Source organism: Stenotrophomonas sp. CFBP 13725 (genome assembly GCF_014841935.1).
Lineage (GTDB): Bacteria > Pseudomonadota > Gammaproteobacteria > Xanthomonadales > Xanthomonadaceae > Stenotrophomonas.
The window spans coordinates 112,137-169,807 of sequence record NZ_JACYUV010000005.1 but is presented as its reverse complement, the minus strand read 5'-3'; the positions used below and the strand labels follow the sequence as shown (position 1 = coordinate 169,807).

Genomic DNA, 57,671 nt, shown 5'->3' with positions numbered 1-57,671 from the left:
GTCTACCTGAACGGGTTGGGTGAGTTCGCCTACCGCAACGGACTGGATCTGCGGGGGCGTTTCCGCCTGCCCGTGCACGGTGAACAGGTCGCCGCCCCGACGCTGGGGCTGCGTTCCCATGCGCTGGTCGCGATTGGGGGCGGTAAGGATTCGCTGGTCAGCATCGAAGCGCTGCGCCGTGCCGGCATCGAGGAAACGGTGACCTGGATCGGGGGCTCGCAGCTGATCCGCGCCTGCGCAGAGCGCACGGGCCTGCCGACCTTGAACCTGGGTCGCGCACTGGCACCTGAGCTGTTCGAACTCAATCGCCAGGGCGCGTGGAACGGGCATATTCCCGTCACTGCGGTGAACTCGGCGATCATGGTGCTGGCGGCCCTGTTGCAGGGCGCCGACCAGGTGGTCTTCTCCAACGAGCGGTCGGCCAGCTATGGCAGCCAGATTCCGGGCACGGGCGAGGTCAACCACCAGTGGTCGAAGGGCTGGGCGTTCGAGCAGGCGTTTGGCAACCACGTGCAGCGCTACGTCGCCGCCGACCTGCAGTACTACTCGCTGCTGCGCCCGATGTCCGAGCTGGCGGTCGCACGGCAGTTCACCAAGACCGATTTCTACGACGCGCATTTCTCCAGCTGCAACCGCAACTTCCACATACTCGGCGAGCGGCCGGTGAACCGCTGGTGCGGAGTCTGCCCGAAATGCCACTTCGTCTTCCTGGCGCTTGCACCGTTCATGTCCAAGGCGCGGCTGGTGCGCATCTTCGGGCGCAATCTGCTGGACGATCTCGACCAGGCGGGCGGTTTCGACGCGCTGCTGGAATTCCAGGACCACAAACCCTTCGAGTGCGTGGGCGAGGGCACCGAATCGCGCGCCGCCATGGCGACGCTGGCGACCCGCGCGGACTGGAAGGAAGATGCGCTGGTGAAGCGCTTCTGCAACGAGATCCTGCCGCAGCTGGATGCCAGCGAGCTGGCGCTGGAGCCGCTGTTGGAGCTGCAGGGCGAGCACCGTATTCCCGCGGCACTGTGGGAGCACGTGCGTGCAGATTTCACAGCTTGAAGGCAAACGAGTCGCGTTGTGGGGATGGGGGCGCGAGGGGCGCGCGGCGTTTGCCGTCCTGCGCGCACGGCTGCCGGCGCTGCCCCTGACCCTGTTCTGCCCTGAAAGCGAGATCGACGCGGCACGTGCCGAAGCCCGCGATGTGCTGGACGTGCGTGGCGAGCCGACCGCCAGCGCATTGGCCCACTTCGAGGTGGTGATCAAGTCGCCGGGCATCAGCCCGTACCTGCCGGTGGCGCAGGCCGCAGCCGCGCAGGGCACGCAGTTCATCGGCGGCACGGCCTTGTGGTTTGCCGAACACGCGGCAGCCGACGGCACGGTGCACAACACGATCTGTGTGACCGGCACCAAGGGCAAGAGCACCACCACGTCCCTGCTGGCGCACCTGCTGCGCGCAGCGGGTCATCGCACCGGGCTGGTCGGCAATATCGGCCTGCCCCTGCTGGAAGTGCTGGAGCCGCATCCCGCGCCGGACTACTGGGCGGTTGAGCTGTCCAGCTATCAGACGGGTGAGGTGGCGCGCAGTGGCGCACACCCGCAGGTCGCGGTGGTGCTGAACCTGTTCCCGGAGCATCTGGACTGGCACGGCAGTGAACAGCGCTACATCGACGACAAGTTGACGCTGGTGACGGAGGGCGCACCCCGCATTGCCGTGCTCAACGCAGCCGATCCGCATCTTGCGGCATTGTCACTGCCGGGCAGCGAGGTGGTCTGGTTCAACCAGCCGGCGGGTTGGCACATGCGCGGCGACGTCATCCATCGCGGGCCGCAGGCGGTGTTTGATACCGCGCGTACGCCGCTGCCGGGACGCCATAACCGCGGCAACCTGTGCGCGGTGCTGGCTGCGCTGGAAGCACTCGGTCTGGATGCCGTGGCGCTGGCCCCTGCGGTGGAGACGTTCCAGCCGCTGCCGAACCGACTGCAGCGGATCGGCGCGCGCGACGGCATCGTCTACATCAACGATTCGATCAGCACCACGCCGCACGCCAGCCTGGCGGCGCTCGAGTGTTTCGCCGGGCAGCGCATTGCCCTGCTGGTGGGAGGTCATGACCGCGGACTGGACTGGCGTGATTTCGTGCACCACATGGCGGAAGGCCAGCCTCCGCTGGCGGTCGTCACGATGGGCAGCAACGGCCCGCGCATCAATGCACTGCTGCAGCCCCTGTCCGAGGCAGGACGATTCGGCCTGCACGCCGCGCGGGATCTGGCGGACGCAATGGAGCAGGCGCGCAACGCGCTGGGCAGCGAGGGCGGTGTCGTGCTGCTGTCGCCAGGTGCCCCCAGCTTCGGCGCCTACCGCGACTATGTCGCCCGCGGCCGCCACTTCGCGGAGTTGGCCGGCTTCGATCCGGACCTGATCAGCGCCATTCCCGGCATCGGCCTGTAAGAAGGAGCGCGGTGGCGGGATGCTGGCGACTACGCGCCCGCCGCTGCGCTCGCCGACCATGGGTCGGCGCTACGGGGGCTGCCGTGGTAGCGCCGAGCCATGCCCGGCGGGATGCTGGCGACCACGCGCCCGCCGCTGCGCTCGCCGACCATGGGTCGGCGCTACGGGGCTGCCGTGGTAGCGCCGAGCCATGCCCGGCGGGATGCTGGCGACCACGCGTTCTTCGCTGCGCTCGCCGACCATGGGTCGGCGCTACGGATGACCGGGTGCTGCCGCGGTAGCGCCGAGCCATGCTCGGCGGAATGCTTGCGACCACGCGTTCGCCGCTGCGCTCGCCGACCATGGGTCGGCGCTACGGGGCTGCCGTGGTAGCGCCGAGCCCTGCTCGGCGGAATGCTGGCGACCACGCGCTCGCCGCTGCGCTCGCCGACCATGGGTCGGCGCTACGGATGACCGGGGCTGCCCTGGTAGCGCCGAGCCATGCTCGGCGGGATGCTGGCGACCACGCGTTCTCCGCTGCGCTCGCCAACCATGGGGCGGCGCAATCGGTTAGGTCAGTGGCTGCGCTGTACGGCGTAGCGGGCCAGGCCGCGCAGGGCGGCGACGGCGTCGTTGTCGGCCAGGCCGTCAAGGGCGCGCTCGGCGGCGGCGGCGTATTCCTCGGCACGGGCGCGGCTGTAGTCGAGTCCGCCGGTGGCGTGGATGGCGGCCAGCACCTCCGGCATCGCCGAGGCATCGCCATCCTGCACGATGCTGCGCAGGCGCTGGCGGGTGCTTTCGTCGGAATGGGCCATGGCATGGATCAGCGGCAGGGTGGCCTTGCCTTCGGCCAGGTCGTCGCCCAGGTTCTTGCCCAGCTCATCCGCATTGGCCGAATAGTCCAGCACGTCGTCGGCAATCTGGAAGGCATAGCCGAGATTCATGCCGTAGTCGTACAGCGCCTGCTGGGTGGCCGCGTCAACGCCGCTGGCGAGGGCGCCCAGACGCGTGCCCGCAGCGAACAGCACCGCCGTCTTGCGCTCGATCACCCGCAGGTAGGCGGCTTCGTCGGTATCGGGGTTGTGGACGTGCAGCAGCTGCAGCACTTCGCCTTCGGCGATGCGGTTGGTGGTGTCGGCCAGGATCTGCATGACCGGCATCCGGTCCAGTTCCACCATCAGCTGGAAGCTGCGCGAATACAGGAAGTCACCCACCAGCACGCTCGGCGCGTTGCCCCACAAGGCGTTTGCCGTGCTGCGACCACGCCGAAGACTGGATTCGTCCACCACGTCGTCGTGCAGCAGGGTGGATGTGTGGATGAACTCGATGATCGCCGCCAACTGGTGGTGCTCCGGCCCCGAACCGCCCACCGCGTGGCCGGCCAACATCACCAGCATCGGCCGCAGGCGTTTGCCGCCGGCCGAGATGATGTGGTCGGCGATCTGGTTGATCAGCACCACATCGGAAGAAAGCCGGCGCCGGATCAGGGCATCGACGGCGGCCATGTCGGCGGCAGCAAGCGACTGGATCTGGGGCAAGCCCAGGGCGGCACGGGTGTCTTCGAGAATGGTCATGCGGTCTGGCTTCAAGGCTCGCTGCCAATTATAGGCGCTGGCCGTGAATTCGGGCGCATGAGGACAGGATGGGCGCGGCGAGTGGAGAGTGCGGCGCAGTGGCCGGCCGCCTTTGCCGTGAATACGTATGCAGGCAGCCCCCTGTCATGGCCCTCGCCGCTAAGCTTCCACCGATGCATTCCGGCCCGCGTCCCTGCGCTGGCCCACAGAGCCCGGAGGGGGGCCAGATGTCCAATACGCCATGGTGGCGCGGCGCCGTGATCTATCAGATCTACCCGCGGAGTTTCCTCGATGCCAACGGTGACGGTGTGGGCGACCTGCCCGGCATCATCGAGCGCCTGGACTACATCGCCTCGCTGGGCGTGGATGCGATCTGGGTGTCACCGTTCTTCAAGTCACCGATGGCGGATTTCGGCTACGACATTGCCGACTACCGCGACGTCGATCCCTTGTTCGGCACGCTGGACGACTTCGACCGATTGCTGGCCAAGGCGCATGCGCTGGGGCTGAAGGTCATGATCGACCAGGTCCTCAGCCATACCTCCAGCGAACACGACTGGTTCCAGGAGAGCCGCCAGGACCGCAGCAATCCGAAGGCGGACTGGTATGTGTGGGTGGATCCGCGCGAAGACGGCACGCCACCGAACAACTGGATGTCGCTGTTCGGCGGCGTTGCGTGGCAGTGGGAACCCCGGCGCCAGCAGTACTACCTGCACAATTTCTTCGCCGAGCAGCCGGACCTCAATTTCCACAACCCGCAGGTGCAGAATGCGACGCTGGAGAATGTCCGCTACTGGCTGGACCGCGGCGTGGACGGATTCCGCCTGGATGCGATCAACTTCTGCTTCCACGACACGCAGTTGCGTGACAACCCGCCCAAGCCGGTGGAGAAACGCGTGGGGCGTGGCTTCAGTCCGGATAATCCGTACGCCTACCAGTACCACTATTTCAACAATACGCAGCCGGAGAACCTGCCGTTCCTGGAAGACCTGCGCGCACTGCTCGACCAGTATCCGGGGGCTGTCAGCCTGGGTGAGATATCGTCTGAGGATTCGCTGGCTACCACCGCCGAATACACCACCGACACCCGCCTGCACATGGGCTACAGCTTCGAACTGCTGGTACAGGATTACAGCGCAGCGTATATCCGCGAAACCGTGTCACGCCTCGAAGCGGCGATGACCGAGGGCTGGCCGTGCTGGGCGATCTCCAACCATGACGTCGAGCGTGCGGTGACCCGCTGGGGTGGCCATCCGGCCGATCCTCGCCTCGCGCGGATGCTGGTGGCCATGCTGTGTTCGCTGCGCGGGTCCATCTGCCTGTACCAGGGCGAAGAGTTGGGCCTGGGCGAAGCGGACGTGCCCTTCGAGGCGCTGCAGGACCCGTATGGCATCACGTTCTGGCCGAACTTCAAGGGACGTGATGGCTGCCGCACGCCCCTGCCCTGGAACGACGATCCTCGGGCGGGTTTCACTACGGGCACCCCGTGGCTGCCAATTCCAGAAGCACACCGGGAAGTTTCCGTGGCGACCCAGGAGAAAGACCCGGCCTCGGTACTCTCCGCCTTCCGCGCATTCCTCGCCTGGCGGAAGACACAGCCTGTGCTGCTGCATGGCGCAATCAGCTTCCTTGAATCGGCCGAGCCGGTCCTGTTGTTCCAGCGCACCCTCGCCGATGAGCAGCTGCTGCTGGCCTTCAACCTCTCGGGGGTATCGGTGCGTCATGCGCTGCCCGCTGGCCTGTGGCAGGCTGTAGCGATCCCTGGGCCGGATGCGGGGATGACCGATGGCACCGAGCTGGTGCTGCCCGCGCACTCGGTGTTCTGCGGCCGACGCATCGGCTGAACGATTTCTCCGTTGGTGGTACTTGAGGGACGTCGCTGTAAAAAGCGACGTCCCTTTTTTGGTGGAACAAGGACGGCGAGTTGGTCGCGGGCTGCCCGGGTTGACTCAACCAAGAGGGCCCGCTGCGCTGGCAGCGGGCCCTCTTGTTTCAACGCTTTGATAGCTCAGAACTACTAATCATCGAGGCCCATGTGGGCTGAAATTCCGGTGTTCCTAGCGGGTTTTTCCTGCAGACGCGCTTGTGACGAGAAAGCATCCTGTCCATCCCCAAACGCTGTTCATCGAGGATGTGTCATGCAGAAAAAATTCGCGACGCTTATCGGATTGCTGTCGGTGGTGGTATCGGGGGCGGTCTTCGCCCAGCATGTCGCGGAGGGAGATCCAACCGGGCGCAGCAGTGATGCCGCATGCCAGGCCGCCTTCCAGGAGTCAGAAGCGGCAGCGAACGGGTGCACATTGTTTCGCACCAAGTTCCATAAGCCCAACTTCTGCTTCATCGCTGCAACTTGCACACGCTCGGATGGAAGCGAGCAGAACAATCGCGAACAGATCCGGCTGCATGAGCTGCCGAAGCTGAGGAACTGCAACGGCAGGCTGGGCTTCATCTGCGACTGACGCGAAAAAGGGCGCCACGAGATCGTGGCGCCCTGTCCGCAGGTTTCTACGCTGGTCGGATCAGAACTTGTAGTTCACGCCCAGCATGTAGGTGCGGCCCCATTCCACATACTCCAGCGGCCGGTCCGTCGTACCGGCATAGGTGCGGTACGGCTCGTTGGTCAGGTTCGTCCCCTGCAGCAGCAGCGTCAGGCCGGCCATCGTGCTGCTGTCGCTGAAGGTATAGCTGACCTGCGCGTCGGTCACGTTCTCGCCGACTACGTAGCGCAGCGTGCGGTTGCCGTTGAAGTTGCCGATCTCACCGATGAAGTCCGACCGGCGACGCTGGCTGACGCGTGCCTCGAACCCATTACGCTCGAAGTACGCGGTGAAGTTGTACACGCGGTCGGACAGGCCGGGCAGGGCAATGGGGTCGCTGCCGACGCTGGAGGCGCTTTCCGGATCCAGGATCTCGATGTCGCTGTCATTGAAGGTAGCACTGGCCTGCACGCCGAAGCCGCGCAGCGATTCGGTGAACATGTCCAGCGGCAGCGAGGCAGTCAGTTCCAGGCCGCGCAGCGTGCCGCCCTTGCCGTTCTGCGGCGAGGAGAACGTGCCGGTCTGCAGCACCGGCGACACCATGCCCGGCGGCGGCACATAGCTGGCCAGCAGGTCGGAGAAGTCATAGTCATCCACCGACTGCGTGTACACGTAGCTCTTCAAGTCTTTATAGAAAACGGCGGCGGCCACGTAGGCGCGCTCGGCGAAGTACTTTTCGTAGGACAGGTCGAACGCGGTGGCACGCCACGGATCCAGCAGCGGATTGCCGCCGCTGCCACCCGGACGGCCAGTGGCGGTGTCCACGCCGAACTCCAGGCCGGCGCGCATCTGGTCCACGCGCGGACGCGCTACCTGCTTGGCAGCAGCGAAACGCAGGGTCTGCTGGTGCGGGAACATGAAGGCCAGGTTCAAGCTCGGCAGCCAATCGTTGTAGGTCTTGCCGGCGTCGATCGGCAGCACGTTCTGGCCAGCGGGACGCGAGCGGTCGAAGTAGTTCGACTGCGAGCTCTGGTCGGCATTCTGCATCTGCACGCCGATGTTGCCACGCACGCCCACCACGCCGATATCGGTATTGATGTTGGCGCGCAGCCACGCGGTGGTGATTTTCTCCTGCACCGTCCACGACTTCGGGATCAGATAATCCAGGTCGGTGACCGGATTGAACACCATGTAGCGCGACACGGCCGCCGGAACGTTCCAGGCCGGGATATAGCCGATGCCGGCAAAGCCCAGGTTGACCCGGTCACGCTGCAGGTCGGCGGCGATGTTCGCATCCCCCTGTGCCCCCAGCAGGATGTTGCCCTCGGCCTGGGTCTTGTCCTTCTGGCGATCGGCGTAGTTGACGCCGATATCGAAGTCAGCGAATACCGGGGAAAGCGCTTCCGGCGCGGGCAGCGTCAGGGCGACGCGTGCGCCCTTCAGGCGGTCTTCCACCGTGGGCACCTTGCCGTAGCCGGAGCCGTAGATGGTGTTGGTCAGGAACAGCGCATCGGGGTTGGAATAGTCCAGGCCCGGGGTGATCTGCGAGAAGCCGTTCGGGTTCACCACCAGGCCGATGGTATCCAGCTGCGGCATCGGGGTCAGCTGCAGGTTGTTTTCCAGGTTCAGCTCATCGCGGGTGGCCTTGGAGTAGTTCACATCAGCCACCAGCTTGACGCCATTGCCGAAGGTGAACTCGTTGTTCCAGCCGAACGCATCGATCTTGTCTTCGCGCTTGTTGTACATGCCGCGCACCAGCGGATAGACACCACTGGCCGTGCCGCCCGCGAAGGTGCCGTCGGCATTCACCTGCGGATTGCTGATCAGCAGGCCTGGCGTGTAACCGCCATTGAAGTTGCTGAGGTTGACCTCGAACTGGTTGGCCGTATCGATCTGCTCGGCTTCGGTGTGGAACGCATCGAAGGTGCTGGTCCAGCTGTTGGATGGGCGGAACTGGACGGTGGCCATCAGCCCGTCGCGCTTGTTGTTGCCGGTGCGGCGCAGCGCCTTGATGCCGTCGCTGAAGGCCACGCCGGGTGCCAGGCCCGGGCGGTTGCCGTTGTCGGTGTTCTCGGTGGTCCACGGCTCGTACAGGCCGACCTGGTTTTCCTGGATGGGCATATCGCTGTGCGCGTAGCCGATGGCAATACCCAGGGTCTTGTCGAGGAACTGGTCGATGTAGCTCGCGCTGAAGCGGTTGCCGAACTCATCCACGCCAGCGGCATCGCCCAGCGAGCTCTTCTGGTAGCGCCCGCTCACCGCGATCACGCGGTCCGGGAAACTCAAGGGACGCGCGGTCTGCATGTCGATGGTGCCCGACAGGCCCTGGCCGACGAGTGCCGCATCCGGGGTCTTGTAGACGGTCACGCCGTTGACCAGCTCGGACGGATACTGGTCGAACTCCACGCTGCGGTTGTCGCCGGTGCTGACCACTTCGCGGCCATTGAGCAGGGTGGTGGCGAAGTCGGGCGACAGGCCGCGCACGCTGATCACCTGCGCACGGCCAGCCACACGCTGGGCGGCCAGGCCCGGCAGGCGGGCGAGCGATTCGGCGATGCTGACATCAGGCAGCTTGCCGATGTCTTCGGCGGAGATCACTTCCACCACCGAGGTGGCGTCCTGCTTTGCGGCGATGGCGTTCTCGATGCCGCGGCGGATGCCGGTGACCTGCACCGCGTCCAGGTTCGTCGCTGACGCACCGGTCTGGCCGGCGGTGGTGGACGTGGTGGACTGCGCGAATGCGAGTACCGGTGACAGTGCGACGGCCAGCGCCAATGACAGCGTGTTGCGCTTGTGGTTCGACATTTCCCCTCCCAGGCAATGTTGCCGAATCTAGTTGTGGTCCGCGCCGGCACGGCCGATACGGGTCGCGGCACGGTGGCCGCTGACTGCGTCGCTATGGTATGCAGCGCGCCGGGTAGTGGAATCAGCCTGCATACGTATTCAATGCAGTTGCAGGCGGTGTAAGCGATTACATGTTGGTGATGACGGCGACGGGGTGTGGGTAGTGACGGCCGCTGGCCGTCAGCGCGTGGCCCTTCATAGCGGAATGAAGCGGATTGCCTGGCCGCCGCCGGGGCCGAGGGTCAAGGTGAGCTGGTCGGCGCTGGTGACCTCGCGGGTTTCGCGCGCGAATGCAAAAGGAGTGCTGCGGAAATCCGCACCGTCGCCATCGCGATAGATCTCCGCGCGGTAGCGCACACCCGGCTCCAGGAAGCCCAGCGACACCGGCAGCACGCGGCCGTGTTCATCGGTGATGCTGCCCAGGAACCAGTCACGGCTGTTGCGGTCGCGGCGCACGATGGTGACGAAGTCGCCGACCTCGCCGTCCAGCACGCGGCTCTGTTCCCAGTCCACCGCGACGTCCTTGATGAACTGGAACGCTTCGCGGTGCTGCAGATAGTGCTCCGGCAGATCGGCAGCCATCTGGATCGGGCTGTACAGCACCACATACAGCGCCAGTTGGCGGGCGAGGGTGCTGGGAATCGCCTGGCCGTTGCGTCCCTTCAACGACAGGATGCCGGGGGTGTAGTCCATCGGCCCGGCCAGCATGCGGGTGAACACCAGGTTGACCTCATGCTCCGGGGGATTGGGCGGCTGACCCCAGGCGTTGTATTCCATGCCGCGCGCGCCTTCGCGGGATATCCAGTTCGGATAAGTACGGCGCAGGCCAGTGTCTTTGATCGGCTCGTGCGGGTTCACTGACAGTCGGCGCGCGGCCGCTTCCTGCACTACCTTCAGATGGTGGCGGGCCATGAACTGGCCGTCGTGCCACTCGCGCAGCAGCGGGCCACCGGCCGGGTTGCGCCGGTCCACCTGGCCGTCGTCGCAGACATACCCGGTCTTGAAAGAATCCACGCCCAAGCGCGCATAGAGGTCCAGCGCCGCGCCCAACTGGTCCTCATAGTGTTCGATGGCGCAGCCGGTTTCGTGGTGGCCGACCAGGTGCACGCCCTTCTGTGCGCCGTAGGCGGACAGCGCTTCAATGTCGAAATCCGGGGTGGCGCGGGTGAAGTCGAAGTCGTAGCCGTTGCCCACCCAGTGGCCGTCCCAGCCGGGATTCCAGCCTTCCACCAGCACGCCGCGGAAGCCGCTGGCGGCGGCGAAATCAATCACCTTCTTCGTCTTCGCAGTCGTGGCGGCATGGCGCGGGCCAGTGGCCCAGCTTTCTTCGTCCAGGTGCATCGACCACCACACGCCCAGGTACTTCGACGGCTTGACCCAGCTCACATCACCCAGTGCATTGGGCTCATTGAGGTTGAGGATCAGGTCCGATTCCACCAGCCCGCCGGCGCGGTCAGCGATCTGCAGGGTGCGCCACGGCGTGCTGAAGGGCAGGGTGCGGCGGACCTTCCAGCCCTCTGCCGATGGAGAAAGCTGTGCGCGCAGGCGCTGGCCGTCGGTGCGCCGCAGCCACATGCCGGCGTAGTCCACCAGCGCTGCCTCGTGGATGGCCACGTGCAGGCCGGAGTGGCTGCGCAGGGTGATCGGCGTGTGTGCCAGCGGCACTTCCTGCAGTGGCGTGCGCGCATACAGGTACTCATAGTGGATCGGCTCGCCGGCCGGGATCCACCAGGCCGTGGACGGCTGGGCGATGGCGAACTCGGTCAGCTCTTCGTCGATGATCGCCTCGGCCATTCCCGGCTGCTGCGGGAACACGTAGCGGAAGCCAACGCCGTCGTCATAGACGCGGAAGACCACGTCCAGCCGACGCTTGTCACCGGCGGTCTGGCGCAGCGATACGGTGAGTTCGTTGTAGTGGTTGCGGGTGACGCGGCGCTCGCCCCACGGCTGCTCCCAGGTTTCATCGAAGGCGCGGGTACTGCTGCCGATGATCTCGAAGTCGCGGTCCAGCCGGCCATCCCGCAGCTCGAAGCCGAGCTTGGACCCCTCCACCACGGCATCGCCGAGTCGCTCCACCTGGTAGCGGGCGGTGCCGCCATCCACCTGCAGCGTCACTTTCAGGATCTTTGCAGGCGATTCCACGCTGGCCGATGGCAGGGTGGCAGCCAGCAGCACCGGGCTGGCGAGCAGCAGGGCCATGCCCAGCCAAGGCGCGGTTCGGCCACGCAGCAACAACGAAAACAGTGACATCTCCCCTCCCAGGGCAATGCAGGAACTGCGCCGACCATAGCCCAGCCGTCAGGGGCGCCTGGCAGCCCGCGTCATGAATACGTATGCAGGCGGGGCGTGCCCTGCGAACGCCGTCTACCATGTCTGCACGATGCCTTGAGGGAGGCGTTGCGCCCCCGTCGGCCGCTTGGCAGGCAGGGACCTACAACATGCAAAGAGGGAGGGAGGGTGACAGGCGCAAGCCGGTCGTCCGCTTCGATGCTGAAGATGATCTGCCTGACCGTCGCCATCGCGACGACGCTGGGTTCGGCCGCGCATGCGGCCGACCTGGAATTCGACGGCCGCAAGGCGCATGCCGAATCCGTGGCCGGTGGCGGCTTCGTGCTGCACACGCCGGATCGCGAGGTGCGCGTTGCCGCGCAGCCGATGCGCAGCGACACCGCCAGCCCGATATTCGATGCCCTGTTCGCGCTTGCGCAGCAGGACATGGACCAGGACCGCGTGGAGGCGATCCGCGATCCGTCCTTCGACGAAGGCCGGCCGGTGCCGTGCGACTGCTTCAAGACCGGTGCCAACTGGCCCTACGTATGGACCCGCGATGTCAGCTTCGCCGCCGACCTGGCGCTGGCGCGGCTGGATCCGCAGCGCACCCGACAGTCGCTGCAGTTCAAATTGTCCGAAGCACGCGATGGCCATACGGCCGGCCTGTTCGTAGCGCAGGACACCGGCTCCGGTGGCAGCTGGCCGATCAGCAGCGACCGGGTGGTGTGGTTCCTGGCCGCACGTCATCTGCTGGATGACAAAGGCTTTGCCGAACAGGTCTGGCAGGCGCTGCAGGGCACGCTGGCACAGGACCGTGCGATGGTGTTCGACGCCCGCATCGGCCTGTACCGTGGCGAGACGTCATTCCTGGACTGGCGCGAGCAGACCTATCCCGACTGGACCCGGGAGGATGTGCGCTTCATCGGCGACTCCTTCGCGCTGTCCACCAATGTGCTGCATTACCAGGCCCTGCGGCTGGGTGAGCAGCTGGCGGGCCAGCACGGTGATGGCACCCGCGCGGCGCAGTACAAGGCCTGGGCCGATGCGCTGGCACCGCAGATCGATGCACGTTTCTGGCGCGAAGACGCCGGCCAGTACATGAGCTACATCGGCGAGGCCGCGCATCCGGTGCCCTATGCGAAGCACGACCTGCTGGCCACGTCGCTGGGTGTCCTGGCTGGCGTGCTGCCAACCGAACGCGCGCGCCGCGCACTTTCGGCGTATCCGGCGAGTGCGGCGGGGAGCCCGGTGGTGTGGCCGCAGGAAGGTAACCAGCCCGTCTATCACAACCGCGCGATCTGGCCGTTCGTCAGTGCGTATTCGTTGCGTGCGGCGCGGGTGCTGGACGATGCACCAAGGATACAGCGCGAGATCGAATCGCTGATGCGCGGTGCCGCGTTGGCCGGTTCGAACATGGAAAACTACGAACTGCTGACGCAGAAGGTCCACGTCGACGAGGGGGCGCTGAGCGGCCCCGTGGTCAACTCCGAGCGCCAGCTATGGTCGGTCGCGGGGTACCTGGATATGGTGCTGCAGGGCGTGTTCGGCGTGGAATCTGATGGCCGGGTGCAGCCCAAGCTGCCGGTGGCCTTGGTGCCGGAGCTGTTCGGTTCACGTGACCGGATCACGCTGCAGATGGATGGCAAGCGCTATGTGCTGCTGAAGCCGAAAGCGCTGCAGGGTGAGCTCTTGATCGCCGGAAAGGTGCAGCGCAGCGGTGACACCACCACCGTGCAGTTGGTGCCGGCCCCCGCGCTGGGTCCCACGCAGCGCATCGCCGCCGACCGCCCAGCAGCAGCCGCTGCCGCCTACGCACCGGCAACACCGGCGGCACCTGTCGCGCGAAAGAAGGGCGCCGACTGGACCATCGCGGTCCCGGCCCAGCACGTGCTGTGGCGCGATGGTGCCGCGGTCGCCGTACCGGATGGCGAGCTGCATATAGCCGATGACGGCCTGCAGCACTGCCTCAGTCTGACCCACCGCCAGAACGCGCTGGAATCGCTGCACAGCCCGACCACCTGCATCGGTCCGCAGCAGCGCCTGCCTGGGGCCCAGACGTGGACATGGACGCAGCCCGCTGCCGGACGCGTCCGCGCGCGCCTGCAGTTCAACAACCCAAACGGCCCGATCAATACCGGTGTCACCGCCGCGGTGAAGCAGCTGGCGGTCACCTGCGCCGGCCAGCCTGCGCAGTCCCACACGGTGGTGATGCCGCACAGCGTGGCCGTGCAGGAATCCACCGCCGCCGAATTCGACCTGCCGGCAGGCACGTGCGCGATCCAGCTGCAGAACGGTTTCAACATGAGCGCGCTGCAGCATTTCGCGCACTACACCGGTGGCAAGGGCGGCCGCGCGGGCGTGCTCAACGACGCGGAGGTCAAGGCGTTGCTGCTGGCACCGATCGCCGCCGTGGCAGGGGGCAACCCATGAGCCGTCCCGCTGTTGCCCGTCCTCACAAACCCCAGCTGTCGTTCTGGCAGATCTGGAACATGTGCTTTGGTTTCCTCGGTATCCAGTTCGGCTTCGCGCTGCAGAACGCCAACGCCAGCCGCATCTTCGAAACCTTGGGCGCGTCGATGGAGGCCGTGCCCGGTCTGTGGATCGCTGCGCCATTGACGGGTCTGCTGGTGCAGCCGATCGTCGGTTATCTGTCCGACCGCACCTGGACGCGCTGGGGACGTCGCCGCCCCTTCTTCATGATCGGCGCGGTGCTCACCACGCTGGCCCTGCTGGTGATGCCCAACTCGCCGACGCTGTGGATCGCGGCGGGTACGCTGTGGGTGCTGGATGCATCCATCAATGTGTCGATGGAGCCGTTCCGTGCCTTCGTCGGTGACCAGCTGGCACCGCGCCAGCGCCCCACCGGGTTCGCGATGCAGAGCTTCTTCATCGGGGTGGGCGCCATCGTGGCCAGCTTCCTGCCCTTCATCCTGGCCCACTTCGGCGTGGCCAATACCGCCGCGCCGGGCGAAGTGCCGGACACCGTGCGCTATGCGTTCTACTTCGGTGCGGTGGTGCTGCTGGCGGCGATCACCTGGACAGTGCTGAGCACGCGCGAATATTCCCCGACCGAGCTGGCCGGCTTTGCCGATGCCGAGCCCCCACACGCGCACGCGGTGGCCGCGCGCGGTGTGCCGCCATGGGCGCAGATCGTGCTGTGGCTGCTGGTGGGGGGCGTTCTGGCGGCACTGATCGCCTGGCAGGGCGGCGACAAGATGCTGTACGTCCTGGCGGGGCTGTGTGCGGCTTACGGCGTGCTGCTGGGCATTGCCCGCTTGCTTCCCGGCACGCACATGCTGGCGAGCATCGTCGACGACCTGCGCAACATGCCGGGCACCATGCGGCGGCTGGCGTGGGTGCAGTTCTTCTCGTGGTTCGCGCTGTTCGCGATGTGGATCTACACCACGGCGGCGGTGGCCGGCACCCATTTCGGCTCCACCGATCCGCAGTCGGCCGCCTACAACGAAGGCGCGAACTGGGTGGGCGTGCTGTTTGGTGCCTACAACGGATTCGCCGCGTTGGCTGCCTTGGTGATCCCGTTGATGGTGCGTGCCATCGGCCTGCGCTGGAGCCACCTGGTGAACCTGTGGCTGGGCGGTGCCGGTCTGGTGTCGATGATGTTCATCGACGATCCGCACTGGCTGCTGTTGTCGATGGTGGGCGTGGGATTTGCCTGGGCCTCCATCCTGTCCCTGCCGTATGCCCTGCTGTCGGACAGTGTGCCGGCGGCGAAGATGGGCGTGTACATGGGTATCTTCAATTTCTTCATCGTGATCCCGCAGCTGGTGGCCGCCAGCGCGCTCGGCTTTGCCCTGCGTGCGTGGCTGGGTGGCCAACCGATGCAGGTACTGGTGCTGGGCGGCTGCAGCCTGCTCGTGGCCGGCCTGTGCGTGCTGCGTGTTCCGTCCCGTCAGGAGGTGGTGTGATGCGTGTGCGTCTGTCTGTTGCGGTAGGTTTCGCCCTGGTCGCTGGCCAAGCGCTCGCCGCGCCGCGCCCGGAGTACGTGGGCACCACCGAGCCGTTCGCCAGTGATGCGGTGTACTTCGTGGTCACTGACCGCTTCGTCAACGGCGACCCGTCCAACGACCACCGTGACCAGGGCGGCAAACATCCGACCTTTGATATCCCGGTGCCGTGCCCGGACAAGGTGGATGGCAACATCGGATACCTCGGCGGTGACTTCAAGGGCGTGCTGGACAATGCGGATTACATCCGCAACCTGGGCTTCGGCGCGGTGTGGATCACCCCCATCGTCGACAATCCGGACCAGGCTTTCACCGGCAGCAAAGAGATCAGCTGCACCAGCACCCTGACCGACCGCGGCAAGACCGGCTACCACGGCTATTGGGGCACCAATTTCTACAAGGTGGACGAGCACCTGCCCAGCGCCGGCCTGCAGTTCGCCGACTTCACCAAGGGCCTGCACGCGGCCAAGTTGAAAGTAGTGCTGGATATCGTCGGCAACCACGGCTCGCCGTCCTGGACGATGCCGGTGCGCCAGCCCCAGTTCGGGCAGATCTTCGACAAGGACGGCACGCTGATCGCCGACCACGAAAACCGGGCACCGCAGCAGCTGGATCCGGAGCACAACCCGCTGCACGCGTTCTATAACACCATCGGGCCGGTGGATGCGTCCAAGGGTTCGATCTTCGACGGCAACCTGGCCGAGCTCGGCGATTTCAACGAACACAATCCGGCGGTGATGGATTACCTGGTCGGCGCGTACCTGCAGTGGACCGCGCAGGGCGTGGATGCACTGCGCATCGATACCATCGGCTGGCTGCCGCACCCATGGTGGAACGAGTTCGTGCGCCGCGTGCGCGCCGAGCACCCGGGCATGTTCATGTTCGGCGAAGCGTTCGACTACGACGCGGCGAAGATCGCCGAGCACACGTGGCCGGCGAATGCGAACGTCAGTGTGCTGGATTTCCCCTCGCGCGGGGCGATGGAGGAGACGTTCGGCTTGAAGCAGAAGGGGTTCGAAACGCTGGCCGAGCCGCTGCACCTGCTGGGTGGACCGTACGCCAACCCGTACGAGCTGATGAGCTTCTACGACAACCACGACATGCCGCGGCTGGATGCCAGCGATGCGGGCTTCATCGATGCGAACAACTGGCTGTTCACCGCGCGCGGTATTCCGGTGCTGTACTACGGTTCGGAAACCGGCTTCATGCGCGGCCGCGCCGAGCACGCGGGGAACCGTGCGTACTTCGGCCAGCCGCGCGTAGATGCCGCACCGCAGAGTCCGATTTTCGGCCCGCTGCAGCGCGTGGCGAAGCTGCGCGAAGCCACCCCGGCGCTGCAGCGCGGCCTGCAGGTCAACGAACGCCTGCAGGGCAATGAGGCGGTATTCTTCCGCGTGCTGCAGTACGACGGGATCAAGCAGACGGCCCTTGTGCTGTTGAACAAGGGGGACGCGAACGCGCGCATGGAGGTGACTCGCTACGTGCAGCCAGGCACTTGGCGCGACGCACTGGACGGCGGCAGCGTGGAAGTTTCCGGCACCCTGCAAGCCGATGTCCCCGCGCATGGCATCAAGGTGTTCGTACTCGACGCGCCGGTGCAGCAGGACGCCCTGCGCGCCGAGCTCGACCGCGCCATGTCCGACCAGCACGCCCGCAGCCGAAAGCTGGCCAAGTAGTGACGGCCGCTGGCCGTCAGGAACGGGCGGCCGATAACGGGAGACCTGTAACGGGACCACGGCACGGAACTCGGCACGGAACTCGGTAGAGCCGACTTCAGTCGGCTGCTCTTCAACGCAGCCGACTGAATTCGACTCTACCCGTCGCCCACGCGTCGTCCGACCGTCGCCCCCCGTCGCCCGCCGTGGTCCGCCCCGTCGCCCCCCGTCACCGCCACGTACAATGGCTCCGCCCCCCAACACCGCGTCCCCATGACCGACCTTCCGCCCCAGACCCCGATTGAAACCCTGCTGCAGACCGCCATGGCCGGCCAACTGCCGATCAAGGCCTTCATGCAGGCCTTCGTCGCCTCCGAGGTGGTGCTGCTTACCGGCAGCCTGGTCACTCCCGATGGCAGCGGTTTCGATCCGCTGCTGTTCGACAAACAGGGCGTGCTGCACGTGGCCGTGTTCACCGATGCGGCGCGCGTCGGCTTCCATTCCGAACAGGCCCCGCACCAGATCCGCTGGCTGATGCTGGACGTGCTGCGCCGCGTACCGGGCGGCTACGGCGTGGTGATCAATCCCGGCACCACGCTGGGCTTTGAGATTGCGCCGGCGGGCGTGGGCGAGATCCTGAAGGATTTCACGTAATGGCAGCCACCCCACAATCCGGCGCGCTGGCAATGAAGTACGTCTCGTCGGGCGGAACCCTTCTGCTTTACCAGTACGTGGGCGCGCTGGTGCTCGGTTGGCACTGGATGCATTCGGCTTCATGAGTGAGCTGGCCCTGTTGCCGCTGTTGCTGTGCAACCTCGTCGTGGCCTACCGCCTTGGCAAGGCCGCACAGGCGCTGGGGCGCAACCGCTGGCTGTACACGCTGGCCGCCGGTCTGCCCCCTGCCGCGATCGCGGTCTGCATCTTCCTGTATTCGGCCGCGTGGGCGCGCGCGATGGACCAGCGCTGACGCGCGCCACGCGCGTTACCCGGCGTCGGGCTTTTTGTGCGGGTACCACAGCAGTGAACTGCCGTTATTCAGTGCTTCTTCGTAGAAGCAGGCAAAGCCGCGGTAGAGGTCCGTGTTCAGCACCTCCACCCGGAGCCTGCCGCAGCGCAGATCCTGGATATCGCCCATGCCGAAGCGCGCGCACTCGACCAGTGCCTCGTCGAACGCATCCTCCTCGCGCGGCTGGCTGAGGAACAGCATGCAGTTATGCCGTTCGCCGACTTCCGGCGCTCTCCAATCGAACTCCGCCGTGCCGGAATACGCGCCGGAGAACCCGTAGATCATCACCACCCTCAGCGGTGTTTCTTCAGCAGTCATGCGAGTCCTTTCAGCGTTGCTGCGATGATTCGCGCAGCACCAGTTTCACCGGGATGCTCATCCCCTCGGCGGTTTCACCAGCCACCAGCGCCAACAGTTTTTCCACCAGCAGTTGACCCGCCTGCTTGGTGTCCTGCGCTACGGTGGTGAGCGGGGGCGATACGGAAGCGGCCAGCGGGATGTCATCGAAGCCGGTGACCATGACGTCCTGCGGCACGCGCAGGCCGTGTTCGCGCAGGGCGCGCAGTGCGCCGATGGCGATCAGGTCACTGGCCGCGCAGATCGCATCGAACGGCACGTCACGCGCCAGCAGTACTTCGCAGGCGGTCTGGCCATACTCTTCAGTGGTGATCGCATCGACCTGCAGCTGCGGATCGGCCAGCAGGCCGCGAGCTTCGAGCGCGGCGACATGCCCGCGATAACGCTCTTCGAACTCCGGGTAATGGCTGGACGCGTGGCCCAGGAAGGCGATACGCGTGCAGCCCTGGTCGAGCAGATGGGCGGTGATGTCGAAGCCGCCCTGGTAGTTGTCGCTGCCGATCGACACGCCGGGCTGGCCGGGCAGGGCGGCGCCCCAGCGCACGAAATGCGTGCCTTGCTCCACCAGCCGCTGCAGGCGAGTCAGGGACTCGTGGTAGTCGCCGTAGCCGAGCAGGATGATGCCGTCGGCCTTGTTGCTGTCTTCGTAATCAGTATGCCAATCGGTGGACAGCTGCTGGAACGACACCAGCAGGTCGCGGCCGTGCAGCGCGCAGGCGCGGGTGATCGAACCCAGCATGGCGTGGAAGAATGGATTGATCAGCGAATCGTCGGTGGTGGGGTCTTCGAAGAACAGCAGCGCCAGCGTGCCGGCATTGCGCAGGCGCAGGCTGGAGGCGTTCTTGTCCACCTTGTAGTTCAGCTCGCGGGCGATGGCGATGATGCGCTCGCGGGTTTCGGCATTGACCATCGGGCTGCCGCGCAGGGCACGCGACACCGTGGGCTGGGATACCCCGGCCAAGTGGGCGATGTCCAAGGACGTGGCTTTGCCTTTGATGGTCATGAATGCGGCACTGGGATGATGCCGTCATGATGCCATGGGCTGATACGAGTGGCCGGGTGCCGGGATGGTGTTGGGCGACGCCGGGTAGCCACCTGCGCGGGAGCGCAAGGTGGCGGACGGTGCGAGGTCACAGTACCGGCTGAGCATAACCCCCCAATAGCCCGGTGGATCCGAAGATCCCCGCGCACCGCCCGCCATGGAAATCAGCGGGAGATGCATACTCTGCCCTGACTGCAAACAAGGGCAAAGCGCGGGGCGGTACTGCTCAGGTGGGGACTGTGATCCCCGCTGGCCCCAATGGACCAGCCCCGTCATCCTGCGCAGGAACGCCCCGAGCGGCTATGGGCAAAGCTGCAATCTGTCGGTACACGACGCCGAGCACGGCTCGGCGCTACCCAGCCCCGGCCGCCCGCAGCCCTCGACTACCCCGTAAACCGGTAGCGCCGAGCCACGCTCGGCGGAGGCCCAACGCAGGCCAGCACCAGCGCTGCCCCGCTACCCCGAGGCGCCGAGCCATGCTCTGTGGGGCCGTACACAAGCAGATTCCGACCCCTCAGGACCCTTCCGCCAGCCGAGTCCCACGCCCGTCCGGTGGTAACATGGGGCGTTCTGCAATCCCCCCAATTCACTGGGGTGGTCCCGCGCCGGCGCCCCCAAGGCCCGCCCGGACCGTCCCCGGACAACGGAAGAACACTCCTATGGCGCGTGGCATCAATAAAGTCATCCTGGTCGGCAACCTCGGCAACGACCCGGACGTGAAGTACACCCAGGGCGGCATGGCCATCACCCGTATCAGCCTGGCCACCACCAGCGTCCGCAAGGACAAGGATGGCAACCAGCAGGAGCGCACCGAGTGGCACCGCGTGGTGTTCTTCGGCAAGCTCGGCGAAATCGCCGGTGAATACCTGCGCAAGGGCAGCTCGGTGTACGTCGAAGGCAGCCTGCGTTACGACAAGTACACCGGTCAGGATGGCGTGGAAAAGTATTCCACCGACATCATTGCCGATGAAATGCAGATGCTCGGCGGTCGCGGTGAAGGCGGCGGTGGCGGCGGTGCAGGTGCAGGCGCCGGTGGCAACTACGGCGGCGATCGTCCGCAGCGCCAGCAGGCCCCTCGCCAGGAATACGGCGGTGGTGGTGGTGGTGGTGGTGGCGGTGGCGGTGGCGGTGGTCAGCGTCAGGGCGGCCAGGGTGGTCAGGGCGGCGGCTACGGCCAGCAGCGTCCCCAGCAGCAGCAGCCGCAGCAGGCGCCGCCGATGGACGACTTCGCTGACGACGATATTCCGTTCTGACGGAGAGTCTGCTGCGAGCTTTCGAAACGTTTCAAAAAGCCCCGTTTTGACGGGGCTTTTTTGTGGCCGACGGACCGGTCAACGATCCCCCGCGCGCGCCGTCTTGTGCCCCGCAGCATGCGTTTTCGTGCACTGCGTCTTGCAAAAAATCGATGACCTCCTCTATGGTGCAATCGATTGCATTGCAGCAAATCGATAGCGTTTGAAACCGGTTGGGAGGCCGGCAGGTGGATGTCCATCCATTCGAACGGACCGGCCCAAGCCCCGGGGTTCACGCGACGGGATGCGCTCCGCATGGCGCTGACCGGTAGCGCGGTCCTGAGCGCTGCAGCCGCATTCCCCGCGCGCGCCGCACCCGCCGCCGCACCGCTCAAGGGCAACCTCAAGCACTCCGTCGCCCGCTGGACTTTCCCGCAGCAGTCGGTCGTGCAACTCTGTCAGACGGTCAAGGACCTCGGTTTTTCCGCCATCGATCTGGTCGGCCCGAAGGACTGGCCCACGCTGAAGGCCCATGGCGTGTACAGCTCGATGTGCAACGGCGCGGAGATCAGCCTGGAAAAAGGCTTCGCAGATCGCCGGTTCCACGATGAACTTGTAGCGCGCTACACCCGGCAGATCGACCTGGTCGCCGATGCCGGCTACCGCAACCTCATCTGTTTTTCCGGCAATCGCAACGGCAGGGACCCGCTGCAGGGCATGGCCGATGCCGAGGCCGGACTCAAACGCATCCTCGGCCATGCCGAGAAGCGCGGCGTCGTGCTGGTCATGGAGTTGTTGAACTCCAAGGTCGATCACCCGGATTATCTGTGCGACCACTCCGCATGGGGCGTGGCACTGTGCCAGCGGATCGGGTCGGCGCATTTCGGCCTGCTGTACGACATCTACCACATGCAGATCATGGAGGGCGACATCATCGCCACCATCGGCAGGCATCACGCGTACTTCAAGCATTACCACACCGCGGGCGTGCCTGGCCGGCACGAGATTGGAGACCAGCAGGAACTCCAGTATCCCGCCATCTGTCGCGCGATACGCGACACCGGTTTCGATGGATATCTGGCGCAGGAATTCATGCCTGCAGCGCCCGATCCCGTCGGTTCGCTGCGCGAGGCAATACGCCTCTGCGACGTCTGAAACGATATCCACCAAGGTGAAGTAGACCCCATGGCAGACAATCATTACGACGCGATCGTCGTCGGCTCCGGAATCAGTGGCGGTTGGGCAGCAAAGGAACTGACCGAGAAAGGACTCAAGGTGCTGATGCTCGAACGCGGACGCAACATCGAGCACGTGAAGGGCTACGTCAACGCGATGAAGGAGGCGTGGGATTTCCCGCACCGCAACCGGCCGACCCAGGCGATGAAGGCCGACTTTCCGGTGTTGATGCGCGACTACGGTCTTGCCGAGAATCTTGAGGGCATGTGGGCCGACGAAAAGGACTCGCCGTACGTCGAGACCAAGCGATTCGACTGGTTCCGTGGTTATCACGTGGGTGGCCGATCGCTGATGTGGGGGCGGCAGAGTTATCGCCTGTCGGATCTGGATTTCGAGGCGAACCTCAAGGATGGCATCGCCACCGACTGGCCGATCCGCTATGCCGACATCGCGCCCTGGTACGACCACGTGGAGAAGTTCGCCGGCATCGCCGGCACGCGCGAAGGGCTGGACGTGTTGCCGGATGGCGAGTTCCTGCCACCGATTCCACTGAACATCGTCGAAAAGGACGTGGCCGCGCGGATCAAAAAGGCATTCGGCGGCACACGCCACATGATCCACTCGCGCACCGCCAACATCACCCAGCCCAAGGTGGAGCAGGGCCGGGTCAACTGCCAGTACCGCAACAAGTGCATCCTGGGCTGCCCCTTCGGTGCCTATTTTTCGACCCAGTCGGCGACGTTGCCGGCGGCGATGAAGACCGGCAACCTGACCTTGCGGCCCTTCTCCATCGTCAAGGAAGTGCTGTATGACAAGGATCGCAAGGGGGCGCGTGGCGTGGAGATCATCGATGCCGAGAACGGACAGACCTATCAGTACACGGCCAACGTCATCTTCCTCAACGCTTCCTCGTTCAACTCCAGCTGGCTGCTGATGAACTCGGCCACCGATGTCTGGGAAGGCGGGCTGGGCTCTTCGTCCGGCGAGCTGGGGCACAACGTGATGGACCATCATTTCGGTGCCGGGGCTTCCGGCCGCGTCGAGGGGTACGATGACAAGTACTACTTCGGACGTCGTCCTTGCGGCTTCTATATTCCACGCTTCCGCAACGTGGCCACGGACAAGCGCGGTTACCTGCGCGGGTTCGGTTACCAGGGCGGCGCCAGCCGCAACGGCTGGTCACGTGAGATCGCCGAGCTGAACATCGGCGCCGACCTGAAGGATGCGCTGACCCAGCCGGGCGACTGGCGCATCGGGATGACCGGATTCGGCGAAATGCTGCCCCACCACGACAACACGATCCGCCTGGACAGTGACAAGAGAGATAAGTGGGGGCTGCCCGTGTTGGCGATGGACGTGTCGATGCGCGCGAACGAAACGGCCATGCGCAAGGACATGGCCGCCGATGCCGCCGAGATGCTGGAGGCCGCCGGCGTGAAGGACGTGGAGATGCACGACCACGACTACGCGCCGGGCAAGGGCATCCACGAAATGGGCACCGCGCGCATGGGCCGTGACCGCAGCAACTCCGTGCTGAACCAGCACAACCAGGTCTGGGATGCGCCCAACGTCTATGTCACTGACGGCGCCTGCATGACCTCCAGTGCCTGCGTGAATCCTTCGCTGACCTACATGGCGCTGACCGCACGGGCAGCTGACCATGCAGTGCGCGAGCTGAAAGCGGGGAACCTGTGATGGACCGCCGCGAACTGCTGAAGATGATCGTCGCCGCCACCGGCGCGGCGATGGTCGGCCTGCCTGCGCTGGTCCATGGGCAGGCGCCTGCCGCCGGAGCGAAGCGCGTCTTCTCCGCCGCCGATGTGGCCACGCTGGATGAGATCGCTGAAACCATCCTGCCGCGCACCCGCACACCGGGGGCGAAGGATGCAGGCGCTGGTGCCTTCATGGCGACATTCGTCACCGACTGCTACACCGCCGCGCAGCAGACGACGTTCCGCGCCGGCCTGGCCGATATCGACAAGCGCGCCGGCGGCCAGTTCGTGGCGCTCACCGGGCCCGACCGCACCGAGTTGCTGCGCGCGCTGGATACGGAGGCCAGGAAACGCGCTGTCGACGTGGACGAAACCGGAATGACCGGAGCGGGCGAAAAAATGCCGCACTACTTCACGATGATCAAGCAATTGACACTCTTCGGTTTCTTCACCTCGAAGGTCGGTGCGACCGAGGTGCTGCAGTATGTCGCCGTGCCGGGTCGCTACGACGGCGACGTGCCCTATGTCCCCGGCACGCCGGCGTGGGCAACCGGCTGATGGCCCGCCACGAAGCGCTTACTCGTCTCTTTCCGGGAACTACGATGATCAGACCCTTGCTGATGGCTACCGGGCTGCTCGCGGCGGCGCCTGCGTTCGCGCAGGCCGGCGGCGAGCCCGCGCGCGATCCAACCAGGACCGAGGTATGGACGCCGGTGCCCGCGACCGTGGCCACGCCCGTGGGAAGGGCGCCTTCCGATGCGATCGTGCTGTTCGATGGCAAGGACCTTTCCGCGTGGGAGTCGGAGCAGGGCGGACGCGTGCCGTGGCGTGTCGACGACGGTGCGCTGACCGTGGTGCCGGGCAGCAAGGGCATCCGCACCCGGCAGCGGTTCTGCGATATCCAGCTGCACGTTGAATGGCGCTCGCCCAGCGCGACCGCAGGGTTTGACGGCCAGAACCGCGGCAACAGCGGCATCTTCCTGCAGGAGCTGTACGAACTGCAGGTGCTCGACAGTCATCACAACCCGACCTATGCCAACGGCCAGGCCGGCTCGATCTACAAGCAGGCGATGCCGCTGGTGAACGCCTCGCGTGCGCCGGGGGAGTGGCAGGCCTACGACATCATCTGGAAGGCGCCGCGCTTCTCGCAGGGCGGTGGGCTGATCTCACCTGCGCGCATCACCGTGCTGCACAACGGCGTGCTGGTGCAGGACGATACCATGCTGGCGGGCAGGACCCAATACATCGGCGCCCCTTCGTACGCGCCGCATGACTGCGCGCCGATCTCGCTGCAGGAACACGATTCCAAGGTCAGCTACCGCAACATCTGGGTGCGCGAACTGTAGCGGCGCAGCGCGGCGCCGCGCCGGGATACTACTTCGCCAGATAGCTGGCGATGTCGTCGATCTCCTGCTGTGTCAGGTGGGAAAAGGGCGGCATCAGGCCGCCGCCTTTGCTGATCTTCTCTTTGATCTCGGCGGGCTGCAGCCGCTTGCCGACGTCGGTGAGCGCGGGGAACGCGCCCGGCATGCCCGCGCGGTCAGCGCCGTGGCAGGCCGTGCAGTGGGTTGCGTAGAGCGTCGCGCCGGCGGCAGGGTCGTCCTTGCACCACGCCGCGGTGGCAAGTGTCGACGCCCATAGCACCACGGCGATTTTCAGGATCTTTTTCAAACAGGGCTCCTTGGCGTGCTAGCGCGGTGCGCTGGCTGGCAGGGTGGCGGTCAGGTGATTGCGCAGGTAGTCCGCACCGGTCTGGATGACCGCGGCCGGATCACGCGGATGGTCGTGCTCGACGATGTACCACTGCACGCCGGCCGCTTTTGCAGCAGGTAAGATCGCGCGCCAGTCCAGCACGCCCTGGCCCACGGCCGCGAAGCCACCTTCGTCTGCGGCGCGGCCTTTCGGCGCATTGTCCTTGGCGTGTATCGCGAACAGGCGGCCTTGGAACTTTGCCAGCATCACGGCCGGGTCATGGCCGGCACGCGCGACCCAAGCCACGTCCAGCTCGGTCTGCAGATCGGGGCCGGCCGCTGCGAACAGCAGTTCCAAGCCTGTCCGGCCATCGAAGTCGACCAGTTCGAAGTCGTGGTTGTGGTAAGCCAGGTGCATGCCCTTGGCCCGCAACCGCGTCGAGATGCGGCCAAGTTCCTCGCCCAGTGCGGTCCAGCCGGCCGCATCGGTCGGCCGATCCTTCTCGTCCAGATACGGCACCACCAGCGTGGTATTGCCGACCGACCGGTTGAAGGCGACCGCGCCGTCCAGATCCTTGCGCAGGTCGGCCAGCTGTACGTGGGAGGAAATGACCTTTATCGAGTATTTTTCCAGCAGTTGCTTGAGTTCAACGGCGCTGACGTTCTGCGTGCCGACCGTCTCCACCGCGTCCACACCCGCGTCGTGGACGATCTTCAACTGTTGGTCGAGCGTGCCCGCGTCGCGCAGCGTGTACATCTGCACGGCAATGGGCTTCTGCGGGGCGGTCGCTTCGCGTGCGAAGGCGGGCAGGGCAGCGAGCACCAGCAGTGCGAGGGTGGCAGTCCGGCGTGCAGCGATGTTCATCAACACATCCTCTTGGGATTCAACCGATGGGGGTCCAGGCGCGTGTCCTGGCCGATGCGATGACGCGGTCTACGATCCGTGCCGAGCGCACGCCGTCTTCGAAGGTGGGAAGGCCCTGCGGCTGCTCGCCGTGGATAGCGCGATAGGTGTCGGCGACGAACGCCTCGAAACAGGTCGCGTAGCCCTGCGCATGCCCGGCCGGCAACACCGACAGGCGGCGCTGTTCGGCACTGCCGGCGCCCGGCCCGCGCACGAAGCGCTCCTCGCGCTGATCAGGCCGGCCGATCCACAGCCGTTCGGCGTCCTCCTGGTTGAACGCGACGCTCGCCTTGGCGCCATCGATCTCGAACCAGAGGCGGTTGTGGCGTCCCGCCGAGACCTGGCTGACCGTCAACGAGGCGAGCGTGCCCGTGCTGGTTCTGAACATCGCCGCCGCCACGTCCTCGCTCGCGACCGCCTGCATCGCGCCGCCCGCGGCCGGTGTGCTGAAGCTCTGCCCGGTGAGCGTGCCGCGCTCGTCGATCACGGTGGCGAACGCCGCGCTGACGTCGACGAAGCGCTCGCCGCCGACCCATTCCACCAGGTCGCACCAGTGCGAGCCGATGTCGGCGAACACGCGTGAAGCACCGCCCAGGGCCGGGTCCACGCGCCAGTTGTTGCTGGCAGGGTCCAGCAGCCAGTCCTGCAGGTAGCTGCCATGGATCAGGTGCAGCGGGCCCAGTTCGCCCTGCGCGATACGCTCGCGTGCCTCACGCACCACGGGGTGATAACGGTAGACGAAGGGCACCGTGGCGACCCGCCCGGTCGACGCGGCCAGTGCCGCCAGGGCTTGGGCGTCTTCCAGCGTGGTGGCCAGCGGTTTCTCACAGATCACGTGCTTGCCGGCTTCCAGTGCCGCCTGTGCCATGGCGCGGTGCAGGTGGTTGGGTGTGCAGATGTGCACGACCTGCACCTGCGGATCGGCGAGCAGTTCGTCGATACCGCGGTAGCCGCGCGGGACATTCCACGACTGCGCCACCTCACGCGCGCGCTGCGCGGAAGAGGCGGCGACACCGCGGACCGTGGCCCCGGCCAGCAGGGCCGCGCGACGGTGCACGGCGCCGATCATGCCGGTGCCGACGATGGCGATTCCGAGTGCGTGCATCGGCTGGGGTCCTCAGGGCGTGGAAGGTGTGGCTGCGACGACCGGCCGGTCGCGGAACAGCAGCAGGAAGGCGATCAGTACGATCAGTGCGACCCCTGCCGGGAACAGCCAGATCTTCTGCCAGTCCGGGCCGGCTGCCGTGGTGTAGTGCTCGACCACCGCGCCGGACAGGAATGTGCCGATCAACATGCCCACGCCGTAGGTGGCGAGGGTGATGAATCCCTGCGCGCTGCTGCGTGCGGCGGGGCCGGCATGGGCATCGGTGTAGATCTGGCCGGTGACGAAGAAGAAGTCGTAGCAGATGCCGTGCAGAACGATGCCGATCACCAGCAGGCTGAAGCCGCCGCCTGCATCGCCGAAGGCGAACATGACATAGCGCAGCACCCACGCGGCCATGCCCACGGCCAGCATCGTCTTGACCCCCAGCCGCACGAACAGGAACGGCATCGCCAGCATCAGCAGGACTTCGGACACCTGTCCCAGCGACTGCAGGCCGGCCGCGCCGCGCACGCCCAGATCGTTGAGATACGGGTTGGTGAAGTTGTAGTAGAACGCCAGCGGGATGCAGATGGCGATGGAGGCCAGGAAGAACACCAGGTAGGAGCGCGACTTCAGCAGCCGCAGCGAATCCAGTCCCAGGATCTGCCCCATCCCGGCGTCGCGCTGTCGGGCCAGCGGCGGCGTGTGCGGCAGGGTGAAGGCATACAGCCCCAACGCCAGCGAGGCCATCGCCGCCATGCGGAAGGTCAGCTCAAGCCGATGCGCCTGTTCCCAGCCCAGCCAGCCGATCAGCACGCCCGCTACGATCCAGCCGACGCTGCCAGCCACACGCACCAGGGGGAACTGCTTTTCAGGCGACTGCATGTGCCGCATCGCCACGCTGTTGGCCAGCGCCAAGGTGGGCATGAACAGCAGCATGTAGCCCATGACGCAGGCAGAAAACGTGCCGAAGTCCGTTGCCGTGGATGCCATCCACATGAGCACCGCGCCGGCCAGGTGGAGCACCGCGAGGATGCGCTGCGCGGCGAAGTAGCGATCGGCGACCAGGCCGACCAGGAAGGGGGCCACGATGGCGCCGATGGACTGGCTGAGGAAGGCCGTCGCCACCTGGCTTGCAGTGGCCTGCAGCGGGCCCTGCACCATGTACGTGCCCAGGGTCACGAACCATGCGCCCCAGATGAAGAACTGCAGGAACATCATCGCGCCCAAGCGCGACATGGTGTGCGTCATGGCTACCCCTCCCAGGGCGGTAATGGTTCAGATCCCCAGCATGCGGTGCAGTGATTCCGTATCTGTGCCGCTGTCGGCGAAGTCATCGAAAGCACGTTCGGTTACGCGGATGATGTGGTCGCGGATGAAGGCGGCACCCTCCCGCGCGCCATCTTCCGGGTGCTTCAGGCAGCACTCCCACTCCAGCACCGCCCAGCCCGGGAAATCGTATTGGGCGAACTTCGAGAAGATCGCCTTGAAGTCGATCTGGCCGTCGCCGAGCGAACGGAACCGTCCGGGTCGATCAATCCAGTCCTGGTATCCGCCATACACCCCACTGCGCGCACTGGGACGGAACTCCGCGTCCTTGACGTGGAAGATGCCGATGCGCGCGTGATAGCGATCGATGAAGCCGAGGTAGTCGATCTGCTGCAGCAGCAGGTGGCTGGGGTCGTACAGGATTTTTGCGCGGGGATGGTGGTCCACCACGTCGAGGAAGCGCTCGAAGGTGGCGCCATCGTGCAGGTCCTCGCCCGGATGGATCTCGAAGCACAGGTCCACGCCGCAGGCATCAAAGGTATCCAGGATGGGACGCCAGCGGCGGCCGAGTTCGGCGAACGCCTCGTCCACCAGCCCTTGCGGACGCTGCGGCCACGGATAGAAGTAAGGCCAGGCCAGTGCGCCAGAGAACGTGGCATGCGCCGTCAGACCCAGCCGCTGGCTGGCCTTGGCGGCCAGCATCAGTTGGTCGACTGCCCAGGCCTGGCGGGCGGCGGGATCGCCGCGTTTGTCGGGCGGTGCGAATCCGTCGAACAGGCTGTCGTAGGCGGGATGGACGGCGACCAGTTGCCCTTGCAGATGGGTGGACAGTTCGGTGATCTGCACGCCCTGTGCGGCCAGCGTGCCGGCGATGTCGTCACAGTACGTCTGGCTGCGCGCGGCCTCGGCCAGATCGAACAGGTGCGGATCGCCGGTGGGCACTTGCAGGCCACAATAGCCCAAGCCTGCGGCCCACTTGGCCAGCGTGTCCAGCCGATCAAAGGGAGGTGTTTCACCGATGAATTGCGCCAGGAACAGCGCGGGACCCTTGAGCGTTTTCAAGCGGATTCGCCCTCGATGCAATCGATTGCATTATCCTAGCAGGGCCTCCTCGAAGAGCTGTTGTGCGCTGCACAGCAGAACCATGAACTGACGCAATGGCCACGATCTACGACATCGCAAAGCACGTCGGTGTGTCTGCTGGCACGGTGTCGCGCGCGCTTTCCCGGCCGGAAAAAGTCCTGCCGGCTACGCGTACCCGCATCGAGCAGGCCGCCGCCGCGCTGGGCTATGTCCCCAACACAGTAGCCCGCACGCTGAAGACGCAGCGCAGCGGCAAGATCCTGGTCACCGTGCCGGACATCGCCAATCCGTTCTTCGCCCAGATCCTGCAGGGTGCGGAGGACGCGGCGCAGGCCGTCGGCTACGCCGTGCTGCTGGGCGATACCCAGGATCAGCCCGACCGCGAAGAGCGCTATGCGCAGATGCTCCGGCGCAACGAGGCTGACGGGCTGATCGTGCTGGGGCATCGCCTTCCGCCGACAGCGCAGGCGATCGTCCAGCAGTTGGGCGCCGCCGCGCCGGTGGTCAATGGATGCGAGTTCGACCCTGCGTTGGGCATCCCCAGCGTGCACATCGACAACGTGGCCGCTGCGCGCGCCGTGATGGAACACCTGTACGGGCTGGGACACGAGCACATCGCCGTGGTCGGCGGCCCGCCCGACAATCCGCTGCACCGGCAGCGGCTGGAGGGGGTGGAGGCGGCCGGCAGGGCACGCGGACGCCTGCGCAGCCTGAGCAGGGTGCCGGGCGATTTTTCAGTGGAGTCCGGCCATGCCGCGGCGATGGCGCTGTTGGCCCGCGCTTCGGTGCCGACCGCGATCTTCTGCTTCAGCGACCAGATGGCGCTCGGCGCCCTGGCGGCCTGCCGGGACAAGGGCATCCGTGTGCCGGAAGACGTGTCCATCGTCGGCTTCGACGACCTGGCGTCGTCGCGTTACCTCACGCCGGCGCTGACGACCATCAGGCAACCCATGCGGGAAATCGGTGTGCGCGCGGTCGGCCTGTTGCTCGCCATCATCGATGGGGTGGAGGAGCCGCTGCAGCAGACGCTGGATTTCAGTCTGATGGTTCGGGGCTCGACGGCTGCGCCAAAGAACGGCTGAGGAACGAGGCTGCAGCCTCCACCTTGAAGCCCCATGCTGCAGTGCAACTTTTCAATTGTAGTATTATTTGTTTTTATCCTCAGCGCAGGGCCTACAAGCCCTTGACCCCAGCGCGAGGTGTATTTGTCCATGGTGGTGTTGAGCAACGTACATGGCCTGCAGGCAGAGATTGCGCAGCACGGCGCAGCGCTCGCGGCGATGCGCGTGCCCGACCGCGGTGGCCATCTGGCAGACGTGGTGCTGGGACATCTGGATGCGACCGCCCGCCGCGAGAGCAGGTCATTCCTGGGCAGCAGCATAGGCCGGGTGGCGGGGCGCATCAGCGGCGCTTGCTTCGATCTGGACGGCCAGCAGCACACGCTGGCATCGGTGGATGGCCGCACGTGCCTTCACGGCGGTCCGGCAGGCTTCGATACGCGGCCGTGGCAATGGCTGGACGTGCAGACCGACCGTGCCCGCCTTCAGCTGATCAGCCCCGATGGTGACCAGGGCTTTCCCGGTGAACTGCGGATCACCGTCGAATACACGTTGGATGACACTGACGCATTGCACGTGGAGCACACCGCGACCTGCGACCGTGCGACGGCGGTCAGCCTCACCCATCACCCGTTCTGGAACCTCGCAGGCGAAGGGGCGGGCACCGTGGACGCTCATCGGCTCACGCTGCCGGCGTCGTCGTTCCTGGAGCTGCGGCCGGATCTGACCCCTACCGGCAGATGCCTGGACGTCACGGGCAGCGCGTTCGATTTCCGCGACGAACGTGCGCTCGGTGACGGGCTGTCCGACCGCGACGACGCGCAGCTGCAGCGGGCCGCGGGCTTCGATCATTACTGGATCCTGGACACGCAGGTGCCGGGCGCCCTGCGCTTGGCCGCGCGTCTGCATGAACCGTCTTCTGGCCGCGTGCTGCACGTCTGGAGCGATCAACCCGGCCTGCAGGTGTACACCGGCAACTTCCTTGATGGCAGTCTGCAGGGACGCTCCGGCCGTCCGTACCGCGCACGCGGTGCGATCTGCCTGGAGCCACAGGGCTTCCCCGATGCGATGAACCATCCGGAGTTTCCTTCCATCGTGCTGCGCCCCGGTGAGGTCTACCGTAATCGCATCGTCTACCGCTTCAGCAAGGACACGCAATGAACGCACCACGTGAACCAACGGGGCGGCTGCACGGCAAGGTGGCCATCGTCACCGGTGCCGCCAATGGGATCGGCCACGCCATCGCCACGCTGTTCCATGCGCACGGCGCGCTGGTGGCCGGCTATGACCTGGGCGCGCCGCCGCAGGGCGACCCCGCGTTCGCGCTGTTCCAGCAAGGTGATGTCACCGACGCCGACGCGGTCAGTGCGTTCGTCGAGCACGTGGCGCAGGCCTTGGGTCGTATCGACGTGCTGGTCAGCAATGCCGGCATGGATGTCTTCTCACCGCCGCTGGAATTGTCCGCGCAGACCTGGCAGCGCAACCTGGACGTGAACCTGGGTGGGCATTGGAACTTCGCCCGCGCGGTAGTGCCGCACATGCTGCAGCAGGGCGCGGGATCGGTCGTCAACATCGCGTCGGTGCATGGCCATCGCATCATCCAGGGGGCCTTCCCGTACAACGTGGCCAAGCATGCGTTGATCGGCATGACCAAGGCACTCGGCCTGGAATACGCGGCCAAGGGCATCCGCTTCAATTCCATTTCGCCTGGCCTGATCCTGGTGGATCGCATCGAGCGCTGGTTCGACGCGCAGCCGGACCCGGCGCAGGCGCGGCAGGAACAGGAGGCGCTGCTGCCGCCCAAGCGCATCGGTGAACCGTCCGAAGTCGCGCAGACCGCGTTGTTCCTGGCCAGCGACGAAGCCCGTTTCATCAACGCGGCCGACATCCTGATCGATGGCGGACGCAGCCAACTCTACTACTGAGCCCCCCCCCATGAGCCTTCCTTCTCTTCCGCTTATTGCGATCCTGCGCGGCATCACGCCTGCGGAGATCCGCATGCATGTGCGCGCGTTGATCGATACAGGCATCGCGCAGATCGAAATCCCCACCAATTCGCCGGATTGGCTGAGCAGTGTGCAGCTGGCACTGGAAGAGGCGCGCGGCGACGCCGAGGTGGGCGCGGGTACCGTGCTGACGACCGTAGACGTGGATCGATTGGCCGCCACGGGTGCACGGTTGATGGTCACCCCGAATACGGACCCCGTGGTGATCGCGCATGCCCGTGCGCACGGGCTGGACGTGGCCGCCGGTTTCGCCACCGCCAGCGAGGCGTTCGCTGCGATCAACGCGGGGGCGCAGCGATTGAAGCTGTTTCCCGCAGCGCATTTCGGCCCCGGCTATGTGCGTGCGCTGAAGGCGGTGCTGCCACCTGACGTGCCGCTCTATGCCGTCGGGGGCATCGGCCCGGACAATCTCGCGGCCTTCCTGCAGGCCGGATGTGCGGGGGCAGGGCTGGGCGGCGAGCTGTATCGCCCCGGTCAGGATACCGCCACCACGGCGCGCCATGCAGGCGCCTTCGTCGCCGCCCTGCGGAGTGCCACGCCATGAAGATCACCCGCCTGACGACGTATCGCGTCGCGCCGCGCTGGATGTTCCTGAAGATCGAGACCGACGAAGGCGTGGTCGGCTGGGGCGAGCCGGTCATCGAGGGCCGCGCGCGCACGGTGGAGGCCGCGGTGCAGGAGCTCGGCGAGCACTTGATCGGCAAGGACCCGGCGCGCATCAACGACCACTGGCAGGTGCTGTATCGCGGCGGCTTCTACCGGGGCGGCGCGGTGTTCATGAGTGCATTGGCCGGCATCGACCAGGCCCTGTGGGACATCAAGGGCAAGACGCTTGGCGTGCCGGTGTACCAGCTGCTTGGCGGTCTGGTACGCGACCGCATGAAGACCTATTGCTGGGTGGGCGGTGATCGCCCGGCCGACATCATCGCGCAGATCCGCGCACGCGTTGCACTGGGTTACGACACCTTCAAGCTCAATGCCTGCGAGGAGATGCCACTGCTGGCACCCAGCCGCACCATCGATGCCGCCGTGGCCAAAGTCGCCGAGATCCGCGAAGCATTCGGTCAGACGATCGAGTTCGGCCTGGATTTCCATGGCCGCGTCGGCTGGCCGATGGCGAAGACGCTGATCCGTGAGCTCGAACCGTACCGGCCGTTGTTCATCGAAGAGCCGGTACTGGCGGAGCAGGCGGAGTACTACCCGCGCCTTGCCGAGCAGACGGCCATCCCGTTGGCCGCCGGTGAGCGCATGTTCTCGCGCACCGAGTTCAAGAGCGTCTTCGCTGCCGGTGGCCTGTCCATAGTGCAGCCGGATCTGTCGCATGCGGGCGGCATCACCGAGTGCATGAAGATCGCCGCCATGGCCGAGGCCCATGATGTCGCGCTGGCGCCGCACTGCCCCTTGGGTCCGGTTGCGCTGGCCGCGTGCCTGCACGTGGACTTCGCCAGCTGGAACGCCGTGCTGCAGGAGCAGAGCATCGGCATCCATTACAACGCCGACGGCGAGCTGCTGGACTATGTAAAGAACAAGGACGCCTTCACCATGCACGAAGGCTCCATCCTGCCCTTTACCCAGCCGGGACTGGGCGTGGACATCGACGAAGACGTGGTGATCGAACGCGCGCGGACGGCGGGTGACTGGCGCAACCCGCTGTGGCGCCACGAAGACGGGAGTGTTGCCGAATGGTAAGCATGTCGATGCGGGCCCCGGATGCCGTGCTGGCGTTCGACAGCGGCTGCACCTTGGGAGAGAGCATTGTCTGGTGCGCGCGCGAGCGGGTGCTGTGGTGGACCGATATCAAAGGACGCCGGATCTGGCGGCAAGGGCCGGATGCGGCTGCCGGTACATGGTGGTCCACGCCTGGGCGGGTGGGTTGCCTGGCGCTGTGTGCGTCCGGACGCCTGTTGCTGGGCATGGAAGACGCGCTGTACCTGGCTGACCCGCGCGAGTGCGCCGCCGGCAGCGAACTGACGTGCGAGCGGATCTGCGACGTGCCGATGCCCGCAGCGGACATGCGCATCAACGATGGGCGCCTGGACCGCAGTGGCAACTTCGTGTTCGGGTGCATCAACGAGGGCGCGGAGCAGGCACGTACGGCGTACTTCCATCAGTACTCGCGGCGGCATGGCCTGCGTCAGCTGGCGCTGGATCCGGTGACGATCGCCAACGGCATCGGCTTCACACCCGATGGCAACGGCATGTACTACTGCGATTCGCTGCAGGGACGGATCATGCAGGTGCGCTACGACGCCGATACCGCCACCGTCGGTGCACCACAGCTCTTTGCCGTGGTCGACGGTGCCGAGCCGGACGGTGCGGCGGTTGACGCGCAGGGCCGGGTATGGGGTGCGCAGTGGGGGGCAGGGCAGGTGGTGTGTTACTCCGCTGCCGGCGCCGTAGCGCACACGGTAGACGTGCCCGCCAGGCAGCCGACCTGCGTGGCGTTCGCCGGTGATGCGCTGGACACCTTGTTCATCACCTCGGCACGCGATGGATTGGACGCTGCGCAACTGGAAGCGGAACCCGGCAGTGGCGGCGTATTCGCCAGCCGCCTGCAGGGCGTGCGCGGTCTGCCCGATAGCCGGTTCGCGGACGCATGATCGCCGTTGACTGGGGCAGCAGCAGCCTGCGTGCCTTTCGCGTGGAGAGCGATGGCCGCGTGCGTGAAACGCGCCGGACCGATCAGGGCCTGCTGCACGTGGGTGGCCGCTTCGCTGACGTGCTGGGGCAGCTGATCGACGGCTGGGACGACGCCCTGGTGGTGCTCGCCGGCATGGTCGGCAGCCGGCAGGGCTGGCAGGAAGTGCCCTACGTGCAGGCCCCCGTGGGTCTGCAGGACATCGCTGCCGGCATGCGGCTACTTGACGGCGACGCCATGCCGGGTCGCGCGCTGTGGCTGGTGCCGGGTGTGAGCTGTTTCGATGCGCATCAGGTGCCTGATGTGATGCGTGGCGAAGAGACCCAGCTGTGCGGCCTGCTGCCGACGCTTGGCGCGGGCTCGCATCAGGTTCTTCTGCCCGGTACGCACAGCAAGCACGTGCGGATAGTGGACGGCCATATCGAAGGCTTCAGTACCTTCATGACCGGCGAGGTGTTTGCCGTGCTGCGCCAACACAGTCTGCTGGGCCGGATGATGGTCGATGCGCCGCACGATGACGCTGCATTCGCCGACGGGATGTCCATGGCGTCGCGTGGCGATGCGCTGCTGCATCACCTGTTCAGTGTGCGAACGCGCGCACTGTTCGATCAGCTCGCACCCGAGCAGTTGACCAGTTATCTGTCCGGCCTGCTGATCGGGCATGAAGTGCAGTCGCTGTCCGCTTCGGACGGCACGGTGCAGGTGATCGCTTCCGACGACCTGGCTGCGCGCTATCTGACGGCGCTGAAGCTGCGTGGCATGCAGGCGGCACTCCACGGTGAAGAAAGCGCAGCGCGGGGCATGCACCTGCTCGCGCATGCACGTGGCCTGCCGGTATAGCGCTGGCGTACCTTCGCCTCGTTTCATCTCCCACCGCCCGGTGATCCGCCGGCACCCGCAACAAGGAAGCAGGACATGCAACTTTCGGTGCTTGATACCACCATCGTACTGGTCTACCTCGCCGGTGTTTTCGTGCTGGCGCAGTGGGTATCCCGTGAGAAAGCAGGCCACGTGAAGGACGCCAAGGATTACTTCCTGGCCAGTCGCTCGCTGCCGTGGTGGGCGGTCGGTGCCTCCTTGATTGCGGCCAACATTTCCGCCGAACAGATCATCGGCATGTCCGGCTCCGGCTATGCCATCGGCCTGGCCATCGCCTCGTACGAATGGATGGCTGCGCTGACCCTGCTGATCGTGGGCAAATGGTTCCTGCCGGTGTTCCTGCGCAACGGCATCTACACCATGCCGCAGTTCCTCGAACAACGTTACGGCAGCCGCATCCGTACGCTGATGGCGGTGTTCTGGCTGGGCCTGTACGTGTTCGTCAACGTCACCTCCATCCTGTGGCTGGGCGCGATCGCGGTCAGCCAGGTCACTGGCATGGACCAGATGCTGGCGGTGGTGCTGATCGGCGTGTTCGCCTTGCTGTACCAACTGTACGGCGGCCTGAAGGCGGTCGCCCTGACCGACATCGTGCAGGTGTCGCTGCTGGTGCTGGGCGGTCTGCTGGTGACCGGGCTGACACTCAACCAGCTGGGCGAAGGGGCGGGCATCGTCGCGGGCATCACCCGCCTGTGGCAGGCGCATCCGGGTCATTTCGAAATGATCCTGAGCAAGGACAACCCGTTCTACAAAGACCTGCCGGGCATCAGCGTGCTGATCGGCGGGTTGTGGATCATGAATCTCAGCTACTGGGGGTTCAACCAGTACATCATCCAGCGCGCGCTGGCAGCCAAGAACATCGGCGAAGCGCAGAAGGGCGTGCTGTTTGCTGCGTTCCTGAAGCTGCTGATGCCGCTGATCGTGGTGGTGCCGGGCATCGCCGCGGTGATGCTGGCGCCAGGGCTGGAGACGCCCGACCAGGCCTACCCGACCATGATGCGCCTGCTGCCGACCGGCATCCTCGGGCTGGTCTTTGCCGCGCTGGTCGCCGCGATCGTGGCGTCGCTGGCGTCGAAGATCAATTCGGTGGCCACCATCTTTACCTTGGATTTCTACGCCAAGGGCAAGCGCCAGTACGACGAGACGCAGTTGGTGCGGGTGGGACGCATCGCCGCGGCGGTCACCGTGGTGTTGGGCATCCTGGCGGCCAAGCCGCTGCTCGGCAGCTTCGACCAGGCGTTCCAGTACATCCAGGAATACACCGGCTTCTTCACCCCGGGCATCGTGGTGATCTTCCTGTTGGGCCTGTTCTGGAAGCGCGCCAACGAGGCCGGCGCACTTGCCGCTGCCATCGGCTCGTTCGTCCTGTCGGTGGTGCTGAAGCTGGCCTGGCCTGCACTGCCTTTCATCGACCGGGTCGGCCTGGTGTTCCTGCTGGCGTTTGCGCTCGCGGTGGGCGTTTCGCTGGCCACGCCTGCCGCACCGGCCAAGGACGTGGTCCGCACCGATGATGTGGTCTACGCCACGAGTTCGTCCTTCAACGTGGGTGCCATCGCGGTCGTTGCGATCCTGGTGGCCCTGTACGCCCTGTTCTGGTGAGGAGAGAGCCATGATCACGAAGACCCTGCTGGCCGCTGCATTGGCCTTTGTCCCCCTGTTCTGCGCGGCGGCCGAGGCGCGCGAGGAACTGCAACCGACCGGCCGCTTCAGCGTATATGGCCACGGTGCCGCGGCCACGCCGCCGATGGGCTGGAACCCATGGAATGCATTCCGCACGGAAGTCACCCAGGACAAGATCCTGTCCGTCGCCGAGACCATCAAGCGCAATGGCATGCAGAAGGCGGGCTACCGCTACGTCAATATCGATGACGGCTGGTGGTTGCAGCGGCGCGAAGACGGCGGCATCCAGATCCGCACCACGATGTTCCCGATGGCGGCCAGCAAAAGCGGACCGCCCAGCCTGAAGCCGTGGACGGACCACCTGCATGCCATGGGGTTCAAGGCGGGGCTGTACACCGACGTGGGTCGCAACGTCTGTTCGCAGGCGCACGATGCGCACAGCCCGAACCTGCCAGTGGGGACCACCGCGCAGCGCGAGATCGGCTTGGAAGGGTTCGAGGCGAGCGACCTGGCCACCATGTTTGGCGAATGGGGGTTCGATTACATCAAGGTCGATGCCTGCGGACTGGCTGACTATGGCCAAGGCAGCATGGCGCAGGCCAGTGGGCTGTACCGCGAGGCCCGCCCGCTGATCGTGCGTCGCGATGCGCAGCAGAGCGATGCCGACAAGGTGGAAACGATGTATGCGCGCGTCGGACGCCTGCTGGCCGAGGCCAATCCGGACAACGACTTTGTCTTCTCCATCTGCCCGTGGGGCGAAGCCAACGTGGGCACGTGGGGCGGGCGGCATGGCAACCTGTGGCGCACCAGCCCGGATATCGAGCCGACCTGGGAAAGCATGCTGCACAACTTCGACACGGCATCGCGCCGCGAGCTCTATGCCGGCCCCGGCCGCTGGAATGATCCGGACATGCTCGCCGTGGGATTGGGCGAGTTCGCTGCCGAGCACATGACCGAGGCGCGGACGCATTTTTCGATGTGGACGATCCTCGCCGCGCCGCTGCTGGTGGGGTTCGACCTCAACCATGCCACGCCCGCGCAGATTGCCCTTCTGTCCAACCCGGAGGTGATCGCGGTGAACCAGGATGCGGCCGGCAACCAGGGCCGTATCGTGGCGACGGACGGGGCCGTGCAGGTGTTGGTGAAGCCCTTGGCAGCGCGCGGCGATCGGGCCGTGCTGCTGGTCAACCGGGGCGAAAAAGAAGTCCGCGCCGGCGTGACTGCGGCGCAGATGCTGCTCAACCCGGACAGCCCGCTGCGCGCACGTGAACTGTGGCAGCAGCAGGAGATAGCCGCGGCCGACGGCCGGCTCGGGTTCACCTTGCCACCGCACGGGTCGGTGCTGCTCAAGGTCAGCGGTACGCCGGCCACGGGCAACGACATCAGCCTGGGCGAGATCACCGGGCGCATCCACGTCGCCGTGGACGGGCTGGACGGCTACAGCGCCAAGCCGGCCGAGGTGTCTGGTACGCCGCGGGTCGACGTGACGCCGGCGGGACAACCGCTGCGCATCGGCGGCCAGGTGCAGGCACGTGGTATCGGCATCCATGCCAACTCGCGGCTGGAAGTGCGTACCGCGCGGGAGTACGCGCGTTTCAGCGCGCTGGTGGGCCTGGATGACAGCTCCGCAGCGGGGAAGGGCAAGGTCGTGTTCCATGTATACGGCGACGGCAAGCCGCTGTTCACCAGCGCACCGCTGGGGCGTGGCGACGCGCCGGCCCGCATCGAGGTCGACACCACCGGCGTGCAGGTGCTGGAACTGGTGGCGGATGCAGGAAGCGCGCAGGGCACCACCCCGGTTGTGGTCTGGGCAGATGGCCGGCTGCGCTGAAGGCAGCGCTGCGCCATGCTCGGCGGCTTCTCGCGCAGACCGCAACGATGCGCCTGGTAGCGCCGAGCCACGCTCGGCGGCTTTCCGCGCAGACCGCAACGATGCCCTGGTAGCGCCGAGCCATGCTCGGCGGCTTTTCGCGCAGACGGTAACGGCATCCGCCGAGCACGTCCCGGCGCTACACTGACTAGATGGAAATCCCGATGTTTCCCGCACAGGACCGGACATGATGGCGACGTCGAGCCGTAGCCTGCACGGGCAGATCGTGCACGAACTGGGCAAGCTGATCATCGCCGGCACATACAAGCCCGGCGAGGTGCTGCCACGCGAGGAGCTGCTTGCAGAACAGCTGCAGGTCAGCCGCACCGCGCTGCGTGAATCGCTGCGCGTGCTGGGCTCGAAGGGGTTGATCGAAACAAAGCAGAAGATCGGCACCCGGGTCCGCGATGCCACCCACTGGAACCTGCTGGACCCGGACGTGCTGGCCTGGCACGGCGCGGCCTTGCCGGACCTGGAGTTTGTCGAACAACTGGCAGAGATGCGCGAACTGATCGAGCCTGCCGCTGCCGCACTGGCCGCCCAGCGCCGCACACCCGCGCAGCTCGAGCGTATCCAGCAGGCCTATGCGTCGATGGCAGCGGCCGTGGACATGGAGGCGTGGGCGGCCGCAGATCTCCGGTTCCACCATGCCGTGCTGGATGCCACCGCCAACGCGTTGCTGCGCCCGTTGTTCAGCGTGATTGAAACCGCACTCGGGAGTTACCTCCTGCTGTCTGCGCAGAAGGCCGACGCGGACTTCAAGTACTCGTTGCCCCGGCACGCACGTGTGCTGCAGGCCATTGCCGACCAGCAGCCGGAAGACGCCCGGCAGGCCATGCTGGAAATGATCGCCGATTCGCGCCGCAACCTGCGCGAGGGCGCGAGGCCTACGCCATGAGCGCCATGCCTGCCCCCGTCCTGCTGAGCAGCATCCACACCGGACGCGCGCTGCCGTACACGCGACCGGGCAGCCGCAGCGCGATTGCCAAGTCGTTGGTCGATCATCCCGTGCGCATCCACGCAGAGGGCATTGAAGGCGATGAGCAGGGTGACCTGCGCGTACACGGTGGGCCGGACAAGGCCATCCATCACTATCCTTTCGATCATTACGCGTTCTGGCGCGCGGACCACCCGCATGCACTGTTGGGCGCCGCTGGTGCCTTCGGCGAGAACTTCTCCAGCAGCGGATGGACCGAAGCGCACATCCATATCGCCGATGTGATCCGGGTCGGAACGGCCACGCTGCAGGTGTCGCAGGGTCGCCAGCCATGCTGGAAACTCAACGATCGATTCGGGTATGCGGACATGGCACGGACGATGCAGTCGAGCGGACGCACCGGCTGGTACTACCGCGTGCTGGAAGGCGGTACGGTGTCGCCAGGCGACACGCTGACCGTTGTGGAACGGCCGTGCGCTGATTGGCCGCTCAGCCGACTGGTGACCGTCTTGTTCGATCGCACGTTGGAGCGAGAGCTGCTGGAAGAAGCCAGCCAACTGCCGCTGACCGCATCGTGGAAGAAGCTGTTGTTGAACCGGCTGCAGCGCAACGAAGTGGAATCCTGGCAATCCCGGCTGCAGGGCCCCGCCGACGCATGACCGCGACCCGCCACGCGCGTCGCCGCCCGCAAGAGCCGCCTGGTAGAGCCGACTTCAGTCGGCTGCCGTACGCGGTGAAGCTAGCCGCCTGGTAGAGCCGACTTCAGTCGGCTGCCGTCCGAGGTGAAGCCAGCCGACTGAAGTCGGCTCTACCAACCCGCGCGAACCAACCCGCGCGAGCAAACCAACCGGCACGAGCGCACCCACCCGCACAAGCGAACCATCCCGCACAAGCGAACCAACCGGTTCGAGCGAATCAACCCGCACGAGCGATCCAACCCGCACGAGCGAATCAACCGGCACGAGCGAATCAACCGGCACGAGCGAACCCGCGCGAGCGCACCAATCCGTACGAGCGAACCAACCGCACAAGCGAACCAACCCGCACGAGCGAACCGGCCGGGTAAGCAAACCAACCCGTACGAGTGCGCCATTCCGCACGAGCGAACCAACCGCACCAGCACCCCCACCCGCGCGAGCGGTGCGGGTTTTCCGCCGAGCGTGGCTCGGCGCTACCGTTTCGCGGGGTCGAACAGGGCATTCAGCGTGGCGCCGGGCGCGGCGCCTTCCAGGCCGGCGAAGCTGCCTTCGTCCTGCAGCAGCTGCGTGGCACGCATGACGCCGCCCCACGCCGCACGCGCAAGCGCACCGCCCAGGCTGACGCGGCGCACCCCCATCGCGGCAATCTCCTGCAACGAGAACGCGCTTGGGCCCCCGATCAGCAGGTTCACCGGCTTCGGCGCGACGGCCGCGACCACGGCTTCGATGTGTGCGCGCTGGGTGATGCCCGGCGCATACAGGCAGTCGGCGCCGGCCGCTGCATAGGCGCGCAGACGCCGGATCGCGTCCTCGATATCAGGTTGCCCCACGAAGAAGTTCTCGGCGCGTCCGGTCAGCATCACCACCGCGCCGGAACGGTCGATCGCTTTCCGTGCGGCACGCAGGCGTGCCACGGCGTCATCCAGCGGGCGTAGCGGCTGACCGGGATCGCCACTGGCATCCTCTATGGACAATCCGGCCACCCCTGTATCGATGGCGCGCCGGACCGCCACTTCCACGTCAGCAGACGCTGCCCCGAAACCATCGCCAAAATCAGCGTTGAGCGGCAGTGAGGTGGCTGCAACCAGCTCGCGCAGATGCGCCAGCACCTCGTCCAGCGTCTCTCCGCCATCAGGGAGGCCGCGGCTCCAGGCCCGCCCGGAACTGGTTGAAGCCAGTGCCGCGAAGCCTGCGTGCTGCAGGTAGCGTGCACTGCCGATGTCCCACGGGTTCGGCAGCACGAAACAGCCCGACGCGTGCAACGCCCGGAACTGCTGCCGGCGGTTGGTTACGTCGGGCGTCGACATGGAAGGTTTCTCCTGCGAGGGCAATAACAGTGTGTCAGGTGCGCGGATCCAGATAATCCAGCGCTTCGGCCACGGGCGTGCTGCCCGCGGTCAGCTCGATGATCACCCGCTGGATGGCGGGGCGTTCCACCAGCGCCACCAGCGTGGCGGCCACATCCTCACGCGAAATATCGCCATACCCGATCGCCGGGCCGGCAGACACATTACCGGTGCCGGCCGCATCGGTCAGCGTGCCGGGACGCAGGATCACCCATTCCAGGCAGGACGCGGCCAGGTGTACATCGGCCTGTTTTTTGACCTGCATGTAGACCTCGAACGTGTCCGACACGTCCGTGCCACGCCCGGCTTCGGGGAATGCGGACACCAGCAGGACGCGCTGCACGCCAGCCCGTCGCGCGGCATCCACGGCGGTTTCGAGTCCGCGACCATCGATGGCACGCGTGGTGTCCACGCCGCCCTTGCCGCCGGCGCCGGCCGTAAATACAAGCACATCGCTGCCTGTCAGGAGCGCGGCCAGCGATGTGCCATCCAGCGCCTGCAGATCACCCGCCACGGGCGTCGCACCGTCCTGTTGCAGCGCGGCGGCCTGCTCGGGCCGGCGATGCAGCCCACGGACCCGGTGCCCACGGGCGGTCAGCTGGCTGACCAGGTGGCGGCCGACCTTGCCGGCCGCCCCAATGACGAAGACAGTGCTCATCGGAGAGCTCCAGGGAAGAGGGGGAGTCCAGCATGCGTGATGCTGCGTTGCGACCGCGTGCGCGTCGCTGGGGGGCTGGACGCTACCGCGGCCAGGTGAAATCGGTCACGATGGTGGGTTACGCCCTTTCTGCTCCCCCTGGATTTTTCCTGTGCTGAGTGTCATTGCTTCCGTTCTCGCGCTGTACATCGTGCTCCGCCTGGTCTGGCCGTTGCGCCTTCCGCTGGCCGTGCGCGTGCTGCTGTCTCTGCTGGTCTTCGCGATGGCGCTGCACCATCGCATCGTGGCCCAGTTCGCCGGCACCATGGCGTCGCCTGAGCTGCCGAAGATGGTCATCGCCGTGTTGGCGACCGGATTCACGTCGTTGCTCCTCGGCGCCCTGTTCCTGCTGCTGATCGATGCGGCGTTGCTGATCGCACGTCTGCTGAAGTCAGCGAGGTCAATCGCCGCATTGCGTGCGCCTTGGCTGCGTCCTGTCGCGGGCTTGACAGCGCTGGCGCTGGGCATTTTCGGCGTAAGCCAAGGCATGGCGGTACCCAAGCCGCGCAGCATCGACGTCGAGATCGCCGGACTGCCCGCTGCGTTTGACGGCTATCGTGTGCTGCAACTGACCGACATCCATGCCAGCCGCCTGCTTACCGGTGACTGGGTGCGCAAGGTCGTAACCGAAAGCAACGCGCAGCACCCGGACCTGATCGTCATCACCGGCGATCTGATCGATGGCACGGTCGCAGCACGTGCCGATGACTTCGCACCGCTCGGCGACCTGCGCGCGCCGGATGGCGTCATCGCGATTACCGGCAACCACGAGTACTACGCGCAGTACGCCGACTGGATGAAGGCATTCCGCGGCTTGGGCATGCAGGTGCTTGAAAATACCCATACCGAGGTCCGCCGCGACGGTGCGGTGCTGACCATCGCTGGAGTCACCGATCCGGTGGCCGCGCGCTATGGCCTGCCACTGCCGGACCTCGACGCCGCGCTGGCAGGCAGCAACCCGCAGGCCCCGGTGATCCTGCTGGACCACCGCCCGCGTGAAGCGGTAGCGAATGCCGCCCGCGGGGTGAAGCTGCAGCTGTCCGGGCATACCCACGGCGGCCATATCATCGGCATGGATCAGCTGGTGAAGCGTGCCAACGGTGGCTTCGTGTCCGGTCGTTATGCAGTGGGTGACATGACGCTGTATGTCAGCAACGGCGCCGGTCTGTGGCCGGGGTTCGCGGCCCGCATCGGGGTGCCGTCGGAGATCACGTTGATCACCTTGCGGGCGTCCACCGCCACACCGTAGCCAACGATGTGCGTTACCGGAGCAGCGCCCTTTGGCCAGGGAAAAAGGACATCGCCCTTGGGCTGCTGCAGATATTCATGAATCCCATATGGCCCCGTACGCGGGCAGTCCGCGGGCTTCGCAGCCGTCGACCACCGCATCGGTCAACGCACGGTTGGCGATGCAGATGACTGCTTCCGCGTTCATGTGCTGTGCGGTCTGCCACGCCAGCTGCAGCAGTTCCGGTTTGCCCGCAGTGTGGGTGTCCCAGATCAACGCGTCCGGTTGAGCTGCCAGGATCTCGTCCACCAGTGCATCGCCGTAGGTAACGCGGGGGGAGCGCACGGACCAGATCAGCCGCATGCGCACTTTCCGGGCGAGAAGATGCGGCAGCACGGGCCCGATCCCACTGCCTGTCGCCACGTACAGCACCGAGTGGAACAGCACTTCGATATACGCCACGCCCGCTGTAGTGAAGCCGCGCATCCAGAGATGGCGCGGCGGGTCATCGATGAACCTTCCCGTCCAGTCGCCGGCGCGCGAAATGATCATGCGGGACCGGTGCTGCCCGGGCGCTGGAATGTTGGCGAAGGAATGCCACTGCCCAAGGGGCGAGCGGCTGATGGCATTGGCTGATCCAGTGAAGGGCGGTGGGCGCATCGAGACCGTAAGGATGGCTGCATGTGCGGAGCACACTTCCACTTGAACCGGCACCCGGCGCAGGCGCAACCACGGCAGCGCGACGCTGACCGTCACCAGCCCCAGCAGCACGAACATGGGGGCTGCACGCATCTGCAGCGCCAGCGCCCAGGAGAGTAACAGCGTGGTCCAGCCCGCATAGCGGTGCACCTTCTCGAACACATCGTGATGCCGTCGGCGGACGACAGGCAGGGCGGTCGCCAGCATGGCCAGCAGCACAGCCAGCAGAATGAACACCGTCCAGGACAGTGCGGCACCGCGCACCGGGCCGCCACCGCCCCGCGAAAACCCAATGCCGGCAAACACCAACATCCATGCCACACCAGCGGATGCGCCGCCCGAGTGCAGCCCGCCGAAGTGGTACACCTTGGCCAAGTGGCGGCGGATGCCCAGGCGCCAAGCCACCGGCGCACAGCAGGCCAGCCGGAACAGGGCGTTTATCACCAGGCTCTGGCGTATGAGGATGGCCATGCTGAGGTTGCCCAGTGCCAGCCCGGCCACGGTCTCGGGCGCATCGGTCAGCGATGCCCAGCCTGCAGGCTGCATCAGGTAAGCGGCCACACTGGCATTGGCAGCAATCACCGTCATGAAAAGCAGCATGTAGTGGCTGATGGAACCCCGCGTGCGCGACGATGTTGCAGCCCCAGTGGGCGGCTTGCCTGCTGTGTGGCTGCCGAGCAGGTGCATCAGCCTGCGTTTGTCTACCTTTCCGCGGCTGGTGAGTGGTAGCGCGTCCAGGGCGAGCATGTGTTCGGGTACGGCGTAGTAGGGGAGCTGCCGCCGGGCGTGATCCCGCGCGTGATCGACGTCCGCATTGGCCGGTGTCACTACACAGGCCAGCGTCCGGGTGTCGAGCTGCAATGTGACCGCCTGACGCACACCGGCGGCGCCTTCGACGATGCGCGACACGGCATCCAGCTCCACCCTGAACCCACGCACCTTCACCTGGTCATCGGTGCGTCCGAGGTGTTCCAGCTCCCCATGCGCGTTCCACCGACCCAGATCCCGGGTGCGGAACATCTGCCAGCCGTCGCCAAGGAACGGGTCGTCTTGGAATCGCTCGGCGGTCAGCGCCGGGTTGCTGAGGTAACCGGCGGTGACGCCCACGCCGCCTGCCCACATCTCACCGACCTGGCCCACGGCGCACGGCTGTTGGTGCGGGTCCAGCACGTAGACCGCGTTGTTCGGCGTCGGTGCGCCGATGCTGAGCGGCCGGCCCCCGGCCTCGTGGCGGTGCAGTGTATTGACGATGGTGGTCTCGGTCGGTCCGCAGCCGTTATGGAACGCACAACGCTCGGACCAGTGAAGGGCAAGCGCCTCGGGGCACGGCTCGCCGGCAACGGCCACGGTCTGTACCCTCCTGCACTGGTCACGTTGAAGGCGCGACAGAATCGACGGAGTGGCGATGATGACGTCCGCTTCGGCAGCAGCGGCCTGCATGTTTTCTCCGCGAATGATCAGCGTTGCGCCTTGGCAGAGCGTTCCCAGTATTTCCCATGCCGACAGGTCGAAGGCAATGTTGAGCAGCTGACTAACCTGCATGCCGGGCCGGATGCCGAGGTTCCCCGGCGGGGTGAGCAGCACGTTGCAGAGGTTGCGATGCGTGACCGGAACACCGTTGGGCATTCCGGTCGTGCCCGATGTGTAAAGGATGAACGCCGTGCCATCGCTTGAAACCGGTGGCGGTCTCCAGTCGGAGGGAACGGTGTCGCCGATGCTTTCCTCGATGACCAGCACTTCCCGTGCCTGCAGACGCGACGCTGCAGCGCGATCCGCTGCGAGGCACAGCAGGGCGCGGCATCCGGCCGCCTCAAGCAGCTGCGACAGCAGCGCCGGTGGGGCGATGCGGATATCCTGCGGAACGTAGGCAGCGCCAATCTTGAGTGATGCGATGATGGCCACCAGCATCGGGATGGACCGTGTGACGAACAGGCCAACCGTATCGCCGCTGCCTATGCCTGAACGTTGCAGACGATGAGCGAGCGCATCGGCTGCACGTTCCAGCGCTGCGTAGGTGATCGATTCATCGCCATGGATGGCTGCCACCGCGTCGGGTTGGCGCGTCGCCCAATCGGCAAATGCGGCGTGCACCAGAGTATGCAGCGGGGCAACGGCGGGGCCGCAGCTGAGTACGCGTATTGCAATGTGCGGGTGCACGAGGATCGATGCCGGCGGCCACGTGCTGCGGTTATCGGGACAAGAAGGCGCCATGCCGATTCTCTTCAAGACGAGCCGTCAGGTGGCTCGGTGTCGGCAGTCTAGGGAGGTGGCCGCACGGCGAAACGTGACCTGCTGAGTGAAACAGCGCGAGCTCCATTGGCGTCGAAATGGGCAAGACGAAGGCGGCGAAGGCCTACTCAATTGTGTGCTCGAAGAAGGCAGCTGCTGCCGCATGGAAGCCCCCACAGGGGACGGAGAAATGACCTGCCTCGCCGCCATTGGTGGCGTGGCCGGCTCCAGATCGGGCATCGACAGGCGTGGGGCGACAGACGCGCCGACGCGACGAGCGGAATAGTGTTTCGCTCTTCACCCGCCCTGCGTTACGGTGCGCGCATTCTTTTAGGAGGAATGTCGATGCAGCATGTGCCCGGTGACCTATGAACGCCGTCATGCACCGCCGTTCGATGTGGGTGGCCGCGCTGTCCACCGTGGTGGAATGGTACGACTTCACCCTGTACCTGTACTTCGCCACCGTGCTGTCCCGGGTGTTCTTCGGCGGCGGCGAAACCGCGCTGCTGGCCACGCTGGCAGGGTTCGCCGTGTCCTACCTGATGCGCCCGCTGGGGGCGCTGTGCTTCGGCCATCTGGGTGACCGTCTCGGTCGTCGCTGGATGCTGCTGGCGTCGATGGCCCTGATGGCCGCCGCGATGCTTGCCACCGCATTGCTGCCGACCCATGCCCAGATCGGCGCCAGTGCAGGCGTGCTGCTGCTGGTGCTGCGCTGTGTGATGGCGTTTTCAGTTGGCGGTGAGTACACCGGGGTGGTGGCCTACCTGCTGGAAAGCGCGCCCAGCGGACGGCGGGGTCTGATCACGTCGCTGGCATCGGCGGCCAGTGAAGTCGGTGCCTTGCTGGCGGTAGCGCTGTCCGCGCTCACGGTCGCCTTGCTGCCACAACCTGCGCTGGATACGTGGGGCTGGCGTATTCCGTTCTTCGTCGGTGCGGCGCTGGCGGTGGTGATCCTGCTGGCCCGCTCGGGCATGCACGAATCGCCGGAGTTCGAACGCCAGCAACGCGAAGGCAGCGTGCCCAGCGCACCGCTGCGGCAGATACTGCGTTCGCATCCGGGCGCGGTCGCGCGTACTTTCGCCATATCGGCACTGGGATCGATCACCTACTACGTAGGCATCACCTACGTGCCCGCGTTCCTGCACGCCAACGGCCGCGGCGAGGGTGAAGCCCTGTGGCTTTCAACCATCGCGGCAGTGGCGGTGATCGCCGCGACGCCCTTGTGCGGTGCGCTGTCCGACCGCTTTGGGCGGCGCCCGATGTTGCTGGTGCTGACGGTGCTGTCTGCGCTGCTGCCGTTGTCGATGTTCGGCTGGATGGCGGATGCGTCCACCGCAGGCGTCATCGCTGCAGCGGTAACTCTGGCCTGCGTGGCGGGTGGGATCAGTGCGGTGGCCGCATCGGCCACCGCAGAACAGTTTCCGGGCGAGGGCCGCCTGAGCGGGCTGGCCCTGGGGGTGACCATGGCCACCGCGGTATTCGGCGGCGCCACGCCGTGGCTGGCACAGTGGTGGGTGGAGCGCAGTGGCTGGAATGCAGCGCCGGGCGCGATGATCGCCATCGTCGCGGTACTGGTCCTGCCGGTACTGTGGCGGCTGCCGGAAACGCGTCCGACGCCGGTCCGGTAGCGCCGAGCCACGCTCGGCGGAGAAACAAAGGCGCCGCGCTGCGCGCTCGCCGAGCATGGCTCGGCGCTACCAGAGAAACAAAGGCACCGCGCTGCGCGCTCGCCGAGCATGGCTCGGCGCTACCCGTTACCCGTTACCGCCTGCGGGGATGTGACGTGGTGGCTTACAGCGCCAGTGTCTTTTCGATATCGGCCAGCACGGCGTGGGCATCCACGCCGATGGCGATCGACTGCATGGCCTGGTTGTCCCACACGCTGGGGCCGAAAGACAGGCCAGCCGGCTTGGGGATGGTCATGCCGCGGGCCACGCCGTCGGTCGCCACGCGCACGCTGGCGTGCTCGTACTCGAACAGTTCCGGCCGGGTCAGTGCGATGCAGGCGCAGCAGTCATGCACCACCATGCCCTTGTGACCGGCCTGCAGGTAGAAGTCCACGTAGTCCTGCGACAGCGCACGGACCAGGTCGGCGTCGGCACCACCGGCTTCGGCCAAGGCATCGAGTCCATGGCGATCCATCTCCACCTGGGTGGTGACGTCCAGGCCGATGGCGATCAGCGGCCAGCTGGCGGTGAACACGATATCGGCGGCTTCGGCATCGCCCCAGATGTTGGCTTCCGCCGCCGGGGTGATGTTGCCGTTGACATGGAATGCGCCGCCCATGATCACCACGCCGCGCACCAGCGACGCGATCTCGGGCGCTTCGCGCAGGGCCAGGGCGAGGTTGGTCATGCGGCCCACTGCGACCAGGGTGATCTGGCCCGGCTGGGCACGCACCATGTCGATGATCAGCTGATGCGCGCTGCGCGGATCGGCGGCGACGTCCAGCACGGCCGGCACCGGATGATTGCCCAGGCCGTTGTCACCGTGGATGTGCACCGGCCAGGCTTCCGGCTGTGCATCCGGCTGCAGCGGGCCCGCAGCGCCGCGGGCGACCGGCGCATCGAAGCCCCATGCCTGCTTGAGGAACAGCGCGTTGTGGGTGGTGGATTCCACGGCGGCATTGCCGAATACCGTGGTCACCGCCAGCAGGTTCACCTGCGGATGCTTGTGCAGGTAAAGCAGGGCCAGGGCATCGTCGACGCCCGGATCCGTATCGAAAATAACGTTGTGCATCATGGCGTTGTTCTTCTGTTTCGTCGTGATTGTTCGCTGCGTATTGTGTCACGACGGAACACCCGCCAAGCCCACTCCATGGCCAGGTAGAGCCGACTTCAGTCGGCTCAGTCCAACTGCACCCCTCCAACGTGGATCAATACTTCCAGCGCAGGCTGAAGGCCACGAAGCGCGGCTCGCCGTAGTTGTTGTAGTCCAGGTTCGCCCAGTACGTCTTGTCCAGCGCGTTGCGCACGCTCACCGTGGCCGTCCAGCTGTCGCTGATCCGGTAGTTGGCGTTGAACTGCACCAGCGCATACGCCGGCTGGTTCACCGTCACCGCGCCACCGGTCGGGTAGGGCACGTTGAACGCCTGCACCTTGCTCTGCCACTGCACGCCGCCCCCCAGGGTCAGCCGCTCCCAGGCACCGCGCAGGCGGACGCTGGTGTTGAGCTGCAGGAAGTCTTCAGGCAGGTTCGCGTACAGCAGGTCGGTCGCAGCGCGGGTCACCTTTACGTGGGTGAAGCCGGCATTGACCGTCCAGCCGGGCAGGATCTCGCCGTTGAGGTCCAGCTCCCAGCCCCGTGCCTTGGTGCCGTTGATGCCGATGAAGGCCGAGCTGCCATCGCTGAGCGAGCCTTCCGGCACGCTGGCGTCACGCACCGCGTAGTTGTCCTGCTTGGCCTCGAACACGGCCGCGTTGGCGGTAAACCGGCCTTCCATCCACTGCGATTTGATGCCCGCTTCCACGTTGGAGCCTTCCACCGGCGCCAGCAGGTTTTCGTTGCGATCCTTGTAGTTCTGCGGATTGAAGATCTCGGTGTAGCTGGCGTAGCCGGAAACGTTCGGCGTCACGTCATACACCAGGCCCACGTAGGGCGTGACTTCGTCATCCACCTTGTACGCGCCGCTGGTGGCGGTATAGGTGTTGGCGATGTTGTAGGCCCGGGTGCGGGTTTCCCACGAACTCAAACGCGCGCCGGCGATCAAGGACAGCGGGTCGGCCAGGCGCAGGCGGGTGGAGGCATACACACCGCGTTGGGTGGTGCGCGCGTCGCGGTGTGCCCCGGTCCGGCGCACGATCAACTCCGGCGCGTCGCCGTTCCAGGTGTTGATGTCGGGGATGTCGTAGCGCCAGCCCGCCGTCGGGCTCATCGTCCACGCAGTGGACTGCAGGTCGGAGAAGCTGCCGCCCAGGACGACATCGTGCTCGCGGCCAAACAGGGCGAAGGTGCCGGACAGGTACACGTCCACGCCCTTGCGGGTGTCGTCGGTCTCACCGGCCGCGCCCAGCAGGTACACGCCTGCGCCGGTGGCCGGGTCGGGGTAGCCGCTGCCGTACACGCGCACGTTCTGCACGTTGCCGCGGGTGTAGGCGGTGTTGACCTTCAGCAGCCAGTCCTCGCCGAAACGCTGTTCCAGGTTGGCGAACGCGGTGCTGGTCTGGCGCTGCCAGCGGGCCCAGTGCGGGGCCATGTTGGTGCTGCGCGGCAGGTGCGCGAAGCTGCCGTCACTGTTGAAGAACGGCACCGTGCCCCAGGTCGAGCCGACCGGGTTGTTGTCCTGGGTCTGGAAGCCGACGGTGACCGTGGTCGACTCGGTCAGGTCACCTTCCAGCACCGCCATGCCGGACATCTTGTCCTCGCTGTAGCGGTCGTAATAGAAGTCTTTGTCCTGATACGCCGCGACCACCCGGCTGCGGAAGCGCCCATCGGCGGTCAGCGGCGCGTTGACGTCGGCCTGCATGCGGCGGAAGTCCCAACTGCCTGCGCTGACCGCGAAGGAGGCGTCGAAATCCTTGCCCGGCCGCTTGCGCAGCAGGTTCACGGTGGCCGACGGCACGCCAGCGCCGCTGAGCAGGCCGTTGGCACCGCGGATCACTTCAATGCGGTCATAGAAGGCGGTGTCGTATTCCTGGTTGGTCGAGCCGCTGTACGTGGGCAGGCCGTCGACCTGGAAGTCGGTGATCGCAAAACCGCGCGCGTAGTACAGCGGGCGCTGGGTGTCGTAGAACGAGACATTGACGCCGGTGACATTGCGCATCACATCGTTGATGCTGAACAACGACTCGTCCTGCAACCGCTCCAGGCCGATTACGGTGGACGACTGCGGGGTTTCCTGCAGGCTGATCGGCAGCCGCGTGGTACTGGACGGGGCGGCCTTGCTGCCGTGCACGCTGACCTGGTCGAGGGTCTTGGCACTGGCTGCGGCACTGGCGTCGGCCGCGGTGTCGGCCATGGCCGGTACGGCGGTCAGGGCAGCGAGCAGCGCGATGGCCAGCGGCGCGGGTCGGAACGAGGAAGAGGCGGTCATGGCGGTTTCGCGGAAGGGTGGGGTAGTCGGACGGGCGCAAATGTAAATGATTATCGAAAACCTTACAATTCGCGATTGCGTCCGGGCGACGAACGGTCGTGTCCGCGCTCAACCGCCAAGGCCGCCAACGAAAACGGCCACCCGAAGGTGGCCGTCTCGATAGATCGCGTTGGCAGGCCTTACAGCGCCTGCAGCTCCTCGTTCTTGTTGCGCTTCACCTGCGGCGGCTCGGGCGCTTCGGCCGGGCGGGCCACCGTGGCGGGGATGGCGGCCGGCTGGATCACGTCCGCCGGCACATCCAGGAAGGGCAGCTTCAACGCCTGGCTGGTCAAGGTGCGGATCTCGTTGGTCAGCGCCGGGCTCTCGTTGAGCTTGCGGCCATACGACGGCACGATCTCGCGAAGACGCGCTTCCCAGCCGGCCTTCATCTCTTCCGGGAAGGCCTTGGCCATCAGGTCGAGCATGATCGGCGGCGAGGTCGAGGCGCCCGGCGAGGCGCCCAGCAGGGCGGCCAGGGTGTGATCCTTGTCGGTCACGATTTCGGTACCGAACTGCAGCACCGGGCCCTTCTCGGGGTCACGCTTGATGATCTGCACGCGCTGGCCGGCGGTGACCAGCGTCCAGTCTTCGCGCTTGGCGTTGGGGAAGTATTTGACCAGCTCGGCCTGGCGGTCGTCGTCGTTCAACTGGGCCTGGCTCATCAGGTACTTCACCAGATCCAGGTTTTCCGCGCCCACGTTCAACATCGGGGCCACGTTGTTGTGGGTCACCGACGAGTAGAGGTCGAACCACGAGCCGTGCTTGAGGAACTTGGTGCTGAACAGCGCGAACGGTCCGAACAGGACCACGGGCTTGCCATCGAGCTTGCGTGCATCAAGGTGCGGCACGGACATCGGCGGCGAGCCGGTCTCGGCCATGCCGTAGGCCTTGACGCTGTGGCGCGAGGCGATGTCGGCACCCTGGAAGGCGAGGAACTGGCCGCCCACCGGGAAGCCGCCGTAGTTCTTGGCTTCCGGAATGCCCGACATCTGCAGCAGCTTCAGGGCCGCGCCGCCGGCACCGATGAAGACGAAACGCGAGTGGGTGGTGGTTTCGTTGCCGGACGCAAGGTCCTTGACGGTCACGTTCCAGGTCTTGTCGTCGTTCTGGCGCAGCGCGGTGACTTCATGGCCCAGGTGCAGGCCGAAATTCGGGCTGCGCTTCAGGCCATCGGTGAGCTGGCGGGTGATGACGCCGAAGTTCACGTCGGTGCCCAGCGGCATCCAGGTAGCGGCGACTTTCTGCTTCGGGTCGCGGCCTTCCATCAGCAACGGTGCCCATTGTTTGATCTGCGCCGGATCTTCGGAGTACTGCATGCCGTAGAACAGCGGATTCTTGACCATCGCCTGCTGGCGCTTGTGCAGGAAGTTGATGTTGTCGTCGCCCCACACGAAGCTCATGTGCGGGGTGGCATTGATGAAATCGCTGGGCTGGCTCAGGCGGCCTTCGCGCACCTGGTGCGACCAGAACTGGCGCGAGACCTCGAACTGTTCGGCGATGCCGACCGCGCGCTTGGTCTCGATGCTGCCGTCCGGAAGCTCCGGGGTGTAGTTCAGCTCGGCGAACGCGGAATGCCCGGTACCGGCGTTGTTCCAGCCATCGGAACTTTCTTCGGCCACGCCGTCGCGGCGCTCGTACACCTGTATGTTCCAGTCCGGCTGCAGTTCCTGCAGATAGGTCGCCAGGGTGACGCTCATGATGCCGGCGCCTACCAGGACTACGTCAACGGGCTTGTCGTTGCTGGCCGCCGGCACCGAGCGCTGGGTCAACGGCCAGTACAGGAACAGTACCGACGTCACCAACAGCAGCACGAGCAGGGCGACTAAAGCCTTGCCAAATTTCTTCATGGGAACGATTCGTTTGGGGAGGGAATCAGGATGCGTGCCGGCCAGGGGCGGCGCGTGAAGACGCGTCAGCAGGCGGCCGCCTACGGCGTCCAGTGACGTATTTTACCCGTTTGTGGTCCTGATTTGGTGCGACGCAGCATCCTGCGCGTGGCTGGATCAGCGTTTGCGGCGGATCAGGGCCGTCGATGCGCCCAGCACCGCGCGGGTCAACAGCGCCATGGTCTGCACGTCGCCTTTCCAGTGCTGCCAGTACAGCGGCACGTCCTCCCACGCGCGCTGGCGCACGTAGACCAGCCGACCGGCATCGAGGTGGCGCTTCACCAGCGGCAGCGGATTCATCGTCCAGCCCAGCCCGCCCAGGTTGGCCTGGACGAACGCGCGGGTGGAGGGAATCCACCACGTTGGCGCCGTGTTGGGCACCTCGACCCCGGCCATCCGCCGTGCGAACCGGGCCTGCATGTCGTCCTTGCGGTTGAATACCAGGACCGGGGCCTGCGCCAGCGCCTGGGCGCTCACCCCCTTGCCGAAATGCCGGTCGCGGAACGCCGGGGTGCACGTGGCGGCGTAGCGGATGCTGCCCAAGGCGTGGATCTGGCAGCCCTGTACCGGTTCATCCAGCGTGGTCACCGCGCCCAGCACCGTGCCTTGGCGCAGCAGCTCCACAGTGTGGTCCTGGTCTTCCACGCGCAGGTCCAGGGTGGTGCCGGTGACCTGTGCGAACTGCTGGGCCGCTTCCGGGAACCAGGTTTCCAGGCTGTCATGGTTAACCGCCACCGGGATGCTGGCCTGCGGCAGGTCTTCGTCGGCAAGCCCCATCCGGTGCAGCGCGTCGTGCTCCAGCAGGGCGGTCTGTTCGGCCAGCTGCACCAGCACCTGGCCCTCGGCGGTGGCGGTGGCCGGTGCGCCACGTTTCACCAACAGCCGACCGACGCGGTCCTCCAGCGCTTTGACGCGCTGCGACACCGCAGAGGCTGTGACATTCAGCGATTGAGCGGCGCGATCGAAGCTTCCCTCGCGTATTACGGCGGCAAGTGCACGCAGCTGGGCATGGTCAACGCGCATGGCAATTAAGTTCCGCTAAAGAGGCTTAAGTAAGTTTAGCTTTTCTTGAGCGTGCTGCAACGCGACAATACGCGCCGTACCCCGGTGCTGTCCGCCTTCGCGAGGCACCGCCCACCCGCATTACAAGGTTGCCCTCATGTTCTCTCTCATCTCCGCCAGCACCGGCCTTGCGGCCTGGTTCAGTGGTGCCGCCACCGGCATCGGCCTGTTTGCCGTGGTCGGTGCACAGAGCGCTTTCATCCTGCGCCAGGGCATCCTGCGCAAGCACATCGTGCCGGTCGTGGCGACGTGTGCGGCGATCGATGCGGTCTTCATCTTCGCCAGCGTGGCCGGCCTGCGCACCCTGATCCAGGCGGCCCCGTGGCTGACCAGCGCGGTGCTGTGGACCGGTGTCGCGTTCCTGGCGTGGTATGCACTGAAGTCCGCGCGCCGTGCCATCGCCGGTGGCGGTGGCATGGGCGAAGCCGAAAGTGATGACGGCAGCCGCCGCGCTGTGTTGATGGCAGCGGTCGGCTTCTCGCTGATCAATCCGCATTTCTGGCTGGACATGATGGTCATCGGTTCCATCGCGGAAAACTTCGGCAACGACCGCATGGCATACGCCGCCGGTGTGGTCACCGCCAGCTGCATGTGGCTGACCGCGCAGGGCCTCGGCGCCCGCCTGCTGGCACCGCTGTTCAACAAACCCGGTACGTGGCGCGTGCTGGATGGCACCATCGCGGTGATCCTGAGCATTCTTGCCCTCACCCTGGCGGTGCGCGGCGTCAACTGATTCCACTCTCTCTCCAGAATGTGGTTTAAGGAGCGGCATCGGCAACGATGGCGCTCTTTTTTTGCAGATACCCTGATTCCCAATTCGTTCACGTGCCGTTTACAATCGTGGCGTGGCGGACATGCTGTCTGCAGAACGGGGATAAGGATGCGCAAGACGATGCTCGCGGCAATGATCGCCCTCCTGGCGACGCCGCCGATGGCCGACGCGGCCGAGGTGAACCTGGACCATTTCCTGCGCCGGGACGCCTTCACCGATATCAAGCTGTCGCCGGGTGGCGAGTATTACGCCGCGACCATACCGTTCGAGAAAGAGACCGCGCTGGCGATCCTGCGCGTGTCTGACGGCAAGCTGGTGGGCCAGTTCATGCCACCGCAGCACAACCACGCTTACCGCTTCGACTGGGTCAGTGACGACCGGGTACTGATCGAGCTGGCGCAGAAACTCGGTTCGCTGGACATGCCGCAACGCACCGGTGAGTTGTATTCGCTGCGCGCGAATACCTCCAGCGGCCAGCTGCTGGTCGGTTACCGGGTTGATGCGCAGGAGACCGGGTCGCACATTTCAGGCAAGAAGGCCGAGCGCGTGGCCGCCTTCCTCACCGACGACCTGCCGGCTGACGACCGCAACGTGCTGATCGCCGTGTCGCCGTTCACTGCCGATCCCTACACACGCCTGGAAAAGATGGATGTCAGCACCGGCCGGCGCACGCCGGTAACCCGCTCGCCGGTGCGACGTGGCAGCTTCACCACCGATGGCCAGGGCCAGGCCCGCTTTGTTCACGGGGCCGGCGCGGACAACGTCAACAAGCTGTTCTACCGCGAGCGCAATGGCGCCAGCTGGGCGATGATCAACGACGAAGCCGTGACCGGCCGGATCGAAGATGCCATCGGCTTTTCGGCAGACGGCACGCTGGCGTACCTGCAGATCGAGCAGGCCGACGGCCCGGACAAGATCGTCAGCTGGAACCCGGCCACCGACGAACGCAAGGACGTGCTGCAGGACCCGGTGGTGGATCCGTCGCGGATCATCCATCGTCCAGGCACGGCCATTCCGGTGGGTGCGCTGTTTTTGGGCGACACGCCGCGCACGCGCTTCTTTGATGAGACGTCCGCCGATGCGCGGCTGTACCGCAGCCTGGAAAGTGCCTTCGACGGCAACGCCGTGTATGTCACCTCGAGCACGCGTGATGGCAACAAGGTGCTGGTCCAGACCTTCTCGGGCACCAATCCCGGCGATTTCTTCATCTATGA

At 66.0% G+C, this 57,671-nt stretch carries 47 protein-coding genes (2 of these 47 cut by a window edge); 30 read left to right on the top strand and 17 right to left on the bottom strand.

The window, feature by feature from the left end; all coding sequences use genetic code 11:
* Both murL and murD read left to right on the top strand, forming a co-directional pair.
* On the top strand, window positions 1-1,053 hold the 3' portion of the coding sequence (gene murL / locus IFT65_RS10960) for a UDP-N-acetyl-alpha-D-muramoyl-L-alanyl-L-glutamate epimerase (RefSeq protein WP_192081460.1). Its footprint begins 300 nt before the window's first position; 1,053 of the gene's 1,353 nt are visible here — the last part of the coding sequence; the start codon falls outside the window, past its left edge; its stop codon occupies window positions 1,051-1,053.
* Window positions 1,034-2,440 carry a UDP-N-acetylmuramoyl-L-alanine--D-glutamate ligase gene (gene murD / locus IFT65_RS10955; RefSeq protein WP_192081459.1) on the top strand — a complete coding sequence of 469 codons (1,407 nt, stop codon included), beginning with the start codon at window positions 1,034-1,036 and terminating at the stop codon, window positions 2,438-2,440. Before murL ends, murD begins: the two co-directional genes overlap by 20 nt.
* A 554-nt stretch (window positions 2,441-2,994) precedes the next feature.
* Here murD and IFT65_RS10950 read toward each other — a convergent pair.
* On the bottom strand, window positions 2,995-3,993 hold the full coding sequence (locus tag IFT65_RS10950) for a polyprenyl synthetase family protein (RefSeq protein ID WP_188326440.1): 999 nt from the start codon (window positions 3,991-3,993) through the stop codon (window positions 2,995-2,997).
* Between the two features lie 227 nt (window positions 3,994-4,220).
* Between IFT65_RS10950 and IFT65_RS10945 the strand changes: the two genes are divergently transcribed.
* Window positions 4,221-5,837, top strand: coding sequence for an alpha-amylase family glycosyl hydrolase (locus IFT65_RS10945; RefSeq protein ID WP_192081458.1), 1,617 nt, complete (start codon window positions 4,221-4,223; stop codon window positions 5,835-5,837).
* Between the two features lie 294 nt (window positions 5,838-6,131).
* Window positions 6,132-6,452 carry a hypothetical protein gene (locus tag IFT65_RS10940; RefSeq protein ID WP_192081457.1) on the top strand — a complete coding sequence of 107 codons (321 nt, stop codon included), beginning with the start codon at window positions 6,132-6,134 and terminating at the stop codon, window positions 6,450-6,452.
* Window positions 6,453-6,512: 60 nt separating this feature from the next.
* On the opposite strand, the gene IFT65_RS10935 is transcribed toward IFT65_RS10940, so the two are convergent.
* Together IFT65_RS10935 and IFT65_RS10930 are read right to left on the bottom strand one after the other, a co-directional pair.
* The gene (locus IFT65_RS10935; RefSeq protein ID WP_192081456.1) at window positions 6,513-9,275 is read right to left on the bottom strand and encodes a TonB-dependent receptor; all 2,763 of its coding nucleotides are present in this window, start codon (window positions 9,273-9,275) and stop codon (window positions 6,513-6,515) included.
* Between the two features lie 234 nt (window positions 9,276-9,509).
* Entirely contained in the window at window positions 9,510-11,513 is a 2,004-nt protein-coding gene (locus tag IFT65_RS10930; protein ID WP_249405142.1) for a glycoside hydrolase family 97 protein, read from the bottom strand.
* Window positions 11,514-11,801: 288 nt separating this feature from the next.
* On the opposite strand from IFT65_RS10930, the gene IFT65_RS10925 reads away from it, so the two are divergent.
* The 6 genes from IFT65_RS10925 to IFT65_RS10905 all read left to right on the top strand — a co-directional run bounded on the left by IFT65_RS10925 (window position 11,802) and on the right by IFT65_RS10905 (window position 18,172).
* Window positions 11,802-14,015 carry a Six-hairpin glycosidase-like protein gene (locus IFT65_RS10925; protein ID WP_192081454.1) on the top strand — a complete coding sequence of 738 codons (2,214 nt, stop codon included), beginning with the start codon at window positions 11,802-11,804 and terminating at the stop codon, window positions 14,013-14,015.
* The gene (locus IFT65_RS10920) at window positions 14,012-15,511 is read left to right on the top strand and encodes an MFS transporter (protein WP_192081453.1); all 1,500 of its coding nucleotides are present in this window, start codon (window positions 14,012-14,014) and stop codon (window positions 15,509-15,511) included. Before IFT65_RS10925 ends, IFT65_RS10920 begins: the two co-directional genes overlap by 4 nt.
* Window positions 15,511-17,226, top strand: a complete 1,716-nt coding sequence (locus IFT65_RS10915) for an alpha-amylase family glycosyl hydrolase (RefSeq protein ID WP_192081452.1) — start codon at window positions 15,511-15,513, stop codon at window positions 17,224-17,226. The genes IFT65_RS10920 and IFT65_RS10915 overlap by 1 nt, the downstream gene beginning before the upstream one ends.
* Before the next feature lie 252 nt (window positions 17,227-17,478).
* The gene (locus IFT65_RS10910; RefSeq protein ID WP_192081451.1) at window positions 17,479-17,859 is read left to right on the top strand and encodes an SseB family protein; all 381 of its coding nucleotides are present in this window, start codon (window positions 17,479-17,481) and stop codon (window positions 17,857-17,859) included.
* Window positions 17,859-17,984: a hypothetical protein gene (locus IFT65_RS18870; protein WP_274602805.1), complete on the top strand. Its 126-nt coding sequence runs from the start codon at window positions 17,859-17,861 to the stop codon at window positions 17,982-17,984. Before IFT65_RS10910 ends, IFT65_RS18870 begins: the two co-directional genes overlap by 1 nt.
* Window positions 17,981-18,172, top strand: a complete 192-nt coding sequence (locus IFT65_RS10905; RefSeq protein WP_192081450.1) for a hypothetical protein — start codon at window positions 17,981-17,983, stop codon at window positions 18,170-18,172. The genes IFT65_RS18870 and IFT65_RS10905 overlap by 4 nt, the downstream gene beginning before the upstream one ends.
* 15 nt (window positions 18,173-18,187) lie before the next feature.
* Here the strand turns inward: IFT65_RS10905 and IFT65_RS10900 are convergent, their stop codons facing one another.
* Together IFT65_RS10900 and IFT65_RS10895 are read right to left on the bottom strand one after the other, a co-directional pair.
* Window positions 18,188-18,529, bottom strand: coding sequence for a hypothetical protein (locus IFT65_RS10900; RefSeq protein ID WP_192081449.1), 342 nt, complete (start codon window positions 18,527-18,529; stop codon window positions 18,188-18,190).
* 10 nt (window positions 18,530-18,539) lie between these two features.
* On the bottom strand, window positions 18,540-19,571 hold the full coding sequence (locus IFT65_RS10895; RefSeq protein WP_192081448.1) for a LacI family DNA-binding transcriptional regulator: 1,032 nt from the start codon (window positions 19,569-19,571) through the stop codon (window positions 18,540-18,542).
* A 698-nt stretch (window positions 19,572-20,269) separates the two neighbouring features.
* On the opposite strand from IFT65_RS10895, the gene IFT65_RS10890 reads away from it, so the two are divergent.
* The 5 genes from IFT65_RS10890 (at window position 20,270) to IFT65_RS10870 (ending at window position 25,076) form a co-directional block, all read left to right on the top strand.
* Entirely contained in the window at window positions 20,270-20,863 is a 594-nt protein-coding gene (locus IFT65_RS10890; protein WP_192081447.1) for a single-stranded DNA-binding protein, read from the top strand.
* 231 nt (window positions 20,864-21,094) lie between these two features.
* Complete coding sequence (locus IFT65_RS10885; RefSeq protein ID WP_192081446.1) at window positions 21,095-21,997, top strand: TIM barrel protein; 903 nt, start codon at window positions 21,095-21,097, stop codon at window positions 21,995-21,997.
* Between the two features lie 30 nt (window positions 21,998-22,027).
* Window positions 22,028-23,713, top strand: a complete 1,686-nt coding sequence (locus IFT65_RS10880; protein ID WP_192081445.1) for a GMC family oxidoreductase — start codon at window positions 22,028-22,030, stop codon at window positions 23,711-23,713.
* Entirely contained in the window at window positions 23,713-24,288 is a 576-nt protein-coding gene (locus IFT65_RS10875; protein ID WP_192081444.1) for a gluconate 2-dehydrogenase subunit 3 family protein, read from the top strand. Before IFT65_RS10880 ends, IFT65_RS10875 begins: the two co-directional genes overlap by 1 nt.
* A gap of 44 nt (window positions 24,289-24,332) precedes the next feature.
* On the top strand, window positions 24,333-25,076 hold the full coding sequence (locus tag IFT65_RS10870) for a DUF1080 domain-containing protein (protein WP_192081443.1): 744 nt from the start codon (window positions 24,333-24,335) through the stop codon (window positions 25,074-25,076).
* A gap of 28 nt (window positions 25,077-25,104) precedes the next feature.
* On the opposite strand, the gene IFT65_RS10865 is transcribed toward IFT65_RS10870, so the two are convergent.
* Genes IFT65_RS10865 through IFT65_RS10845 form a run of 5 tightly spaced genes read right to left on the bottom strand, consistent with a single transcriptional unit; the run spans window position 25,105 to window position 29,740 of the window.
* Window positions 25,105-25,401 (bottom strand): cytochrome c, encoded by a 297-nt coding sequence (locus IFT65_RS10865; protein ID WP_192081442.1) that lies wholly within the window; start codon window positions 25,399-25,401, stop codon window positions 25,105-25,107.
* An 18-nt stretch (window positions 25,402-25,419) separates the two neighbouring features.
* Window positions 25,420-26,286: a sugar phosphate isomerase/epimerase gene (locus IFT65_RS10860; protein ID WP_192081441.1), complete on the bottom strand. Its 867-nt coding sequence runs from the start codon at window positions 26,284-26,286 to the stop codon at window positions 25,420-25,422.
* 19 nt (window positions 26,287-26,305) lie between these two features.
* Window positions 26,306-27,430, bottom strand: a complete 1,125-nt coding sequence (locus IFT65_RS10855) for a Gfo/Idh/MocA family oxidoreductase (RefSeq protein WP_192081440.1) — start codon at window positions 27,428-27,430, stop codon at window positions 26,306-26,308.
* 12 nt (window positions 27,431-27,442) lie between these two features.
* Window positions 27,443-28,660 (bottom strand): nucleoside permease, encoded by a 1,218-nt coding sequence (locus tag IFT65_RS10850; protein WP_192081439.1) that lies wholly within the window; start codon window positions 28,658-28,660, stop codon window positions 27,443-27,445.
* A 27-nt stretch (window positions 28,661-28,687) separates the two neighbouring features.
* Complete coding sequence (locus IFT65_RS10845; RefSeq protein WP_192081438.1) at window positions 28,688-29,740, bottom strand: sugar phosphate isomerase/epimerase family protein; 1,053 nt, start codon at window positions 29,738-29,740, stop codon at window positions 28,688-28,690.
* 95 nt (window positions 29,741-29,835) lie between these two features.
* On the opposite strand from IFT65_RS10845, the gene IFT65_RS10840 reads away from it, so the two are divergent.
* From IFT65_RS10840 to IFT65_RS10790, 11 genes are all read left to right on the top strand, one after another.
* Window positions 29,836-30,843 (top strand): LacI family DNA-binding transcriptional regulator, encoded by a 1,008-nt coding sequence (locus IFT65_RS10840; protein WP_192081437.1) that lies wholly within the window; start codon window positions 29,836-29,838, stop codon window positions 30,841-30,843.
* Between the two features lie 129 nt (window positions 30,844-30,972).
* Entirely contained in the window at window positions 30,973-31,980 is a 1,008-nt protein-coding gene (locus tag IFT65_RS10835; RefSeq protein ID WP_192081436.1) for an aldose epimerase family protein, read from the top strand.
* Window positions 31,977-32,744, top strand: coding sequence for an SDR family oxidoreductase (locus IFT65_RS10830; RefSeq protein ID WP_192081435.1), 768 nt, complete (start codon window positions 31,977-31,979; stop codon window positions 32,742-32,744). Before IFT65_RS10835 ends, IFT65_RS10830 begins: the two co-directional genes overlap by 4 nt.
* A gap of 10 nt (window positions 32,745-32,754) precedes the next feature.
* Complete coding sequence (locus IFT65_RS10825; protein WP_192081434.1) at window positions 32,755-33,369, top strand: 2-dehydro-3-deoxy-6-phosphogalactonate aldolase; 615 nt, start codon at window positions 32,755-32,757, stop codon at window positions 33,367-33,369.
* A complete protein-coding gene (gene dgoD / locus IFT65_RS10820; protein ID WP_188326465.1) occupies window positions 33,366-34,514 on the top strand; it encodes a galactonate dehydratase in 1,149 nt (382 codons plus the stop codon). Before IFT65_RS10825 ends, dgoD begins: the two co-directional genes overlap by 4 nt.
* Before the next feature lie 2 nt (window positions 34,515-34,516).
* A complete protein-coding gene (locus IFT65_RS10815; RefSeq protein ID WP_192081433.1) occupies window positions 34,517-35,425 on the top strand; it encodes an SMP-30/gluconolactonase/LRE family protein in 909 nt (302 codons plus the stop codon).
* On the top strand, window positions 35,422-36,303 hold the full coding sequence (locus IFT65_RS10810; RefSeq protein WP_192081432.1) for a 2-dehydro-3-deoxygalactonokinase: 882 nt from the start codon (window positions 35,422-35,424) through the stop codon (window positions 36,301-36,303). The genes IFT65_RS10815 and IFT65_RS10810 overlap by 4 nt, the downstream gene beginning before the upstream one ends.
* Before the next feature lie 75 nt (window positions 36,304-36,378).
* Window positions 36,379-37,941, top strand: coding sequence for a sodium/sugar symporter (locus tag IFT65_RS10805; RefSeq protein ID WP_192081431.1), 1,563 nt, complete (start codon window positions 36,379-36,381; stop codon window positions 37,939-37,941).
* Window positions 37,942-37,951: 10 nt separating this feature from the next.
* A complete protein-coding gene (locus IFT65_RS10800; RefSeq protein WP_192081430.1) occupies window positions 37,952-39,793 on the top strand; it encodes an NPCBM/NEW2 domain-containing protein in 1,842 nt (613 codons plus the stop codon).
* 226 nt (window positions 39,794-40,019) lie between these two features.
* Window positions 40,020-40,730 (top strand): FadR/GntR family transcriptional regulator, encoded by a 711-nt coding sequence (locus tag IFT65_RS10795; RefSeq protein WP_192081429.1) that lies wholly within the window; start codon window positions 40,020-40,022, stop codon window positions 40,728-40,730.
* 5 nt (window positions 40,731-40,735) lie between these two features.
* Complete coding sequence (locus IFT65_RS10790; RefSeq protein WP_192081428.1) at window positions 40,736-41,428, top strand: MOSC domain-containing protein; 693 nt, start codon at window positions 40,736-40,738, stop codon at window positions 41,426-41,428.
* Between the two features lie 512 nt (window positions 41,429-41,940).
* Here IFT65_RS10790 and IFT65_RS10785 read toward each other — a convergent pair.
* Together IFT65_RS10785 and IFT65_RS10780 are read right to left on the bottom strand one after the other, a co-directional pair.
* Window positions 41,941-42,774: an isocitrate lyase/phosphoenolpyruvate mutase family protein gene (locus IFT65_RS10785; protein WP_192081427.1), complete on the bottom strand. Its 834-nt coding sequence runs from the start codon at window positions 42,772-42,774 to the stop codon at window positions 41,941-41,943.
* Window positions 42,775-42,808: 34 nt separating this feature from the next.
* Window positions 42,809-43,471: an SDR family oxidoreductase gene (locus IFT65_RS10780; protein WP_192081426.1), complete on the bottom strand. Its 663-nt coding sequence runs from the start codon at window positions 43,469-43,471 to the stop codon at window positions 42,809-42,811.
* Window positions 43,472-43,613: 142 nt separating this feature from the next.
* Here IFT65_RS10780 and IFT65_RS10775 point away from each other — a divergent pair, with 142 nt between their 5' ends.
* A complete protein-coding gene (locus IFT65_RS10775) occupies window positions 43,614-44,759 on the top strand; it encodes a metallophosphoesterase (protein ID WP_192081587.1) in 1,146 nt (381 codons plus the stop codon).
* A gap of 75 nt (window positions 44,760-44,834) precedes the next feature.
* Here the strand turns inward: IFT65_RS10775 and IFT65_RS18480 are convergent, their stop codons facing one another.
* Window positions 44,835-47,528 (bottom strand): amino acid adenylation domain-containing protein, encoded by a 2,694-nt coding sequence (locus IFT65_RS18480; protein ID WP_197974088.1) that lies wholly within the window; start codon window positions 47,526-47,528, stop codon window positions 44,835-44,837.
* Window positions 47,529-48,046: 518 nt separating this feature from the next.
* Between IFT65_RS18480 and IFT65_RS10765 the strand changes: the two genes are divergently transcribed.
* Window positions 48,047-49,294 carry an MFS transporter gene (locus tag IFT65_RS10765; protein ID WP_197974087.1) on the top strand — a complete coding sequence of 416 codons (1,248 nt, stop codon included), beginning with the start codon at window positions 48,047-48,049 and terminating at the stop codon, window positions 49,292-49,294.
* Window positions 49,295-49,457: 163 nt separating this feature from the next.
* Here IFT65_RS10765 and IFT65_RS10760 read toward each other — a convergent pair whose 3' ends face one another.
* The 4 genes from IFT65_RS10760 to IFT65_RS10745 form a co-directional block, all read right to left on the bottom strand.
* Window positions 49,458-50,405: a nucleoside hydrolase gene (locus IFT65_RS10760; RefSeq protein ID WP_192081585.1), complete on the bottom strand. Its 948-nt coding sequence runs from the start codon at window positions 50,403-50,405 to the stop codon at window positions 49,458-49,460.
* Between the two features lie 136 nt (window positions 50,406-50,541).
* Complete coding sequence (locus IFT65_RS10755) at window positions 50,542-52,698, bottom strand: TonB-dependent siderophore receptor (protein ID WP_192081425.1); 2,157 nt, start codon at window positions 52,696-52,698, stop codon at window positions 50,542-50,544.
* A gap of 179 nt (window positions 52,699-52,877) precedes the next feature.
* On the bottom strand, window positions 52,878-54,584 hold the full coding sequence (gene mqo, locus IFT65_RS10750) for a malate dehydrogenase (quinone) (RefSeq protein ID WP_192081424.1): 1,707 nt from the start codon (window positions 54,582-54,584) through the stop codon (window positions 52,878-52,880).
* Between the two features lie 156 nt (window positions 54,585-54,740).
* On the bottom strand, window positions 54,741-55,646 hold the full coding sequence (locus IFT65_RS10745; RefSeq protein WP_188326476.1) for a LysR family transcriptional regulator ArgP: 906 nt from the start codon (window positions 55,644-55,646) through the stop codon (window positions 54,741-54,743).
* 136 nt (window positions 55,647-55,782) lie between these two features.
* On the opposite strand from IFT65_RS10745, the gene IFT65_RS10740 reads away from it, so the two are divergent.
* Both IFT65_RS10740 and IFT65_RS10735 read left to right on the top strand, forming a co-directional pair.
* Window positions 55,783-56,418 (top strand): LysE family transporter, encoded by a 636-nt coding sequence (locus IFT65_RS10740; RefSeq protein WP_188326477.1) that lies wholly within the window; start codon window positions 55,783-55,785, stop codon window positions 56,416-56,418.
* A gap of 147 nt (window positions 56,419-56,565) precedes the next feature.
* Window positions 56,566-57,671, top strand: the 5' portion of a protein-coding gene (locus IFT65_RS10735; RefSeq protein ID WP_192081423.1) for a prolyl oligopeptidase family serine peptidase. 856 nt of this gene lie beyond the right edge of the window; 1,106 of the gene's 1,962 nt are visible here — the first part of the coding sequence; its start codon is at window positions 56,566-56,568; its stop codon lies off the right edge, out of view.

What these genes read in the sequence shown, in the direction of transcription:
- IFT65_RS10950 (WP_188326440.1), bottom strand. Translation starts at nt 3,993, where the DNA reads ATGACCATTCTCGAAGACACCCGTGCCGCCCTGGGCTTGCCCCAGATC.
- IFT65_RS10945 (WP_192081458.1), top strand. Translation starts at nt 4,221, where the DNA reads ATGTCCAATACGCCATGGTGGCGCGGCGCCGTGATCTATCAGATCTAC.
- IFT65_RS10940 (WP_192081457.1), top strand. Translation starts at nt 6,132, where the DNA reads ATGCAGAAAAAATTCGCGACGCTTATCGGATTGCTGTCGGTGGTGGTA.
- IFT65_RS10935 (WP_192081456.1), bottom strand. Translation starts at nt 9,275, where the DNA reads ATGTCGAACCACAAGCGCAACACGCTGTCATTGGCGCTGGCCGTCGCA.
- IFT65_RS10930 (WP_249405142.1), bottom strand. Translation starts at nt 11,513, where the DNA reads ATGGCCCTGCTGCTCGCCAGCCCGGTGCTGCTGGCTGCCACCCTGCCA.
- IFT65_RS10925 (WP_192081454.1), top strand. Translation starts at nt 11,802, where the DNA reads ATGCTGAAGATGATCTGCCTGACCGTCGCCATCGCGACGACGCTGGGT.
- IFT65_RS10920 (WP_192081453.1), top strand. Translation starts at nt 14,012, where the DNA reads ATGAGCCGTCCCGCTGTTGCCCGTCCTCACAAACCCCAGCTGTCGTTC.
- IFT65_RS10915 (WP_192081452.1), top strand. Translation starts at nt 15,511, where the DNA reads ATGCGTGTGCGTCTGTCTGTTGCGGTAGGTTTCGCCCTGGTCGCTGGC.
- IFT65_RS10910 (WP_192081451.1), top strand. Translation starts at nt 17,479, where the DNA reads ATGACCGACCTTCCGCCCCAGACCCCGATTGAAACCCTGCTGCAGACC.
- IFT65_RS18870 (WP_274602805.1), top strand. Translation starts at nt 17,859, where the DNA reads ATGGCAGCCACCCCACAATCCGGCGCGCTGGCAATGAAGTACGTCTCG.
- IFT65_RS10905 (WP_192081450.1), top strand. Translation starts at nt 17,981, where the DNA reads ATGAGTGAGCTGGCCCTGTTGCCGCTGTTGCTGTGCAACCTCGTCGTG.
- IFT65_RS10900 (WP_192081449.1), bottom strand. Translation starts at nt 18,529, where the DNA reads ATGACTGCTGAAGAAACACCGCTGAGGGTGGTGATGATCTACGGGTTC.
- IFT65_RS10895 (WP_192081448.1), bottom strand. Translation starts at nt 19,571, where the DNA reads ATGACCATCAAAGGCAAAGCCACGTCCTTGGACATCGCCCACTTGGCC.
- IFT65_RS10890 (WP_192081447.1), top strand. Translation starts at nt 20,270, where the DNA reads ATGGCGCGTGGCATCAATAAAGTCATCCTGGTCGGCAACCTCGGCAAC.
- IFT65_RS10885 (WP_192081446.1), top strand. Translation starts at nt 21,095, where the DNA reads ATGTCCATCCATTCGAACGGACCGGCCCAAGCCCCGGGGTTCACGCGA.
- IFT65_RS10880 (WP_192081445.1), top strand. Translation starts at nt 22,028, where the DNA reads ATGGCAGACAATCATTACGACGCGATCGTCGTCGGCTCCGGAATCAGT.
- IFT65_RS10875 (WP_192081444.1), top strand. Translation starts at nt 23,713, where the DNA reads ATGGACCGCCGCGAACTGCTGAAGATGATCGTCGCCGCCACCGGCGCG.
- IFT65_RS10870 (WP_192081443.1), top strand. Translation starts at nt 24,333, where the DNA reads ATGATCAGACCCTTGCTGATGGCTACCGGGCTGCTCGCGGCGGCGCCT.
- IFT65_RS10860 (WP_192081441.1), bottom strand. Translation starts at nt 26,286, where the DNA reads ATGAACATCGCTGCACGCCGGACTGCCACCCTCGCACTGCTGGTGCTC.
- IFT65_RS10855 (WP_192081440.1), bottom strand. Translation starts at nt 27,430, where the DNA reads ATGCACGCACTCGGAATCGCCATCGTCGGCACCGGCATGATCGGCGCC.
- IFT65_RS10850 (WP_192081439.1), bottom strand. Translation starts at nt 28,660, where the DNA reads ATGACGCACACCATGTCGCGCTTGGGCGCGATGATGTTCCTGCAGTTC.
- IFT65_RS10840 (WP_192081437.1), top strand. Translation starts at nt 29,836, where the DNA reads ATGGCCACGATCTACGACATCGCAAAGCACGTCGGTGTGTCTGCTGGC.
- IFT65_RS10835 (WP_192081436.1), top strand. Translation starts at nt 30,973, where the DNA reads ATGGTGGTGTTGAGCAACGTACATGGCCTGCAGGCAGAGATTGCGCAG.
- IFT65_RS10830 (WP_192081435.1), top strand. Translation starts at nt 31,977, where the DNA reads ATGAACGCACCACGTGAACCAACGGGGCGGCTGCACGGCAAGGTGGCC.
- IFT65_RS10825 (WP_192081434.1), top strand. Translation starts at nt 32,755, where the DNA reads ATGAGCCTTCCTTCTCTTCCGCTTATTGCGATCCTGCGCGGCATCACG.
- dgoD (WP_188326465.1), top strand. Translation starts at nt 33,366, where the DNA reads ATGAAGATCACCCGCCTGACGACGTATCGCGTCGCGCCGCGCTGGATG.
- IFT65_RS10815 (WP_192081433.1), top strand. Translation starts at nt 34,517, where the DNA reads ATGTCGATGCGGGCCCCGGATGCCGTGCTGGCGTTCGACAGCGGCTGC.
- IFT65_RS10810 (WP_192081432.1), top strand. Translation starts at nt 35,422, where the DNA reads ATGATCGCCGTTGACTGGGGCAGCAGCAGCCTGCGTGCCTTTCGCGTG.
- IFT65_RS10805 (WP_192081431.1), top strand. Translation starts at nt 36,379, where the DNA reads ATGCAACTTTCGGTGCTTGATACCACCATCGTACTGGTCTACCTCGCC.
- IFT65_RS10800 (WP_192081430.1), top strand. Translation starts at nt 37,952, where the DNA reads ATGATCACGAAGACCCTGCTGGCCGCTGCATTGGCCTTTGTCCCCCTG.
- IFT65_RS10795 (WP_192081429.1), top strand. Translation starts at nt 40,020, where the DNA reads ATGATGGCGACGTCGAGCCGTAGCCTGCACGGGCAGATCGTGCACGAA.
- IFT65_RS10790 (WP_192081428.1), top strand. Translation starts at nt 40,736, where the DNA reads ATGCCTGCCCCCGTCCTGCTGAGCAGCATCCACACCGGACGCGCGCTG.
- IFT65_RS10785 (WP_192081427.1), bottom strand. Translation starts at nt 42,774, where the DNA reads ATGTCGACGCCCGACGTAACCAACCGCCGGCAGCAGTTCCGGGCGTTG.
- IFT65_RS10780 (WP_192081426.1), bottom strand. Translation starts at nt 43,471, where the DNA reads ATGAGCACTGTCTTCGTCATTGGGGCGGCCGGCAAGGTCGGCCGCCAC.
- IFT65_RS10765 (WP_197974087.1), top strand. Translation starts at nt 48,047, where the DNA reads ATGCACCGCCGTTCGATGTGGGTGGCCGCGCTGTCCACCGTGGTGGAA.
- IFT65_RS10760 (WP_192081585.1), bottom strand. Translation starts at nt 50,405, where the DNA reads ATGCACAACGTTATTTTCGATACGGATCCGGGCGTCGACGATGCCCTG.
- IFT65_RS10755 (WP_192081425.1), bottom strand. Translation starts at nt 52,698, where the DNA reads ATGACCGCCTCTTCCTCGTTCCGACCCGCGCCGCTGGCCATCGCGCTG.
- mqo (WP_192081424.1), bottom strand. Translation starts at nt 54,584, where the DNA reads ATGAAGAAATTTGGCAAGGCTTTAGTCGCCCTGCTCGTGCTGCTGTTG.
- IFT65_RS10745 (WP_188326476.1), bottom strand. Translation starts at nt 55,646, where the DNA reads ATGCGCGTTGACCATGCCCAGCTGCGTGCACTTGCCGCCGTAATACGC.
- IFT65_RS10740 (WP_188326477.1), top strand. Translation starts at nt 55,783, where the DNA reads ATGTTCTCTCTCATCTCCGCCAGCACCGGCCTTGCGGCCTGGTTCAGT.